Source organism: Streptomyces sp. NPDC047869 (genome assembly GCF_040704065.1).
Taxonomy (GTDB): Bacteria; Actinomycetota; Actinomycetes; order Streptomycetales; family Streptomycetaceae; genus Streptomyces.
Window position 1 is genome coordinate 56,297 of sequence record NZ_JBEYRK010000033.1, and the last position, 46,500, is coordinate 102,796.

At 68.9% G+C, this 46,500-nt stretch carries 44 protein-coding genes and 4 pseudogenes (1 of these 48 running past the window's edge); 19 read left to right on the top strand and 29 right to left on the bottom strand.

Annotated features, from left to right (window positions below):
• A protein-coding gene (locus AB0924_RS31565; RefSeq protein WP_366913204.1) for a P-loop NTPase fold protein crosses the window boundary here: on the bottom strand, positions 1-173 show its start. Its footprint begins 1,303 nt before the window's first position; the window shows 173 of its 1,476 coding nt (coding positions 1-173); its start codon is at positions 171-173; the stop codon falls past the left edge of the window.
• Between the two features lie 90 nt (positions 174-263).
• On the opposite strand from AB0924_RS31565, the gene AB0924_RS31570 reads away from it, so the two are divergent.
• Positions 264-395, top strand: a complete 132-nt coding sequence (locus AB0924_RS31570; RefSeq protein WP_366913205.1) for a hypothetical protein — start codon at positions 264-266, stop codon at positions 393-395.
• Between the two features lie 167 nt (positions 396-562).
• Positions 563-945 (top strand): annotated as a pseudogene (locus AB0924_RS31575) (HNH endonuclease family protein); the annotation flags it as partial.
• A 389-nt stretch (positions 946-1,334) separates the two neighbouring features.
• On the opposite strand, the gene AB0924_RS31580 reads toward AB0924_RS31575, so the two are convergent.
• From AB0924_RS31580 to AB0924_RS31600, 5 genes are all read right to left on the bottom strand, one after another.
• Positions 1,335-1,901 carry an ATP-dependent DNA ligase gene (locus AB0924_RS31580; protein ID WP_366913206.1) on the bottom strand — a complete coding sequence of 189 codons (567 nt, stop codon included), beginning with the start codon at positions 1,899-1,901 and terminating at the stop codon, positions 1,335-1,337.
• A gap of 230 nt (positions 1,902-2,131) precedes the next feature.
• Positions 2,132-3,190: a low specificity L-threonine aldolase gene (locus AB0924_RS31585; protein WP_366913208.1), complete on the bottom strand. Its 1,059-nt coding sequence runs from the start codon at positions 3,188-3,190 to the stop codon at positions 2,132-2,134.
• Between the two features lie 15 nt (positions 3,191-3,205).
• A complete protein-coding gene (locus tag AB0924_RS31590; protein ID WP_366913209.1) occupies positions 3,206-3,781 on the bottom strand; it encodes an XRE family transcriptional regulator in 576 nt (191 codons plus the stop codon).
• The gene (locus tag AB0924_RS31595) at positions 3,778-4,485 is read right to left on the bottom strand and encodes a metal-dependent hydrolase (protein ID WP_366913210.1); all 708 of its coding nucleotides are present in this window, start codon (positions 4,483-4,485) and stop codon (positions 3,778-3,780) included. The genes AB0924_RS31590 and AB0924_RS31595 overlap by 4 nt, the downstream gene beginning before the upstream one ends.
• A 167-nt stretch (positions 4,486-4,652) precedes the next feature.
• Complete coding sequence (locus AB0924_RS31600) at positions 4,653-4,781, bottom strand: hypothetical protein (protein ID WP_366913211.1); 129 nt, start codon at positions 4,779-4,781, stop codon at positions 4,653-4,655.
• A 284-nt stretch (positions 4,782-5,065) separates the two neighbouring features.
• Here AB0924_RS31600 and AB0924_RS31605 point away from each other — a divergent pair, with 284 nt between their 5' ends.
• The gene (locus tag AB0924_RS31605; protein WP_366913212.1) at positions 5,066-5,827 is read left to right on the top strand and encodes a hypothetical protein; all 762 of its coding nucleotides are present in this window, start codon (positions 5,066-5,068) and stop codon (positions 5,825-5,827) included.
• A 524-nt stretch (positions 5,828-6,351) separates the two neighbouring features.
• On the opposite strand, the gene AB0924_RS31610 is transcribed toward AB0924_RS31605, so the two are convergent.
• Positions 6,352-6,792, bottom strand: a complete 441-nt coding sequence (locus AB0924_RS31610) for a helix-turn-helix domain-containing protein (protein ID WP_366913213.1) — start codon at positions 6,790-6,792, stop codon at positions 6,352-6,354.
• A 108-nt stretch (positions 6,793-6,900) separates the two neighbouring features.
• Between AB0924_RS31610 and AB0924_RS31615 the strand changes: the two genes are divergently transcribed.
• The 3 genes and pseudogenes from AB0924_RS31615 to AB0924_RS31625 all read left to right on the top strand — a co-directional run.
• On the top strand, positions 6,901-7,620 hold the full coding sequence (locus AB0924_RS31615; protein ID WP_366913214.1) for a DsbA family oxidoreductase: 720 nt from the start codon (positions 6,901-6,903) through the stop codon (positions 7,618-7,620).
• A gap of 53 nt (positions 7,621-7,673) precedes the next feature.
• Positions 7,674-8,297 carry an NAD(P)H-dependent oxidoreductase gene (locus AB0924_RS31620; RefSeq protein WP_366913215.1) on the top strand — a complete coding sequence of 208 codons (624 nt, stop codon included), beginning with the start codon at positions 7,674-7,676 and terminating at the stop codon, positions 8,295-8,297.
• Between the two features lie 227 nt (positions 8,298-8,524).
• Positions 8,525-8,758: pseudogene (locus tag AB0924_RS31625) on the top strand (SDR family NAD(P)-dependent oxidoreductase); the annotation flags it as partial.
• 165 nt (positions 8,759-8,923) lie between these two features.
• Here AB0924_RS31625 and AB0924_RS31630 read toward each other — a convergent pair.
• From AB0924_RS31630 to AB0924_RS31645, 4 genes are all read right to left on the bottom strand, one after another.
• On the bottom strand, positions 8,924-9,079 hold the full coding sequence (locus AB0924_RS31630) for a hypothetical protein (protein WP_366913216.1): 156 nt from the start codon (positions 9,077-9,079) through the stop codon (positions 8,924-8,926).
• Between the two features lie 393 nt (positions 9,080-9,472).
• On the bottom strand, positions 9,473-10,603 hold the full coding sequence (locus tag AB0924_RS31635) for a pentapeptide repeat-containing protein (protein WP_366913217.1): 1,131 nt from the start codon (positions 10,601-10,603) through the stop codon (positions 9,473-9,475).
• Positions 10,604-11,536: 933 nt separating this feature from the next.
• The gene (locus AB0924_RS31640) at positions 11,537-12,091 is read right to left on the bottom strand and encodes a hypothetical protein (protein ID WP_366913218.1); all 555 of its coding nucleotides are present in this window, start codon (positions 12,089-12,091) and stop codon (positions 11,537-11,539) included.
• A 207-nt stretch (positions 12,092-12,298) separates the two neighbouring features.
• On the bottom strand, positions 12,299-16,234 hold the full coding sequence (locus tag AB0924_RS31645) for a CHAT domain-containing protein (protein ID WP_366913219.1): 3,936 nt from the start codon (positions 16,232-16,234) through the stop codon (positions 12,299-12,301).
• A gap of 164 nt (positions 16,235-16,398) precedes the next feature.
• On the opposite strand from AB0924_RS31645, the gene AB0924_RS31650 reads away from it, so the two are divergent.
• From AB0924_RS31650 to AB0924_RS31665, 4 genes are all read left to right on the top strand, one after another.
• Positions 16,399-16,728 carry a CATRA system-associated protein gene (locus AB0924_RS31650; RefSeq protein WP_366913220.1) on the top strand — a complete coding sequence of 110 codons (330 nt, stop codon included), beginning with the start codon at positions 16,399-16,401 and terminating at the stop codon, positions 16,726-16,728.
• Positions 16,718-18,283 carry a CATRA conflict system CASPASE/TPR repeat-associated protein gene (locus tag AB0924_RS31655; protein WP_366913221.1) on the top strand — a complete coding sequence of 522 codons (1,566 nt, stop codon included), beginning with the start codon at positions 16,718-16,720 and terminating at the stop codon, positions 18,281-18,283. Before AB0924_RS31650 ends, AB0924_RS31655 begins: the two co-directional genes overlap by 11 nt.
• Before the next feature lie 235 nt (positions 18,284-18,518).
• Positions 18,519-20,099 (top strand): IS1182 family transposase, encoded by a 1,581-nt coding sequence (locus AB0924_RS31660; RefSeq protein WP_366913251.1) that lies wholly within the window; start codon positions 18,519-18,521, stop codon positions 20,097-20,099.
• Positions 20,100-20,348: 249 nt separating this feature from the next.
• Positions 20,349-20,774 carry a hypothetical protein gene (locus tag AB0924_RS31665; protein ID WP_366913222.1) on the top strand — a complete coding sequence of 142 codons (426 nt, stop codon included), beginning with the start codon at positions 20,349-20,351 and terminating at the stop codon, positions 20,772-20,774.
• Between the two features lie 24 nt (positions 20,775-20,798).
• Here AB0924_RS31665 and AB0924_RS31670 read toward each other — a convergent pair whose 3' ends face one another.
• On the bottom strand, positions 20,799-21,674 hold the full coding sequence (locus tag AB0924_RS31670; RefSeq protein WP_358940764.1) for an IS5 family transposase: 876 nt from the start codon (positions 21,672-21,674) through the stop codon (positions 20,799-20,801).
• Positions 21,675-21,821: 147 nt separating this feature from the next.
• Between AB0924_RS31670 and AB0924_RS31675 the strand changes: the two genes are divergently transcribed.
• Positions 21,822-22,088 (top strand): hypothetical protein, encoded by a 267-nt coding sequence (locus AB0924_RS31675; protein ID WP_366913224.1) that lies wholly within the window; start codon positions 21,822-21,824, stop codon positions 22,086-22,088.
• Between the two features lie 181 nt (positions 22,089-22,269).
• Here AB0924_RS31675 and AB0924_RS31680 read toward each other — a convergent pair whose 3' ends face one another.
• From AB0924_RS31680 to AB0924_RS31715, 8 genes are all read right to left on the bottom strand, one after another.
• Positions 22,270-23,007, bottom strand: coding sequence for an SDR family oxidoreductase (locus AB0924_RS31680; protein ID WP_366913225.1), 738 nt, complete (start codon positions 23,005-23,007; stop codon positions 22,270-22,272).
• 34 nt (positions 23,008-23,041) lie between these two features.
• Positions 23,042-23,935 carry an aldo/keto reductase gene (locus AB0924_RS31685; RefSeq protein ID WP_366913226.1) on the bottom strand — a complete coding sequence of 298 codons (894 nt, stop codon included), beginning with the start codon at positions 23,933-23,935 and terminating at the stop codon, positions 23,042-23,044.
• Between the two features lie 18 nt (positions 23,936-23,953).
• Positions 23,954-25,183 (bottom strand): MFS transporter, encoded by a 1,230-nt coding sequence (locus tag AB0924_RS31690; protein WP_366913227.1) that lies wholly within the window; start codon positions 25,181-25,183, stop codon positions 23,954-23,956.
• A gap of 112 nt (positions 25,184-25,295) precedes the next feature.
• Positions 25,296-26,138: an aldo/keto reductase gene (locus AB0924_RS31695; RefSeq protein ID WP_366913228.1), complete on the bottom strand. Its 843-nt coding sequence runs from the start codon at positions 26,136-26,138 to the stop codon at positions 25,296-25,298.
• Positions 26,139-26,277: 139 nt separating this feature from the next.
• Positions 26,278-26,964, bottom strand: coding sequence for an NAD(P)-binding domain-containing protein (locus AB0924_RS31700; RefSeq protein ID WP_366913229.1), 687 nt, complete (start codon positions 26,962-26,964; stop codon positions 26,278-26,280).
• A gap of 323 nt (positions 26,965-27,287) precedes the next feature.
• Positions 27,288-28,274, bottom strand: a complete 987-nt coding sequence (locus tag AB0924_RS31705; protein WP_366913230.1) for an aldo/keto reductase — start codon at positions 28,272-28,274, stop codon at positions 27,288-27,290.
• Between the two features lie 50 nt (positions 28,275-28,324).
• Positions 28,325-29,071 carry an SDR family NAD(P)-dependent oxidoreductase gene (locus AB0924_RS31710; protein WP_366913231.1) on the bottom strand — a complete coding sequence of 249 codons (747 nt, stop codon included), beginning with the start codon at positions 29,069-29,071 and terminating at the stop codon, positions 28,325-28,327.
• A gap of 104 nt (positions 29,072-29,175) precedes the next feature.
• Positions 29,176-30,111: an NADP-dependent oxidoreductase gene (locus tag AB0924_RS31715; RefSeq protein WP_366913232.1), complete on the bottom strand. Its 936-nt coding sequence runs from the start codon at positions 30,109-30,111 to the stop codon at positions 29,176-29,178.
• A gap of 156 nt (positions 30,112-30,267) precedes the next feature.
• Here AB0924_RS31715 and AB0924_RS31720 point away from each other — a divergent pair, with 156 nt between their 5' ends.
• Positions 30,268-31,152 carry a helix-turn-helix transcriptional regulator gene (locus AB0924_RS31720; RefSeq protein WP_366913233.1) on the top strand — a complete coding sequence of 295 codons (885 nt, stop codon included), beginning with the start codon at positions 30,268-30,270 and terminating at the stop codon, positions 31,150-31,152.
• Positions 31,153-31,506: 354 nt separating this feature from the next.
• On the opposite strand, the gene AB0924_RS31725 is transcribed toward AB0924_RS31720, so the two are convergent.
• Positions 31,507-32,397 (bottom strand): helix-turn-helix transcriptional regulator, encoded by an 891-nt coding sequence (locus AB0924_RS31725; protein ID WP_366913234.1) that lies wholly within the window; start codon positions 32,395-32,397, stop codon positions 31,507-31,509.
• A 262-nt stretch (positions 32,398-32,659) separates the two neighbouring features.
• Here AB0924_RS31725 and AB0924_RS31730 point away from each other — a divergent pair, with 262 nt between their 5' ends.
• From AB0924_RS31730 to AB0924_RS31750, 5 genes are all read left to right on the top strand, one after another.
• Positions 32,660-33,676, top strand: coding sequence for a zinc-dependent alcohol dehydrogenase family protein (locus AB0924_RS31730; protein WP_360664541.1), 1,017 nt, complete (start codon positions 32,660-32,662; stop codon positions 33,674-33,676).
• A 110-nt stretch (positions 33,677-33,786) separates the two neighbouring features.
• Entirely contained in the window at positions 33,787-34,197 is a 411-nt protein-coding gene (locus AB0924_RS31735; protein ID WP_366913236.1) for a cupin domain-containing protein, read from the top strand.
• A 59-nt stretch (positions 34,198-34,256) separates the two neighbouring features.
• Positions 34,257-35,294, top strand: a complete 1,038-nt coding sequence (locus AB0924_RS31740) for an NAD(P)-dependent alcohol dehydrogenase (RefSeq protein ID WP_366913237.1) — start codon at positions 34,257-34,259, stop codon at positions 35,292-35,294.
• A gap of 407 nt (positions 35,295-35,701) precedes the next feature.
• Positions 35,702-36,949: a multidrug effflux MFS transporter gene (locus tag AB0924_RS31745; RefSeq protein WP_366913238.1), complete on the top strand. Its 1,248-nt coding sequence runs from the start codon at positions 35,702-35,704 to the stop codon at positions 36,947-36,949.
• Between the two features lie 62 nt (positions 36,950-37,011).
• Positions 37,012-38,001: an aldo/keto reductase gene (locus AB0924_RS31750; protein ID WP_366913239.1), complete on the top strand. Its 990-nt coding sequence runs from the start codon at positions 37,012-37,014 to the stop codon at positions 37,999-38,001.
• A gap of 740 nt (positions 38,002-38,741) precedes the next feature.
• On the opposite strand, the pseudogene AB0924_RS31755 reads toward AB0924_RS31750, so the two are convergent.
• The 7 genes and pseudogenes from AB0924_RS31755 to AB0924_RS31785 all read right to left on the bottom strand — a co-directional run.
• Positions 38,742-39,260 (bottom strand): annotated as a pseudogene (locus AB0924_RS31755) (helicase associated domain-containing protein); the annotation flags it as partial.
• 277 nt (positions 39,261-39,537) lie between these two features.
• On the bottom strand, positions 39,538-39,957 hold the full coding sequence (locus AB0924_RS31760) for a hypothetical protein (RefSeq protein WP_366913240.1): 420 nt from the start codon (positions 39,955-39,957) through the stop codon (positions 39,538-39,540).
• A 61-nt stretch (positions 39,958-40,018) separates the two neighbouring features.
• On the bottom strand, positions 40,019-41,749 hold the full coding sequence (locus AB0924_RS31765) for an ADP-ribosylglycohydrolase family protein (RefSeq protein ID WP_366913242.1): 1,731 nt from the start codon (positions 41,747-41,749) through the stop codon (positions 40,019-40,021).
• 22 nt (positions 41,750-41,771) lie between these two features.
• Positions 41,772-42,455 (bottom strand): DarT ssDNA thymidine ADP-ribosyltransferase family protein, encoded by a 684-nt coding sequence (locus tag AB0924_RS31770; RefSeq protein ID WP_366913243.1) that lies wholly within the window; start codon positions 42,453-42,455, stop codon positions 41,772-41,774.
• Positions 42,452-43,858: a 3'-5' exonuclease gene (locus AB0924_RS31775; protein WP_366913244.1), complete on the bottom strand. Its 1,407-nt coding sequence runs from the start codon at positions 43,856-43,858 to the stop codon at positions 42,452-42,454. Before AB0924_RS31775 ends, AB0924_RS31770 begins: the two co-directional genes overlap by 4 nt.
• Positions 43,859-43,979: 121 nt before the next feature.
• Positions 43,980-44,093: pseudogene (locus tag AB0924_RS31780) on the bottom strand (IS5/IS1182 family transposase); the annotation flags it as partial.
• 13 nt (positions 44,094-44,106) lie between these two features.
• Positions 44,107-44,556 carry a hypothetical protein gene (locus AB0924_RS31785; RefSeq protein ID WP_366913245.1) on the bottom strand — a complete coding sequence of 150 codons (450 nt, stop codon included), beginning with the start codon at positions 44,554-44,556 and terminating at the stop codon, positions 44,107-44,109.
• A 107-nt stretch (positions 44,557-44,663) separates the two neighbouring features.
• On the opposite strand from AB0924_RS31785, the gene AB0924_RS31790 reads away from it, so the two are divergent.
• The gene (locus AB0924_RS31790) at positions 44,664-45,287 is read left to right on the top strand and encodes a hypothetical protein (protein ID WP_366913246.1); all 624 of its coding nucleotides are present in this window, start codon (positions 44,664-44,666) and stop codon (positions 45,285-45,287) included.
• A gap of 320 nt (positions 45,288-45,607) precedes the next feature.
• Positions 45,608-45,925, top strand: a complete 318-nt coding sequence (locus AB0924_RS31795; RefSeq protein ID WP_366913247.1) for a hypothetical protein — start codon at positions 45,608-45,610, stop codon at positions 45,923-45,925.
• A gap of 17 nt (positions 45,926-45,942) precedes the next feature.
• Here AB0924_RS31795 and AB0924_RS31800 read toward each other — a convergent pair.
• Positions 45,943-46,500 (bottom strand): 3'-5' exonuclease (locus AB0924_RS31800; RefSeq protein ID WP_366913248.1); only part of this gene is annotated, 558 nt, incomplete at its 5' end.

The following is a 46,500-nucleotide window of genomic DNA, read 5'->3' on the forward strand; positions in this document are numbered from 1 at the left end:
CCCCATTTTCCCGTAAGCGCGACAACCGCGCCGTGCTTCGCAGAGGTCCTGTGGATTTCCGCCGCGAAGGCGTCCGCGAGCCCGGAGCGCTGCAGCAGGTCTTCGCTGGCGTCCTCAATTGGGTCGTCCCCGTTGAGGAGACTGTTGACGTTGATTGAAGCGCCGTCGTCCATGCCTACCCACCCCTGGTCGCTGTGGAAGGTGAGCGTAACCGCCCACTGACACCGGGACGAGGGTTCGGCGACGGTGAACGGATCTTCGGCTTGCTCATGGTGCTGGGCCTGCTCGCCCTGGCCCGCCTTCGCCTGGAGAACAGCGCCACCACCCCGGAACCGGTCGCCCTCGACACCGTCATCGCCGACCGGGTCGCCATGTGGGTGGCCGCCGAACGGTAGGTGGCGCTCACGAACAGACGCCGAGCCGGACGCATGACCACTCGTCCCCGACCCTCGGCGTCCCGCCCGCGCCCAGGGGCCGTCATGCCACGCTGAAGGTCCACGGCGTCGCCGAGACCGTGCGCAGGTCAACCGAAGATCGCAGCCCTGGCTCCGCAGAACCGGGCGGGGGAGAGTGGTACAGCCCCTACGACGACCGGTGCATCGACGGTCCGCGGGGCTTGGATATCGACCACCTGGTCCCGCTTGCCGAGGCGTGGGATTCGGGTGCCTCGGCCTGGTCGCCGGCGGAGCGGGAGGCCTACCTCAACGATCTCGGGGACGCGCGGGCGCTGATTGCGGTGTCGGCGGCGTCGAACTGGTCGAGGGCGGACCAGGACCCACCACGTGGCTGCCGCCCGCCGAGGGGTATCGCTGTCAGTACGTCACCGACTGGATCGCCGACAAGTTCCGCTGGGGCCTGAGCATCGATTCCGGTGAAGAGGCCGCCCTGTCGGCGAACCTCAGCCGCTGCCCCAACGTGCCGGTCACCGTCACACTCGCCCGGTAACGCGTCGTCCGGTCCGCCGCGCCTCGTTCGGGGGAGGCGGGAACATCTGCCGGGCGGCCCGTGTTGTGCAGGGCGTGGTTGTGGAGGGGACAGTGTCCCCGGGCCTCACCTATTGCCTGCAGGGACGATCGTTCGGCTGAAGCCCTGCAGTGCCTTTCGCCGCGTAGGCGACCGCCCTTCACGATCACACGCTCGTCCGCGGCCCCGGCCGGCCCTCCTGCCGGCCGGGGCCGCGCCGTGCGCGTCCGTTCGGTGCCGTGGCGTGACGGGCGCGGGCGTAGGCGATGGTGGGACGGGTGGGATGGGCGGCGCGGCCGCGGCCGGGGATCAGGGCGCGCGCTCAGCAGGTTGCGCGTCGGCGGGCCGCCGCCGTCAGCGCGGCGGCGACGTCAGCCGGGGGAAAGGTCGGGGCGGGGACGGTGCCAGCGGGCGGGGTGGCGCCAGCGGCCGGTGGCGTCGCGGGCGACGTCGACGCCGACTTCCACCACCAGCTCCGGTTCCACCAGCGTGGCGTCCAGTGTTTCCCGGCTGCCCCACCCGGCGGAGAACGACCAGCCCGTCCACGGATGACCGCGCCGCGCCGGGGCGAGGAGCCCGGCGACCGTGCTGCTCGCCCTCTGGGTGAGAGTGGTGGTGCGGCCGATGTACTGACGGCGGCCGCGGTCGTCGAACCTGCCGAGCAGCAGAGTGCGCGGAGCGGCGAGTGTGCCGGTGACCGCGCCGACGATCGCCTCGGTGGTCTCGCGCACCTTGTACTTCCGCCACCCGCGCACCGCGGGCTCGTACACGCTGTCCAGCCGTTTGAACAGCACGCCCTCCATCCCGACCGACGCCCACGTCAGCCACTCGCGCACGGTGTCGGGGTCGGTGGTCGACGGGCACAGCACCCATGGGGCCGACAGCCGGCGTGCGGCGAACACGGACTCCAGCGCGGCCTGCGCCGCCGATACGGCCACCCGGTCGTGTCGGTCCCGGACAGCCGCAGCAGATCGAACGCGAAAGCGGGCAGGATCTCAGAATCTGGGTCGTCTCGGAGGGATGAACCCGCGCGCGAGCGGCCGCATTGTGCTGGTTCGGCGGCGGGTTTGTCCGGCACAGGCTCGGCAGGGAACGGTGCGGGCTTGGTGATCACCACCGCCTCGCATGCCGGCACGATGGTGACCCGGCGCCTCCGCTCTGCCAAGCGTCAGATGGCGAGGCGGCGTACGGCCTCAAGGAGAGTGTCGACGTCGTGCTCGGTGGTGGAGAAGGAGGTGACGAAGCGGCAGACGCCCGGCTCCCAGCGGTCGTGGTAGAAGGCGAATCCCTCGGCCAGAAGCTGGTCGATGACCGTCTGGGGGAGGCGGCAGAAGAGGATGTTGGCCTCGACGGCGTGCAGGAGATCGGCGCCGGGAATGGCCTTGAGCCCGGTACCCAGGCATTCGGCCATCGTGTTGGCGTGGGCGGCGTTGCGCAGCCACAGGCCGTCGGTGAGGTAGGCGTCCAGCTGGGCGGACTGGAAGCGCATCTTGGAGGTGAGCTGGCCGGCGCGCTTGGCCCTGAAGGACAGTTCCGGGGTGAGAGCGCGGTCGAAGACGACGATGGCGTCGGCGGTCATGGCGCCGTTTTTGGTCGCTCCGAAGGAGAGGACGTCGATGCCGGCCTGCCAGGTCAGCTCGGCCGGGGTGCAGCCCAGGGCGGCGACCGCGTTGGCGAAGCGGGCTCCGTCCATGTGGACGCGCAGACCCGAGTCCTTGGCGATGCGGGCCAGATCGCGGATCTCGTCGGGGGTGTAGAGGGCGCCGGTCTCGGTGGCCTGGGTGATGCTGAGCACGGAGGGCTGCACGCTGTGCACGTCGCTGACTTTCCGCGTCGCGGCCGCGCGCAGCTGGGCGGGGTCGATCCGTGCGTCGTCGCCGGACAGGGAAACAAGCTTGGCCCCGCCTGTGAAGAACTCCGGTGCGCCACATTCGTCGGTGTTGATGTGGCTGTCGCGGTGGCACAGCACGCTGCCCCAGGGCGGGGTGAGGGCGGCCAGGCTCAGGGCGTTGGCCGCGGACCCGGTGGAGACGGGCAGGACATCGACGTCGCGTTCGAAGATCTCGGCGAAGCGGGCGCGGGCGCTGGCGGTGAACCGGTCGGCGCCGTAGGGCAGATCCTGGCCGGCGGCCGCGGCGGTGACGGCTTGCCCGATCTCGGGCGAGGCGCCGGCGGTGTTGTCGCTGGTGAATATCCGCTGGGGCGCGGTGGGGGCGGCGAGGCTCATGTTGAGGGATGTCTTTCAGCTGATGATGGGGGAGGCGATGACGACGGTGACGTCGGCCGGCTCGGGGCCTGTGCGGTAGACGTGCGGGGCATCTCCCGCGAAGGCGAGCAGGTCTCCGGGGTGCAGGTCGGTGGGGGCGTCGGTAGGCCCGGCAGTGAGGTGACCGGAAGAGACGAGCAGGTGTTCGATGGTGCCGGTCGCGTGCGGCACGCCGTCCAGGTGTGTTCCCGGGGGCATGCGAAGCCGCCAGATCTCCAGGCTGTTACCGCTGCTGATACGGCGCAGCAGTTCGCGTCCCACCTCGCCGTCGGCCAGATCGGTGCCGGGTACGAACACCGGCCCCGGGTCGGTGTCGCGGGCCAGGAGGTCGGTCAAGGGGATGCGCAGGGCGATCGCGAGCGCGTCGAGGGTTTCGATCGTCGGGTTTCCCCGGCCGGCCTCCAGCTTCGACAGCGTCGCCTTGCCCAGGCCCGCCCTGCGGGCCAGCTCGGCGCTGCTCATGCCACGCTGCTCGCGGCGCTGGCGGATCTGGGCTCCGACCGCGATCGCAGTGCTGCTGGCGGGCCGGCGCTCTTCTGGCGGCGGCGTCATGAGTGCTCCCGGTGGCTGGCGCTGTAGGAAACGCGGATGCGGCCCTTCTTGACCTTCAGCGTCGGCAGTACGACGTCGGCGAGGTCGCCGAGGCTGCTCACGTGGGTTCCCCCGCACGGAGCCGAGTGCAGATGGGCAAGGTGAACGATGCGGCGACCGTCGGCGTCGTTCTCCCAGGTCACCGGCAGGTCTTCGGCAATGGCCTTGGCGACCTGCGTCCGCAGGGCCTCAGTGGCCTCCTCCCGGCCCTCCGGGGTGTCCAGGCGGGCGTCGGGCGTCGGCGCGGTGAACTCGATCCGGGCCTGGCCGGGGAAGTGGTTGTTGGCGGCCAGCACCCAGCCCTGTGCCCGTCCGGCTGCCTCGATCAGGTGACCGGCGGTGTGCAGGGCGGCATGCGCGAGGCGCACTGAGAGGTCGATGCGGACCTCGACCGACTGCCCGACCGAAAGGACCGGCAGCGCCGTCTCGCCGCAGGCCACGGCCACGACCAGGCCGGAGTCATGATCCCGCACGGGGGCGATCTCGTGACCGTCCACCCAACCGCGGTCGGCCGGCTGACCGCCGCCCTGGGGGTGGAACAGACAGCGCTCGACCGCCACCCACGGTGCGCCGTCGCGCTCTCCTATGGCAGCGACTCGGGTCTGGGCCTGCTCCTCGTATGTGTCCGCGTAGTAGGCGGGGACCTGCATGACACCCTCACTCAAGTTGACGAACTCTACGTTCACTATAACGAACGATGCATGCTGCATCCAGCCCGAGCCGAGGCTGGACCTCAAGGCCCGAGGATGGGCGGCGGGAGCGTGTGAGTGGCCGCTTATGTCGTGGGCGGAACAGGAACAGGTGCCTATCTGGGCTGATGGTGTGCGCTGGCTCAGCGGATGGGAGGCAGGGCCTTATCAGGGTGGGCGGCGTGGGCGTAACGCACGGCGGTTCCGGGGTGAATGCCGAACAGGTGCACCAGGTGGACCGGATCGGCGGTGTGCCGGGCTTCATCCAGCACCCGATCCCTCCACATCTCGCGTGGTGTGATCCCCGTCTGGTCAAACGCACGTCGCAGTGCACAGCGCGGGGTGATGCGCCGAGTGTGTCGTGATCAGCAGATGGGGATTGGATGAGGCGGGCCATCGCTGCTGCCGCGCGTGCAGCCATTCATCCAGCAGGTGGCGTGTCAGGGAGTCGAGGTAGACGGTGTGCCGCTGGCCACGAAGGCGCAGTCGCCAGGTTGCGTGGGGCGACGTCGCATGCGGTGAGGGGCAGTCGGGCGACGTCGGAGAACTTGATGGCGTGAACAGCCACCAGACCGACGGCCAGACGCCCCATCGGACTGCCGATGGCGTCCAACAGTCCGCACAGACGGTCGCTGGGAAGAGGTTCAGGCACCTGCACGGGGGTCGTGAGGGAGAGGCCGGCGAGCGGGTTGGCGAAGACGACACGCTCCTGTTTGAGAGCGCGAAAGAGGCTGAGCAGAACGTGGTGGACGCCTCGAGCACGATGTCCCTGCCTGCCAGTGAGAACAACCTTCACGTGCTCAGTGGTGATCTGCCGCAGGTCCAGGCCCTGCTGTGCCCATTCGGTCAGGACGGGAAGAACCACGTGGAAGTCCCGGCGAATGCGAGTGAAGTCGGCTGGAGGATGCCGACGGCGGCCCTGCCCGCGACGGACCACAATCCATGTCCGAAGCTGCTCGGCCACCGTATCGGGGAGTCCCTGGAGTTTGTCCTCGATGGCCTGGTGGTGCCGGGCATCCGCCCGGGTTGCGTCCAGACGTGCCAGCGAGGGGCTGACTGCCGCGGTGCCGTCATGGTCGGGATCGAGCAGGCCGCACCGGTGCAGGAAGAACATGAGCCGGTGAAAGGAAGCCTTCGGCTCCAAGACGGCGAGCGCCCGCACGCCACGCTCGGGAAACGGCCCGTTGCCGCTGAACGCCAGGAGGCAGTGCAGCACGTCGACGGCGTGCGCGTGGTTCTGCTGCCCACCGGCAAGGGCGGGAAGGCAGGCCGTGAACTGAGCCAACAGATCACGCGCTTGGGGAAGGAGTACGGGTAGCGGGTCGTGGGCGATGGCGTGGACGGCGCTCCAGTCGCGGGGGGCGGTCAACAACGTGTCCTGCCCCGGATCGGGGGAGTAGCCAGGAGCCGACCACCGGGAACAATCATGCTCGTGCGGGGGCATGTCAGGCCGCTCGGTGCTCTTTCGGACCAGATGGTGGGCCAGAGGCCCGGCGAAGGTCAGCTGGGTAAAGCCTGAGGACTGCGGACTCACCGCCCGGACTGCCTAGCCCTGCGGGGTGTCCCGCCGCGCCGCCAAATATCAGGACGCCTTGACGCTTCCAAGCGCGGCACCATCCATCAGGCATGGATGGAGGACCAGCTCGGCGCGCTCGGCCTGGTCCTCGCGCGACCCGGACGCGCCCGAGCTGTACGAGGACGAAACCGGCGATGAGTAGGAGACCCCGCGAGATGCAGCCCGGCCGGCCTGGGGCGGCGTCGTACTGCTCGACGGCCCGCTTCATCACCACGCAGGACAGCAGCAAGCAGTAGCGGTCCGTCCTGCCGTGCTCCAGGCGACCGTCACCGCTTGGTTCGTGACGCCTCGGCGTCGAACGCGCTCTGGTTGTCGCGGATCTCACGGTGGTGATCGGCGGACCAGGCGGCCAGGTCCAGGACCGTGGACAGCAGCGAGGTGCCCAGGCCGGTCAGGGAGTACTCGACACGGGGCGGAACCTCCGGGTATGCGACGCGGTTCACGATCCCGCTGCGCTGGAGATGTTTGAGGGTGAGGGTGAGCATGCGCTGCGAGATACCGGGGATCGCGTCCACGAGCTCGGAGTAGCGCACCGGGCCCTCGGCGAGCGTGCCGATGATCAGCACGCTCCACTTGTCGCCGACCATGTCGAGGATCTCGCGGATGAAGTTCGTCTCCGCGCCGTCCCACCGCGCGCACGGACCCGGCGTGCCCCGCACATCCCGCAGCACGTCGGCACGCGCTGCTCCGACCTTACGCGAGCTCATGACGGTCACCTCTCTTCACCACGCACACGAGTGTGCCTTTTGTAACGCTTGCCAGACTAATGCACAGTGGGGCTACGAACATAAAGTGAGTTTTGGGAGCTGACCATCGTGAAGATCGAGTTCTGGTCGGACATCGTCTGCCCCTACTGCGGGCTGATGGACCACCGGCTGCATCAGGCATTGGAGCGTTTCGACCACGCCGCCGACGTACAGCTGGTCCACCGCTCCTTCCAGCTCCACCCCGACCTGCCGCGCGAAGGCGTCACCCAGCGGGAACTGCTGGAAAGGGCCGGTATGCCCTCCGTCGCCGACCAGGTCCTGCGGCCCATCGAGCGGCAGGCAGCAGCCGAGGGCCTGGCGCCCTACCACGTCCTGGACCGTACGCTCGGCCCCACCGACCTGGCCCACGAACTGCTCGCCCACGCCACCGATCAGGGGCGGGGCAACGAGGCGTGGACGGCGATGTTCCGCGCCCACTTCGGGCAGGCCCGCAAGCTGTGGACGAAGAGCGAGGTGCTCGACTTCGTCGACCAGCTAGGGCTGCACCACGAGAGTGCCGCCGAGGTCCTCGACGACCGCCGCTACCGCACACAGGTGGCTGCCGACCAACGCGAGGCCCAACGCCTGGGCGCCCGGGGGGTGCCCTTCCTCGTCATCGACGGCCGCCGCGCCATCAACGGCGCCGTCGGCACCGACCAGCTCCTCGCCGCGATGACCGAGGCATGGGACGCCGGCCACCCGGCCGCGCAGCCGCTGCCCGCCGTCGACACCACCGGCGGCGTCTGCGGCCCGGACGGCTGCGCCGTTCCCGGCACGCACGGCTCCTGAACCCACCCACCCACACCATCCGACACACCCCCGACGTAACAGAGAGCACGACCATGTCCTACCTGCTCCGCATTGACTCCTCCGCCTCCGGCGACGCCTCGTACTCCCGGCAGGTCGCCGACACCTTCGCCAAGGACTGGAGCGGAGAGATCGTCACCCGCGACCTGGCCATCAATCCGCTCGGCCACCTGGACGCCACCGGGATCACCGCCCGTGTTACCCCGGCCGACCAGCAGAGCCCCGAGCAGCGAGCGGCTACGGCGCTGCAGGACGAGCTCATCGAGGAGTTCCTGGGCGCCAGCGCCTACCTGTTCGCGGTCCCGATGTACAACTACTCGATGCCCTCGGTGTTCAAGGCGTGGCTCGACCACATCATGATCCCCGGAAGGACCTTCGGCACGGCCGACGCCCCGGCCGCCGGCCGCCCGGCGGTCCTCGTCTCCGCCCGCGGCGGCGGCTACGGCCCCGGCAGCCCGCAGCACGGCAAGGACTTCGTCGTTCCCGCCCTGGAAACCATCCTGGGCGACGCGCTGGGCCTCGACGTGCGCACCATCACTCCCGAGTTGACGTACGCGCCGGTCATGGAGCCGCTGAAGCACCTGGTACCGCTCCACGAGACCTCGCTCACCGAGGCCCACGACCTGGCCCGCCGCAACGCCGCGGCCCTGACGGCCTGAGGCCACCCAGCTCAGGGCTCGCAACCGCTCGTAGACCCGGCCCCGCCCGGTGGATTTCGGGTCCACCAGACGGGGCCGCCCACCGTGCGGTAACCGACCACACAGATCAACGCGCCCGATCCACATCACCAACGCGCCCGATCCACATCACCAAGGAGAAGAAAAGTGGAAGGAAGGACAAGACCTTCATCGTGACCGGCGGCGGTTCCGGCATCGGGGCGGCCACCGTGCTGCGCCTGCTGTCCGAGGGGGCCCAGGTCGTGGCCGGCGGCACCCGCGCCGAGGGCCTCGCCCGGGCCCGCGAGGCGGCCGGGCCGCTCGCAGACAACCTGTTGACCGCCCAGTTCGACCTTCGCGACGAGGCCTCGATCAAATCCCTCGTCGCGCAGGCCACCGACGCGTTCGGCCGGCTCGACGGCGTCGCCAACGTCGCCGCGGCGGTCCGCCCTGAGCTCATCAACAAGGACCTGGGCGTGGACACGATGGACGCCGCCGTGTGGGCCGAGGTGCTTAAGGTCGTCCTGGCGGACGGCGTCGAGCCACTGCGGGAGTCGTTCGCCTTGGCGCTCGGTGACCATCAAGGCAACTTCCCAAAGCCTGATCGGAGCAGCAGCCGTCACTCAGACTCACAGCTTGTTCAGCAGCCAACCGCAGAGGCCGAGGAAGAAGGCGACACAGAACAGCCGGAGAGCAATGGTCTGCATGCGCTCCACGGTGCGTTTGTCGGCTTCTCGCTGTGCCAGTCCCACGTCGGCCGCGCGCTTCAGCTCGTGTTCGTCCATGACTTCCCCCCTGATCAACCAGCCCCTGCAGAATGCCAGAACGACGGCTGCCCGCGCTGCCCGGTGCTGTGGCCCCAGCGCTGTCCGCCGGTCCGCGGCGGTAACCCCTCTCCCCGAGCGGGGTCTACGCCCCGCCGCAGGCGGTCATCCCAACATCCGCAAGTGCTGGGTCCTGCGCCACCGCAACGAGCCGAGCTGGTGCCCCTGGCGGAGATACTCAGCTGGTTCATCCAGCACTTCCCGACCTCGGCTCAGCGGTACATCAGCGAAATCATGAGCAATCCGCGTGGCGGCTGGCACCGGCCAGGCGCGCTGCTCACCGGTGCGCCCGGCCGGGGGCGTCAGCCGGGCGGACGCCGCGAGCGGTCAGGAACGTCACGGTCGGTAGCTGTGTCAGCCGGACCAAGCTCGAGGCAGAAGGAGACTGGTCGGGATGGACGATCTACGCGACGGAACCAGACCCGACGGTGCTGTACCGCGGGCTTGCCTGAAGTCGACCGTGCCGCTGGAGAACACTGCTTCCGTGAAGTCAACCGCACTGCCGGAGAACCTGGTCCCGTGGAAGTTGACCGTGCTGCCGGAGAACGTTGTCGAGTGGAAGCTGACGGTGCCGCCGGAGAACCTCCCCTCCTTGACCTTGACCGCGCCGCCGGAGAAGGCCGCTCCGTAGAAGTTGAGTACCCCGTCGCAGACCGTCAGCCTGTTGAAGTAGACCATGCTGCCGGAGAACATCGCCTTGCCGAACTCGACTGTGCTGCCGGAGAAAGTTGCTCCCGAGAAGACGACTGCGCCGCCAGAGAACTTCGCCGCATTGAAGCTGACTTTGCCGCCGGAGAAGGTCGTCCTGTGGAAGGCGACCTCACCGCCGGAGAACGCCGCCTCATCGAAGCTGACTGTGCCGCCGGAGAATGTCGCTTCGCAGAAGTCCCCGCCGTCAAAGGTGGCGCCGGTGAAGTCGAAGTCGTGGCCTTGCCACGAGTGGAGGTGCTCGGGTTCCAGACGGAGGTGGTCGCGGATGAGGCGGATGACGGTGTGCCGGACCTCGCGCAGAGCCAGGTAGTTGTGTCTGGCTTCCGCGTCGCCTGCCGGCAGGTCGGCCTCTCCGGTGTAGGGCAGGCGGAGGTAGGAGCACAGGACGTCGATGCAGGTCTGGCGCAACTCGCGGGTGGGGGCGTCGTCGGCGAGTCCGGCCAGGGCGTGCACACCGCCGAGACGCACGGCGGCTGAGTCGTGGCCCAGTTGACCCACGGCGGTGGTGAAGCGTTCGGTGTGCAGGCGGGTGGCCTCGCGCAGGGCGCCGTCCTCGTCCACGCGCTGCCGCCGGTAGGCCACGACCAGGGCGACCAGGGCACCAGCCCCTGCGACCACCCCGAAGGACAGTTTCACCAGGTCGAACAGCGTCGTGGAATCGATGCGATGTTCGGGCTTTAGCCCATGGACACTGAGCAGGTCCCAGCCGGTGTAGAACACTGCTGCGGCCACCACAACCGCCGCAGCAAAGGTCAGCGCGAGGACAGGGCCCACTGGCCACAGGCGCAGCCCCCGCCGCTCGGTCCGGCGCCGCGACGTACGTAATCCCATACCCGTTCAAGACTGCTACCGCGTTGTGATGGTTGCGGATAGCGTGCCCGCTCGCCGGACGCTCCCAGCGCACGCGCCTGTTGCGTGGCTATTGCGCCTGCTTGCCCGCCTGGTCGCCGCCCTGTTCCAGGGGTACTGGAGGCCGAGGTCGCCGTGCCGGCCGGCCTGGCGTAAGCCCTGCCCCCGGTGGACTTCCCGCCTGGGGGATCCCTTCCTGACGGCCGCTCTTTGGCTGCGTCTGAGCACCGGGTCGATGACCACGGGCCAGTCCTCTCCCAGCCTCCTGTCCTCACGGGCTTGCGTAGTCGGCGCGGACGACGACGCGGAACGTGCCTGTTGGCCCATGGGGCGAGGGCTGCTTTCCGGGTGGAGCGGCCGGCGACCGCGCGGCACGGGCGCCGGGCGCCTCGAGCCGGTTGGTTGCGGCGCCCCCCACACCGCACCGCGCATCCAGTCGTAGAGCAGCGCGCCGAGCGTTCCGGTTACCCTGACGGCATCCAGTACACGTGCCGAGGTCTTGCTGCGTGCCCGCCACGAGATGCCTTCGAGGGGGAGCTCGTCGAGCGCGGGGCCTTCAAAGAAGGCGGCGGGGAACTGCAGCGCAGGAGGCGATCTTGTCCAGCGTGTCAGGGCGCGGGGCGGTGCGTCCACCGCACACAGGGACACAGCCGTGCTCAAGCTCGGCAGCCGCACGCTCCCCAGGGCAATCAAGGACATGTATGCCCGAAGCCCTCAGCGCGTTAGGCAGGCAGCGCAGGCCCACCAACCGGCCAGCGCCCCTCAGAGCACGTTCGGGCGCCAGCAGGACGCGGGCGCCGTCGACCGGGATACGAACTCCACGACCAGCTCCAGGAGCCCGCCCAAAGCCCACAGCCGTCAGGATGATCCACCACGCGTCGGGTCGATCACCGAGCCGTCTTGCTGGATGTGAAGTGTCGGCGACAACGCGGGCGTGGACAACGCCCCCTTCAGACCGCCCACCCGAACCGCCGCCTGCACGGCCCCCGGGATGAGGTCCACCGAGCAGCCCGGCACCGTGTACCAGGTAGTTACACCCTGGCCCACCGCGACTGAGACGTCTGCGTCGGTCGGACCGCAGGATGCGGGTTCCTGCGCACGCACGTACCCCAAGCGCAAGTGAAGCGTAGCCGGGTCCCCGTTGTTACTCGCCACCAGGCCGAAGGTCACCGTCGATTTTCCGAGCCGTGCACACGGCCACCACTGCACGGACCCCAGTACCTGTGCACGCGTGGCGCAGTGCAGATCGGCATCCAGGCGGGACGCCGGTGACCCGCTGCCGCCCGGGACGCTCGCCGTCGGCGCGGTGGCGGCCGACTGCTGCGAGGCGGCCGGCGGAACCGCGTCGCGATCGCTGTCGAACAGGTGCTGCGCCCAGGCCCCGACCACACCAGAGACCACGGCGGAGAACACGGCCGACGCCACCACAGCGATGACACGCCGACGCGTGGGACTGAGCGAATTCCACCAGGACACAGGTGTCGGCGGGGGCGGGGATGCGTTCACGGCGACACTCTCCAGTGTGACAACAGCGGCGACGGACCATGCGGGACTCTATCCCTCCCCATCAGCCAACTGATGCTTTCCGCAACGTGGTTGGCTGAGGATGGACACCCACCCTCATGGGCCGACATGGACGAAGGGAGCCCACAGCTCCGGTGCACCCGGGCGCTCACGGCGCAGCTCTTGTACCGCCGTGTGCAGCGCGATCGCCACCTCCGCCGAATCCGGGTCCCCCAGCAAGCTCCTGTAGAAGGTGCCGGCCGTGTGCCTCGCCCGATGGCTGTCCAGGCGCCACTGAGTTGCCACCACGTGCCGGAATCCGGCCAGCCGCATGGCTCCCGCCAGCGTCACCGGCTCGTCCGGGTGGTCGACGGTGGCCCGCAGGGTTTCGCAAGCCGAGAGGTAAGCCAGCTCCGCCCCCTTCAGCCTGAGCGCGGCGATATCCGCCACCCGGATCGAGCCGCTGGCCGCATGATCACAGGTGAAAAGCGTCCCGTCAGCGCTGTCGGAGTCCTGCTTCCCGTGGCCCGCGAAGTGGAACCAGCCGGAGGTTGTCAGCGCGGACAGCACAGCGAACCGCGTCGCCGCCTGGTCCTGCAGCCGTACGGCCCCGGGCAGCAGCCCCGCGACCAACGACGCTTCCTTTTCCACGTGGGGCAGATCAGGCAGACCCGCCACTTGGGGAACGTGGCCCACGTCCACCACAAGAGGCCGCAGCACCGGCCGGGCACCCTCAGGGTTGCGCCACGCCCGAGCACTGATCAGGGAACGCACTGTGGGCGTGTACGAGGACACCGCACAGTCCATCGCCATCGGTGCCGAGGTCTCCTCCAGCACGTAGGGATCGTCCGGCAGCATCCCGGCCGCATGTACGGGCAGACGGTTGAGCACACCAGTCGGGCACCACCACAGACGCGGCAGGAGGCTGCGCCCATCGGCGTGGTCGGGAGCGGACAGCCCGAGGAAGTCGAGCACGGGACCGGACACGGTGTGCCAGAGCCAGCGCAGCAGATCAGCGAGATACGACCGGACGTCGGCCGCCGCATCCGGCTCCTGCCGCATCAGCAGCCTGGCGAGCGTGTCGGCCCGCAGCTCGGCCTTCCTGACATTGAAGGAAGGCAGCGGCAGCACGTCCACCCGCTCACCGGTCAGGATGAGGGCGTCACAGCGCAGGTGGCTCACGTTGAGCAGGACGACCGGACCGTGGTTGCCGGCGTACGCCAGCTCGTCGAAGAGCGGTGGAAGCAGGAACCGCCCCATGCCCGACATGAGGCGCACCTGGGCCACCAGTTCCTCCCACCGGTGGTGCAGGTCCCGACGCTGCCTCGCCCATCCGTGGGACGCCTCCTGCGCACGGTCACGACCGGCGTCCGCGGCGGGCCCGTTGTCCACCTCGCCACGCACGCGCTCGAGCTCGTCAGCCAGCCGCGCATCCCTCGCCCGCACCGCGTCCAGATCGCTGTTCATGTCCAGTGCCTGGGAGAGGAGCTGCGCCCGGCCGTGTTCGAGGAGTTCGACCGCGCGCTCGGGCGAGCCGGCGTTCAGCGCCACCGCGGCCGCGTCGGACACGGCCGACGAGGTACTGCCCAGAGCCAGCAACCGGTCCTCGCGTGACAGGCCTGCCCACGCCAACTGGGGGAGGACCTCCACACCGCTCGCGTAGCCCTCGAGGGCGCCGCTCCAGTTCCCGGCCTGTGCAAGCAGGCGGCCCCAGCTGAGCGCCGCCGTCCACCTGAGCCCGGGTCGGCCATACCGGTGCCGGGCGGCCTTCCGGTAAAGCTCCAGAGCCTCCATCTGTCGGCTCTCGGAAGGCTCCACCATCAGGGCGTCGGCCAGGAAGAGCGCCTGATCCACCCAGGTGGGGTGGTCTTCCGGATAGGCAGCCAGGCCCTGCCGCAGATAGTCCAGAGCCTCGAGGGCGCTCGCCGGATCCTCCTGGAATCTGGACCAGGCGTGCAGGCACTCGCCGTACTGGGTCAGCAAGGCGCCGCGCAGCCGGTGCCCTGAAGGTGTGATGTCAAGCGCCTGTTGGCCCACGTCGAGCGCGAGCGCCAGGTCCTCTGGGCTCTGGCGCTCGGTAGAGCGCTCGGTGAGGAAAGAGACGTACGAGGACAGCACCAGGTGCCGGTCGGATGCGGATTCCGATCCGGTGGCAAGAGCCTGCTGGATCTCATCGAACGCACGGTCGAGCAGAACCTGCTCGCGGGTGATCTTCCAGAGCGCGTGCAGGGCGTGGGCGAGATTCCGTCGATAGTTGGCCTGGTTCAGGTCGGTCGGCAGGGCCTCCTCGACCGCGCGTTCCAGGTGATCGATCGCCTCGCGCAGCATGGCTCTGTCCCCAGTGGCCTCGGCTGTCTGCCGCAGCTGTGTTCCGAGGTTGTGGTGCAGCAGAGCACGGGTGGAGCCAGGGATGCGCTGGGCGTCGAGTGCCGAACGCAGGATCCGCTCCGCCGCCCGGCGGTCCTCCGGCCGGTCTGGCAACGACACGGTGATGGCGTGGTTGGACAGGCGGGCTGCCCATTCGGGCGAGTCCTCCGTGGGCACCAGCTCGATGGCGGTGTGCGTGTGATGCAAGGCGCGGCGCAGGTCGTCGGCGCTGCCTTCCTCCTCGTAACGCATGCGAAGCAGCTGACCGAGCGTGGTGTGCAGATTGGCCGTGCGGAACGACTCCTCGCCGGCCGGGCAGCCTTCCAGACACTGCTCGGCGCTTGCCACCGCGGCGTGCAGGACGTCGCTCCCCCCAGTCAACTGGTAGAGCTGCATGAGGGCGATGCTCAGCTGGTTGTGCGCCCTCCAGAGGGCACCCGGACAAGCGATGGCTAGGGCCCTCACCGCCTGCTGGTACGCAGCGACCGCAGCCCCCAGCGCTTCGATGCCGCCAGTTCGCAGAGCTTCGTGGTGCCGGACGGCGGAACGCAGAAGAAGGCGAAGACCGTAGTCCCGATGCTCCGGCGGGACCACGGCAAGCGCCTGCTCCGCCAGCCGCCCAGCCTCACCGAGCAGTCGCGCATCCGCAGGGTCTCTGATGTAGCAGTACAGCAGAGCCTCACCGAGGTGGTAACACACATCCCCGCGGGTGAGACGGTTCGTCCCGTCGACATGTGCAAAGGCCTCGCTCAGGTCCGCGCGAGCCTGGTGCAGGTCCTCGGCCACGCCGTGGATCGCATAGCGCTCGCAGTGCAGTCGGCCGCGCAGGGCGAGCGGCAGCCATCCGGCATCGCGTCCGCCCGCCCGGTCGGGAGCGAGCCGCCAGGCATCGATGACAGCGGAGGACAACCGCGCGGCCTCGTCGAAGGCCTGCACACTGTGGGTACGCGCATAGTCCTCGAACAACAAGCCGCAGCGCCACCAGACAGCCCGGTGCCAAGCCTCCGTCCCGGGCGTGCTGAACGCGATGGTCTGCGCGGCGGCCTCCAAGGCAAGACGAAAGTCAGCCGGATCATTCGTCACCTCGTACCGTTCCTCCGCGCACAGCCTCAGCAACCGCCAGGCCAGGACCGCCTGCATCCCGCCCTGCTGAGAGGCAGCTTCAGCACGGAGCCGATACTCGGCCAACACCCGCCCCAGCCCCTCGGCGTCCCCGCGCAGCCTGCCGACAGCGACAGCCCACCGCAACGCTGCCTCATGGTGGGCAGGCGTCTCCGGATCGTCGACATGCGCCCGATCAGCCACCTCACGCGCCACGCCAGCTGCCTGAACAGCCTCAGCCTCATGGCCCGTCACCGTATGCCGGGTGCCGTACAACTCCCGCAGAGCCACATGACCGGCCATCCAACGCGCGTAGTCGGACGGCGGCACGCTCCTCGCCGTGTACTCCAGCACGCCGATCGCCTCGTCGAGGTCGCGCAACGCACCCGTCGCGCGCCATCGGGCCATCAGATCGTTCCCGAACTGGATACCTAATTCGGGAAGCTGAGGGTGACCGGCCCCTGCCGCAGAGAGGGTCGCCCGCCGCAGCTCCACGATCTCATCGAGGAGTGCAAAATTTCCAGGATCCCTCTGCCACTCCAGCCACCGCGCGTGCGCCCGCCGCCCCAGCAGCAGGGCATTCATCCGACCGGCCTCCACCCCCAGCAGCCTCCCGGCGACCCGACGCCACCTCTCGTCCGGCCCGGACACGCTTCGCCGCCTCACAGACAAGTCGTCGACCCCAGAGGCGAGTTGATGTCCTATCCTGTCCCGGCTGCGCAGACTACCATCAGAGCAAGGGGCAGACCGTGCCTTACGACGCCGATGACATCCGCCGCCAGGCTCGTGTACTGCTCGCCGAGGCGCCCACATGGCGGCTCACCGCCGACGGCTGGTCACAGGTGGCACAACGACTGGACGCCCTCATGGAAGCGGCCGACCGCCACGACCCCCTCGAACTCAAGCGGGAGATCGACCGCTTGGAGGACGCCGTTGCCACTTGGCGGGCTCCCCGGTCGCTGGCCGACGAGTCGAGCGAAGCGCCCCAGCCGGTCCTAGAGAGCAGTGTCGTCCTGATTCACAAATTCGGCGGCTCAAGCAGCTCGCCGGGGGATGAGGACGAACCGGATGAGCAGTGAGCCGCATTACGCGCGTGAGGCTCTACAGATCCACGTCTTCCTCGACGCGGCGCTGACCAACGGTGCCGGACGGGAGCGCCTGCTCCGGCTCTGGCAGGCCTGTGGCCAGCTCGGCATGGACCGGCCGCTGCCGCCGGCGGCAGACCTCACGCTCCCCGCCGCCATCGGTGGCACCCCGGGATTCCGACAAGTCAAGGTCAGACAGAGCCAGAGCCCGGGCGTATACGAAGCCATGCTCTACACACACGGGGACATCGTCGGCCTCACGGTGATGCTGGCACCGGCCGACGACGGCGGAACGCACACCGCGGCGCAAGCCGGGCGCGTGTGGGCTGACCTGGACGAGCAGTGGAACCGTGCGATCGGTACCAGCCTCGACCCGACGGCGGAGGAAGACCCCGTCATCGGCACCGCCCGCATCTACCGCGCGCTCACAGCAGACCCCTCGAGCGCACCCCACACTCCCGAAGCAGTCGGTGACGAACTGCGCCGCCTTGTACCAGGCACGAGCGCCACCCCCGGCCGGCTCTCGGAGCACATCCCCCTCGACATCGGGCTGTCCCTGTGGGAAGTGACACCCACTCAAGCCGACCTGACCAGCCGTGACCGACGCTTGATCACCACAGCGCCAGCCGACGACACGCACGAGGAACGGCTGGACTCATGGGTATGGGCCGATGGAAGCGGCACCCCAGTGCCTCTGACACGCTACCTACGGCACGCCGCAGTCGTGCGACACCAGCACCGTGTACGCGCGAAAGACGATGAGCAGCTGCAATCACGGCACCGACGACTACGCCAGGAAGGCGACCGTCTCCTCACCGACTGCCTCCGCCTCCTCACCACGGAAGGCCGTACGGCCCGGACGAGCCGCCGCGTACTTGTACGCTGGGAAGCACTGGCGCAGCACGCACAGCAGCTCCTCATCGAGGAACGACTGGCCGCTGCCGAGGCCAGTGATGTGTGCACCATGGGCCACACAGTACGAATTGCATCCACTGCGCTAGCCGACTCCCTCGGCAGCACGGGCCTGCGCCCGTTCGGGTCGGACGTACGATGCGCCGACCAATTGGCCACACTGCTGGAGAACGACACCTTCTACCTCGACATCGCACGCCAGCGCGTTGCTGAGGCCACCCGCATCGCCACAGAAACCGCCACCCAGCGTCTGCAGAGCCATCAACAGTATCTGTCGCTCATTCAAACCTCCATCATCGGTGGCTTGCTGATGGCGTTGGCGGCTGTGCAGACCCTCGGCTACAAGCTGCCCCTCGCACAGCCCGTCCAAGGGCCCTTCATCGCCCTACTGGCAACACTCGCACTTTGCCTGCCCACAGTGATCATCCGTCGTTGGCGCGGCGGAGACGGCGGACGGCCTGGAGCCGCCTTCGAGATCACCAGCCTGGCGGCTACAGGCGCAGCGGCAGGTTGGCTACTGAACCGCCTGGCCGTCGGAGCCCACGGGGCACTTGCCACCACAGCAGCCTGCATCGCCGCTGGAGCTGCCCTGTTCACCGCCGCCGGTGCCTGGCTGGTGCGCCGAGCCTTCTCCTGAGTTTCTCGTCGGCAGCCCGGCCAGCTCCGTACGAGCCTGTGACAAATACGCTGTTGATCACTGAGTTGGCAGTGTTCCGGCCTGAGGATGTAGTGATCGTTTCGGGATACTGTGCCGCGGCGTGGCGTTGCCTTGAGCAGGGAAATTGTGTGGCAGAGGCGCTAGAAGGCTCATGAAGATCTTGGGGTTCTGGCCCCGCCGCGTGAGCGGTGGGGCCAGACTCGTTTTTGTGGTGATGGGGGAATGGGCCGGGGAGACGGTCGGGCCGGATGTGTGGGAGACCTGCCGGGAGTTGATTCCGGCGGGGAGTGTGTTCGCGTTTCTGGCCGAGCACCGGGGTGCGCTGTTTCCGGCGGAGATGTTCGCGGACATGTATCCGTCGGCGAACGGGCGGCCGAGCATGCCGCCGCAGATCCTGGCCGCGGCGATCACGCTGCAGGCCCTGCACGGGCTGTCGGACTTCGAGACGGTCCAGGAACTGCGGTGTGACCTGCGATGGAAGGCCGCGTGCGGGCTGGGCCTGCACGACACGGCGTTCGATGCGTCGCTGCTGGCCTACTTCCGCCGCCGCCTTTCCCGCTCGGTTCGGCCGAACCGTGTGTTCGAGGCCGTGCGCGAGGTCGTGAAGGCCACCGGGGTCCTCAAGGGCAAGCACCGGCGGGCGCTGGACTCCACGGTGTTGGACGACGCGGTCGCCACCCAGGACACCGTCACTCAGCTCATCGCCGCCGTCCGTGCGGTGATCCGCGAGGTCCCCGGCGCGGCCGAGGTAGCCGTGGTTCAGTGCACCGCGCATGACTACACCGATCCCGGCAAGCCCCGTATCGCCTGGAACGACGAACAGGCCCGCGCCGCCCTCGTCGACGCTCTGGTCACCGACGCACTCAGGCTGCTGGGCCACCTGCCCGACCAGGAACTGGGCGAGAAAGCGGCCAACGCAGTCGGCCTGCTCGCCCTGGTCGCCGGGCAGGATGTCGAGCCCGCCGAGGACTCCGACGGCCGCGACGGACGCTGGCGCATCACCCAAGGGACCGCGCCGGACCGGATGGTCTCCACCGCCGACCCTGAGTCCCGGCACATCCACAAGAGCCGAAGCCACCAGCAGGACGGATACAAAGCCCACCTGGCCATCGAGCCCGAGACCGGCTTATACACCGCCGTGGCTCTGCGGCCCGGCGCCGGAGCCCAGCACCACGAGGCCACCGTCGGCCTGGACCTGCTGGCCGACGAGGAGAGCCCGGTGGACGCCTTCGGTGACACCGCCTACTCCGCCGGCGACACGCGCCAAGCCCTCCACCAGGCGGGGCACCAGCTGTTCTTCAAGCCCGCCCCGCTACGGCCCGCCGTCCCCGGCGGCTTCACCCTGGACGACTTCGCCATCGACACCACCACCGCCCGCGTGACCTGCCCCGCCGGGCACACGGTCCCCCTGTCGGACCCCGGCGGACAGCGCCACCAGCGCAAGGCCGCCTTCAGGGACCTGTGCACCGGATGCCCGCTGCGCGAGCGGTGCACCAAGGCCAAGGCCAGCCGCATCCTGACCATCCGCCCCCACCACGACCTCCAGGCCGCGGCCCGCCACCAAGCCGCCACCGATCCCGAATGGCAAGCCGACTACCGACGCTGGAGACCACCGGTCGAACGAGCCGTCGCCTGGCTTGTCCAGCACGGCAACCGACGCCTGCGCTACCGCGGAACCATCGCCAACAACACCTGGCTCCACATCCGAGCCGCCGCCCTCAACCTCCGCCGACTGATCAACCTCGGACTCACCCACACCGACGGCAGCTGGCAACTCACCCCGGCCACCGCATAGCGAACAGGGGCTGCCCGGCCTACGGCCGGACACCCCCTCACCAAGATCTTCATGAGCCTTCTAGGACCTGTTGCGAAAGTGGATTTCTGCAAGAATCACCCTTCCTTGCGTGAACGCGGCTCTGGGCGGCGGCGAGCGCCGCCACGCAGCGACTTTCGGACATGGAGCAATCAGATGGGGTACTGGGGTTCCCTTGTCGTTGTCCGCTATCGGCATCCGCTAAGCGAGGTGGCGGCCTTCACTGACGGGGTGCGCATGCAGCTGCTCCAGGAGCGCGCTGATGACTGGCGGCTTTGGTCGTTGGAAGGGCAGACCTCTCTCGATGAGGAGAGTCTCATCGAACTGGTTGACGTCACTGGGCACCCGGTCCTTGCCGGATTCGTCATGGACAGCGACTGCCTTGTCCTGGAAGGCCGGACCAGGGACCAGGAAACCTGGCGCGCGTGTCTCGATCGGGCAGCTATGTCCGCCTACATGGCGGAGAATGGCCAATCCGTCGACGACTGGTTCTTGGGGCCGGAGGAGGCCGCGGAGCGTGCTGTGGCCTGGGCACGGGCGGCTGACCTGACTCCCGTTCCGAAGGCGATCGCCGATGTCCTGTCGAAGCGGTCCGACCCGTTCGTGGAGGAGGATCTGTTCCAGGAGTTCCTGGCCGGCTTGGGCATCGATCTCTGAACTGCCGCGGGAGAAGCGTGCCGATCACAGCCACTCGTTGATGGCCGCTACGAGGACAGTGGCCTCGTAGCGGACCGCGAGTTTGTCGTACCGGGTGGCGACGGCGCGGTGTCTCTTGAGGCGGTTGATCCCGCACTCGACCGCATGACGCTCGCGGTAGTCGACCGGGTCGAAATGTGGTGGCCGGCCACCGTGAGAGCCTCGCTTGCTGCGGTTGCGCGCCTGGTCGGCCTTGTCGGGGATGGTGCAGCGGATCCCGCGCCGGCGGAGGTAGGCGCGGTTCTTTCGGGAGGCATACGCCTTGTCGGCCCGGACGCGGTCGGGGCGGACGCGTGGTCGGCCCGGCCCGATGCGGGGCACGCGGACCTTTTCCAGCACGGGTTCGAACTGCGGCGCGTCTCCGCGCTGTCCTGCCGTCACCACGATCGACATGGGTTTTTGGCCCTGCTCGACGGCGAGATGCAGCTTGGTGGTGAACCCGCCGCGCGAGCGGCCCAGCCCATGATCACGGGGCTCGGTGAAGATGCCGCCCGGTGGTTCCTTCTGCAGGTCGCCCTGCTTGCGGGCCCCGGCCGCATGCTGATGGGCGCGACAGACCGTGGAGTCGACGTTCAGGTCCCACGTGATCGCACCCTTCACATCGGCCAGGGACTGGAGTCGGGTCAGGATGCGGTGCCAGGTGCCGTCTCGCTGCCATCGGCGGAACAGATCGTAGACCCGGTTCCACGGCCCATACTCGACAGGCACGTCCCGCCACGGGACACCGGTCCGGACCCGAAACCGTATGCCGTCGATCAGCCGCCGTCGCGGCCAGACCGGCGGCCGCCCCGCCTTCATTCCTTTCGGCAGCAACGGCTCCAACACCGCCCACTGCTCGTCCGTAAGATCTCCCCGACCCATGAACCGTGATCATCCAGCGCTCAAGATCCACTTTCGATACACGGCCTAGAACCCCGGGAAGTGCCTTATTTCGCGGGGTTCCGTCTCTGGCTCACTGGTCTCCAACCAGCACCGGCAGACCGTCAACTCCAAGGAACCAGCCCGGCCATGACCCCTCGCCCCCGTTCCCGCGTCCGCACCCAGGCGGCCACCGCCCTTACCACCGTGCTCATGACCAGCGCCATCACGGCCGGCCTGCACCACCCCGGCCACCTGGTACGCCTCCTGGCCGTCCTCGCGGCCGTGCTGGGCGCTCTCACCGCCACGCTCGCCCTTGTCGCGGCCTTCGCCCCCACCCCCGCCACCCGCACGGCCGCCCGCACCACTCTCGACCTCCTGCTGCGCCTGGTGCCCTGGTACACCCCGAAGAGCTGACAGCACGAGCGAGAGAGCTGCCCGCGCAAGCCCGCGGGCCTGGGCCGGGAAGCGGAGGCGGCGCGGCGGGCCGCCTCCGGCACGCAGCACGGGCCGGTGCTGCCCCACTGCTCTTCCCGTGCGCCAGCCCGTTGGCCGGTGGGCAGTTGCCGGCACCGGTGAGCAGCCAGCAGAGAGCGTTTCAGAGCCTGAAGCCTCCGTCGACGGCGTAGTCGGCGCCGGTGACGTAGCTGGCCTGGTCCGATATGAGGAACCGGATCGCCGAGGTGACTTCGTCGGCGGTGCCGAAACGGCCGAGCGGGACGTTGGAGGTGACCGCCTTGATGTGGGCCTGGCGTTCTTCCTCGGTCTGGTCGGTCTTGTCATAGATCGGGCTCTCGATCGGGCCGACCGACATGTAGTTGACGCGGACGCCGTGGCGGGCCAGATCCTTGGCCCACGCCTGCGACAGGTGGTTCACCGCGGCCTTCGATGACGAGTAGACCGACATGGTGCCCATCGGGTTGTCGACCATGGACGTGGAGAGGTTGATGACCGAGCCGCGGGAGGCCTTCAGCAGCGGGAGTGCCTGGCGGGTGACGTCGACCAGGCCGCGCACGTTCACGGCGTAGACGCGGTCGAACTCGGCCATGTCCAAGCCCTCGAGCGGTTGGACGGGGGCCATGCCCGCGTTGTTGATCACTACGTCGAGGCGCTGGTGTTGCTGCTGGATGTGAGTGATCGCTGCCGCGATGTCGGCGCTGTTCGTGATGTCGGCGACGACGTAGTCGAGGGAGTCGATGCCCTGCGCGGTGGCGGCGAGGGCGTCCTCGTTGCGGCCCACGATGATGACGCGGTGGCCGTCCCGGGCGAGTGTCTGCGCGGTGACCTGCCCGATGCCGGATCCGCCGCCGGTGAGGAGAATGACCTTCTGGTCCATGGGTGTTCCTTGGGGATGGAGCGTGAGGTGGTGTTCAGGCTTCGTCGATGACGAGGCCCAGGCTGTGGGGGTCGCGTTCGTCGGGGTCGGGGCCGTGCCGTACGCCGGTGTCGAGCGCGTCGATGGCGCCGAGTTCGTCCGCGGTGAGGGTGAAGTCGAGGACGTCGAAGTTCTCGGCGATACGGGCCGGGTTGGTCGACTTCGGGATCGCGGAGCGCTGCTGCTGGAGGTGCCAGCGCAGCATGACCTGGGCCGGCGTCTTGCCGTGTGCGTCGGCGATCTTGCCGAGGACCGGGTCGGTCAGGGTGCTGGTGCGGTTCTCGCCCCAGCCGGGGTAGAAGGTGATCCCGCCGATCGGGGACCACGCCTGGGTGAGGATGCCGTGCGCACGGTCGGTGTCCTGCACGGCGGGCTGGGTGAAGTAGGGGTGCAGTTCGACCTGGTTGATGGCGGGGACGACGTCGGTGTTCGCGATCAGGGTGTCCAGGTGCGGGGGCATGAAGTTGCTGACGCCGATGGCCCGGACCTTGCCGTCGGCGAGCAGCTTCTCCAGTCCGCGGTAGGCGGCGATGGTCTGCTCGAAGCGTGCCGGTGCGGGCTGGTGGAGGATCAGCAGGTCGATCTGCTCGACGCCGAGCTTGCCGGCCGCCTTGTCGAAGGCGTGCTGGGTCTGGTCGTAGCCGTAGTCGCTGACCCAGACCTTCGTCTCGATGAAGACGTCCGAGCGGTCCAGGCCGGAGCGGCGGATGCCCTGGCCGACCTCCCGCTCATTGCCGTATACGGCCGCGGTGTCGATGTGCCGGTAGCCGGTGTGCAGCGCGGTCTCGACCGCGGCGGCGGTCTGGTCTGGGGGCGACTGGAAGACACCGAATCCGAGGGCCGGCATCACGACGCCGTTGTTCAGAGTGAGGGCGGGGACGGTGTTCATGGCAGGACTCCTTATACGTCAGCGGGCAGCGGTCGGTGCCTCGACCGGTGCGCCGGCAGGGTGGTCGGGTGTGGTGCTGGTGTGGGCGAGGCGGCGCCGGGTCAGCGTCCACACGGTGAGTCCGGCGAGGGTGATGGTCAAAGAGGCGGACATGATCGCGGCCCAGCCGCCTGCCGACCACAGCGGGCCGGCGATCGCCGATCCGAGTGCTCCGCCGAGGAAGTTGCTGACGACGAAGGCCGTGTTGAGGCGACTGCGTGCGGATCCGGGCAGGGCGAACAGCCGGGTCTGCCCGAGGACGAGGATGGACTGGGCGGCGACGTCGAGGGCGATGACGACCACGACGAGCGCGACGATGGAGTTGCTGTCCGCCCAGGCGGCGGCCAGGGACAGGCCCAGCAGGGCAAGGGCGAGGCCGGTGGCGGGCACCGACCAGCCGCGGTCGTGCAGGGCGCCTGCGCGCCGTGCGGCGAGGGCTCCGGCGAGGCCGGCCAGCCCGAGCAGGCCGATCTGGCTGACGGAGAACGAGAACGGCGGCGCGGTCAGCAGGTAGGTCAGCGACGTCCAGAACATCGAGAACACCGCGAAGCTCGCCGCGCAGATCGCCAGAGTCGGCCCGGCTGCGCGGTGGTGGGCCACGGTGGTGAACACCGAGGCGAGCAGCCGCGGGTAGGGGACCGGCTCGCGCGGTGCCAGCGGCGGGATCACGGTGCGCAGGACGGCGGCGAGCACGAGAGCCGCCACGGCGGCGATCACGTAGATGGCCCGCCAGCCGAGCAGGTCGGCGACGAATCCGCTGATCGTCCGGGAGAGCAGGATGCCGATCAGCGAGCCGGAGGCGACCGCGCCGACCACCCGGCCGCGCCGTTCGGGCTCGGCCAGTTCACTGGCCAGCGGGGTCAGCACGCCCCCGAGTGCCGCGAGGAGCACCGCGAACGACGGTGCCAGCGCGGCGCCGAGGAGGGTGGCCGCGGACAGGGCGAGGATGAGGGGGATGAGGCGGCGCCGGTTGAGGACGTCGCCGAGCGGCACGATGAGGAAGATGTCGAGCGCGTAGCCGACCTGGGTGACGGTCACGAGGGTGGCGGCGCTCGAGGACGAGACACCCAGCGACGAGGCGATGACCTCGATCAGGGGCTGCGCCCAGTAGAGGTTGCCGACGGCCATGCCCGCGGCGATCGCGAAGACGAGCGTGCGGGCCGGGGTCATCCGACGGTCGGGCACGGAGCCGGTGGTCGGCCCTTGCATGCGAGTGGTCCTTTCAAGGGACGGGGGAGTGGTCCCGAGGTGCTGGCGGCCCGCGGCGAAGTGGCCGTACGAGCCGCCCTACGGCGGCCGTGGCCGTCCGCCGGAGCAGCGCCTACTTGAAGGTGAGAAGAAGTTCGAGCATGCGCGGGTCCTGGTGGGTGAATCCCACCCCGGGCTGCCCGCGGTCGAGGTCGGCGATCGCGGCCATCTCCTCGTCGCTGAGCTGGAAGTCGAACACGTCGATGTTCTGGCGCAGTCGTTCGACGCGGGTGCTCTTGACCACGAGGGCGATGTCGCGCTGGGTCAGCCAGCGCAGGATGACCTGCGGGACCGTCTTGCCATGGCGGGCGGCGATGCGCTCCAGCAGCGGGTGGGTGAGCACGTCGGGATCGCCCTGCGCGAGCGGGGACCACGCCTGCAGGACCGTGCCGTGCTCGCTTTGGAGGGCCTGCATGTCGGTCTGCTGGTTGAACGGGTGCGTCTCGCGCTGGTTGACCGCCGGCACGACGCGGTTGTGGGTGATCAGGTCGGCGTAGCGGTCGGGGTAGAAGTTCGACACGCCGATCGCCCGGATGAGGCCCTCGTCGAGGAGTTCCTCCATCGCCCGCCAGGCGCCGTAGTAGTCGCCGAACGGCTGGTGGATGAGGTAGAGGTCGAGGTAGTCCAGGCCCAGGTTGTCGAGCGAGACCCGGAAGGCCTGCTTCGTCTTCTCGTATCCGTGGTCCTTGAACCACAGCTTCGTCGTGATGAACAGGTCCTCGCGCGGGACGCCGGCGCTCTTCAGCACCGCGCCGAGGGCCTTCTCGTTGTAGTAGCGGGACGCGGTGTCGATGAGCCGGTAGCCGGCCTCAAGGGCGGCGGGGACCGTCTCGGTGACCTCCGCGTCGCTCATCTGGAAGACGCCGAGCCCGAGCTTGGGCATCTCCACACCGTTGTTCAGAGTGATGTACTCCATCAGATCCTCAACTCTCGTGGCCGCCCGCAAAGGGGCGGGGTGACGCCGGCCGACGGCAGGCCAGGCGGCCGATGGCCGGCGTCGTGTCGTGAAAGGGGGCCGGGGGGGGGGGGAGGGGCAGCCGGCCGCTGCCGTGCTGTCAGGCGCGGACGATGGCGATGTTGAAGTCGAACGTGCCGAGCGCGGCCGACATGGCGAAGTAGAACGGCCCGTACATCTCCACACCGCGCGCGCCGCGGATGCCGCCGAGGTCGACGACGGCCTTGGCCGGCCAGCCGAACTGCCCGATCAGTTCCGTGACGGTCGCCTTGGCGTCGGCGTCCTCGCCCGCGAAGAAGATGTTGTGTTCGCCCGGTACCCGGCCCGGGTCGACCATGACCTCGGCGAACACCGTGGTCAGGGCCTTCACCACACGGGCGTCGGGGTGGGCGCGCTGGATCTGCTCACCGAGGCTGTCGGTGTTGGCGACCGTCAGGGTCGGCGGCAGGCCCTGCGACAGGTCCAGCGGCAGCGCGATGTCCCAGAGAACCTTGCCGGACAGGTTCGCGGCGCCGGCCGCCTCCAGCACGGACAGGGAGATGGCGCCCGGGCTGGCGTTGACGACCAGGTCACCGTGCGCGGCGGCGTCCGCGAACGTCAGCAGCCGCACCGCCGGGTGCTCGCCCTGCCACTGCCCGAAAGGCACGTTGCCCATCGCGTCGGGCTTGGTGCGCGCCAGGGTCTGCTCCACATTGCGGGTGCCGATGACCACGTCGTGGCCGAGCACGCTGAGGCGGCCTGCGAGAGCGCGGCCGACCATGCCGGTGCCCAGAACAGCGATCTTCATGAGGTTCTCCTCGAACGGTTTCACACAGGTGACCGGCCTGCCGGGGCGGAAGGCCCGCGGCCGGACCCCGAAAAGGCGGGGCACGTTCTATGCAACGTGAGACGGCCGTGACGTGGGAGCCCGCGCTGTGAGGGGTACTGGCAGGGACCCCCACGGCGCTGGCCCTTGGTGCTCACGGCTCGTGGGAGTAGACGCCGCGCGGGAGCACCGGAGGTTGAATTGCGCGGTCGTCGCAGGAGGCGCCCAGCAGGTAACGCACCCCAGGGGGCGGGCCCAGCACGTCAGCTGGGCCCGCCCCTGGCCCATGCCTGGGAATGCCGTGTCTACGGGAAGAAGTAGGTGGGCTCGCGAGGGACGTAGTGCTCCTCGAGTGCGGTGACCTCTTCGTCCGTCAGCTTCCAGTCGAGTGCCGCAGCCGCGTCGGCTAGGTGGTGGGGCTTGGTCGCGCCCACGATCGGAGCCGTGACCACTGGATTCCTCAGCACCCAGGCCATGCCCACCGTGGCCATCGGCACCCCGCGTTCCCCAGCGATCCGCTCGACCGCGTCGACGGTGGCCTTGTCGCTGTCCAGGTACAGGGGGCGCCCAAGGGGGTCGATGCTCGGGGTGCTCTGCCCGCGTGTGGTGCTCTTCTCTCCCCAGGGACGGGCCACGATCCCTGCCGCGAGGGGACTCCACGGCAGGCTGCCCACGCCCTGATCGGCGAGCAGGCGGAACATCTCGCGTTCCTCCTCGCGCTGCACCAGGCTGTACTGGTCCTGCATTGTGACGAACTTCGTCCAGCCGTGGAGTTCGGCGGTGTACTGCAGCTTCGCGAACTGCCATGCCCACATGGAGGAGGCTCCGATGTAGCGGACCTTGCCCGACTTGACCACGTCGTGCAGTGCCTCCATGGTCTCCTCGGCCGGAGTCTCGGGATCGAAGCGGTGAATCTGGTACAGGTCGATGTAGTCCGTGCCGAGACGGGCCAGCGAGGCGTCGACCTGGTCCAGGACTGCCCTGCGGGACAGACCAGAGGAGCCCGGCCCCTCACCCATGGGGAAGAACACCTTCGTCGCCAGGACGATGTCTTCCCGGCGCGAGTACTTCTTGATGGCCCGGCCCACGATCTCCTCGGAAGTGCCCGCGCCGTAGACGTTGGCGGTGTCCCAGAAATTGATGCCGAGGTTGAGGGCCTGCTGGAAGAACGGCGCGGCTTGCTCGTCGCTCAGGGTCCACGGCGTCATGTCCGTCGGAGTGCCGAAGCTCATGCACCCCAGCGCGAGGCGGCTGACCTTCAGGCCGGACGCTCCCAACCGGGTGTACTCCATGTGAGGCTTCTCCTTCGAACAGACGGAAGCAGGTGATTCGTCAGGGGCTGTCACCAGGGCAGCTGCTTGCCGTCCCGGAAGAACAGGCCGGTGGGGCCGTCGTCGGGCAGCGCGGCGGCCCAGACGACGCCCTTGGCGCTCTCGGCAGCGGGGCGCGCCCATTGTTCGGTCCCGGGGCGGGTGGCGGTCACGCCGGGGCACACGGAGTTCAGGAGGACGTTCGCGTCCTTGAGCTCCTTCGCCGTTTTGATCGTGAGCCCGTTGAGCGCGGTCTTGGTCAGGGCGTAGGCCGTGATCGGCATCTCGCCGAACCGGTCCATCTCGAATCCGGGATAGTTGACCAGCCCGTAGTCGGGGTCCCAGAACGACCCGGCACCGCTGGACACGTTCACGATCCGGCCGTGACCGCTGGCGACGAGGAGCGGCAGCATGTGCTGGGTGACGCTCCAGGTGCCCACGACATTGGTCTGGAACTCGAGCATCAGCTCGTCCAGGTCCTTTTCCGCGACGGTCGGGGAGGCCACCATCACGGCCGCGTTGTTGATCAGGACGTCGAGGCGGCCGAACCGCTCCTCGACCTGCCGGGCGGCCGCCGCCACGCTGGCCCGGTCAAGGAGGTCCAGCTCGAGAGCGGTCGCGTCGAAGCCCTCCTCGGCGAGTTCGGCGGCCAGCGGCTCGACCTGGCTGAGCTTTCGAGCGGAGAGGATGACGTGGAAGCCCTCGGCGGCCAGCTGCCGGGCGGTCTCGAAGCCCAGCCCTTCGCGTCGGCCGGATCCGGTGATGAGCGCGGTACGCATGTCTTAGTTCTTTCGGATGGCTGAAGATGAACAGGGACAGGGGGCGCCGCCGTCGGAAACGTGCAGGGTGCGGCACGTGAGGGCGATGGCTTCGCCGTGTGGTGTCAGAAGGTGAGGACGACGCGCCCGCGCAGGCCGCCGGCCTCCAGCAGCCGGTGCGCCTCGACGGCTTCCTCGGCAGGCAGCGTCTTCGCCACGCGCGGGACGAGCCGTCCCTCGTCGGCGAGCTGCTGGATGCGGACGAGCTTGGCGTGCTTGCGGGCGTAGTGCGGGACGAACGTGTTCTGCGTGGCGATGCCGCGTTCACCGGTGTTCGCACTGGAGATGGAGGAGGATGCGGCCCGCCCGCCGTCGCGCACCGCACGCAGCGCCTGCTCGGCGATGCCCGCCGTGTCGATCAGGCCGTCGACGCCGCCCGGCACCTCCTGGCGCACCAGGTCCGGGAACTCGGCCCCGCGCGGCAGGACCACGTCGGCACCCAGGCCCTTGACCAGCTGCTCGTCCTTCGGCGCCGCATCCGCGATCACCCGGTACTCGTCGGCCTTGGCCAGCTGGACCGCGGAGCCGCCGACCGCGCCGGCGGCACCGGTGACGGCTACGGTCGCGCCCGCGGGCAGATTGAGCAGGTCCAGTGCCATGCGGGCCGTCAGGCTGTTCATCGGCAGCGTCGCGGCCTCGGCGTCGCTCAGGCCTCCCGGGATACGCACGACGGACTCGGCGGGGACGACGATGTGCTCCGCGTAGGCGCCATGGGTGCCGGAGACCACCACGACCGCCATCACGCGGTCACCGATCTGCAGGTCGGTGTCGGTTCCCTCGCCGATCTCCTCGACCACGCCGGCCGCGTCCATCCCGGGCACGTAGGGCGCCTCAATGCCGGAGACGTGCGCGATACCCCGGCGCACCAGGGCGTCGACCGGATTGACGGCCGCCGCGCGCACCCGGATGCGGATCTGTCCGGGACCGGCCTCGGGCACCGGCAGGTCCAGCACCCGCAGCACCTCCGGCCCGCCGAAGTCAGTCAGTCCCACGGCTTTCATGAAAGGCTCCACTCTCAGTGATCTCGGGCGTACGGCTCGGTACGCTCCCGTCGGCATCACCGAGTCAACCGACCCCGGCCGCAGGGTGGGAGTCCGCGCCGTGAGGGGTACTGGCAGGGACCCCCACCCGCTCCAAACACTCCCTACCCTGGCGCTATGGACGACCGGGATGAAGTCAGCGCGTTCCTCCGCTCCCGCCGCGACAAGATCACCCCCGAGCAGGCGGGACTGCCGGTGTACGGCCAGCGGCGGGTGCCCGGACTGCGCCGCGGCGAGGTCGCGATGCTCGCTGGAGTCAGCGTCGAGTACTACACCCGCCTCGAGCGCGGCAACCTCAAGGGCGTCTCCGACAGCGTCCTGGACGCCCTGGCCCAGGCGCTGCGCCTGGACGACACCGAGCGCATGCACCTGTACGACCTCGCCCGTGCCGCCGGGCCCGCCCCCAGGGCGCAGGCCAAGCGCCGCGAGTCCCGCCCGGTGGTGCGGCCGAGCGTCACGCGCATCATCGAGGGCATGCCGCACCTACCGGCGTTCGTGAAAAACGAACGCCTCGACAACCTCGCCACCAACGCGCTGGGCCGGGCCCTGTTCGCGCCGATGTACGCCGACCCCACCACCGGCGCCAACAGCGCCCGCTTCGCGTTCCTCAGCCCCGCGGCCCGCCCGTTCTACACCGACTGGGAACGCGTCACCCACGAATCCGTCGGCGTCCTGCGCGTCGCCGCCGGCAAGAACCCCTACGACAAGGAACTGTCGAACCTCATCGGTGAGCTGTGCACCCGCAGCGACATCTTCCGCACCATGTGGGGCTCCCACGACGTACACGTCTTCCGCGAGGGCACCAAACGCCTGCGCCACCCCGTCGTCGGCGACCTGGAACTCGACCACGAAAGCATGCAGCTCGAAGACGGGCTCAGCGTCGTCGTCTACAGCGCACCCCCGAACAGCGCCGCCGAAGACGCCCTCAAACTCCTCGCAAGCTGGTCCGCCACCGCAGGCCAGGATCAAGCCCAGGGCACCGACATCCCGTCCACCAACTGAACCGCGCGCCTGCCTGACGGTAGGCATGAGGGCCAAGACCGGGTTCCCGCCCCGCTGCGGGCTCCTTGGCGTGCCTTCGGGACGACGCATTCCTCGGAGCTGCCGAGTGAGCCCCTGGGGCGGGAGCCTTCACCGCTAGGGGTGACCGCCGGCGCCGTGTACGCCGCGAGCAGCACCCAGAGGGAGCCACGTCGTGTGGCCAGGGACAACCGTGGCTATCGCCTCCGGTCGTGTTCGGGTGGGAGTTGGCGCAGGCAACGAACTGCGCGCTCCACTTGGCAACGGCGCCAGTAACGGCGCTTAGCCACGGTGGTTGTGACTGAGCGTCGTCACGGTGTTCTGCGTCTTCGTATTTCAACCGGTCGTGTGCTGCACGTCCGGGGTGCTGTCCTCGGTGGCGGCGAGGGAGGACAACAGGCGCAGTCCCTCTTCGGAGGGGGAGCCGGGTTCGGCGGCGTAGACGGTCATGTGAAGCCCGGGATCGGCGGCCAGGTCCAGCGATTCGTAGGCGAGGGTGAGCTCGCCGACCGTCGGGTGGTGGAACCGCTTGGTGCCGGTGCCGTGCCGGCGGACATTGTGCGCGCCCCAGCGCGTGCGGAACTCCTCGCTGCGGGTCGACAGTTCGCCGACGAGGTCGTGTAGGTCCTTGTCGTGCGGGGTGCGGCCGGCCTGGGCGTGGAGGTTGGCCACGGCCATGTCGGCGAATAGGTCCCAGTCCGGGTAGAACCGGCGCGAGGCCGGGTCGAGGAACTGGAAGTGCGCCAGGTTCTGCTGGTCGGCCGGGTTCGCGAACAGGTCGGTGTAGAAGGCGCGAGCCAGCCGGTTCGAGGCGAGGATGTCCAGCCGGCCGTTGCACACGACCGCGGGCCCGGCGGTGATCGCGTCCAGCGTCCACTGCAGGCTGCGGTGGACCTGCTGCCGGCCCTTGGCGTGGCGACGCCGGGGCCGGGTGAGGACGTCCGTGCCGTCGGCGGCCTGCGCCAGGTTCAGCAGGTGGGCGCGCTCGGCGTCGTCGAGTTGCAGCACGCGGGCGACGGCTTCGAGGACGGTTGGGGAGACGCCGGCGAGATGGCCGCGCTCGAGTTTGGCGTAGTACTCGACGCTCATGTCGGCCAGGGCCGCGACCTCGCTGCGGCGCAGCCCGGGCACGCGCCGGCGGGAACCCGAGGGCAGTCCTGCCTGCTCGGGGCTGATCTTCGCTCGCCGCGAGGTGAGGAACTCGCGGACCTCCTCACGGTTGTCCATGCCTTCGACGGTACGGCCCGACCGGCGTGAAAGGGATGCACTGCCAATACACCCCTCACTGGTAACTCGCTGCGCCCGCGGTAGAGCGGTTTCCTGGAGAAGCAGTCACCCCTTCGAACGGCGGACACCCTCCTGGGACGCACCTCCGACAACCGCGGCAGCGCGCTTGCGCCTCTGCCCCGGAGACTGCCTGACCTGGTCCGCGGCGACCGAGCCGCCCGGACCACACCCCTGTGAGTACGGAATGTAAGGAACCACTCTGATGCGCGGAGCAGTGATCCACGCCCCCGGCGATATCCGTTTCGAGACCCTTGACGACGCGAAGATCCTCAAGCCCACCGATGCGGTCATCCGTACCGCGGTCACCTGTGTGTGCGGCTCGGACCTGTGGCCCTACCGGGGCGCCGAGCCGACCGAGCAGGCACACCCGATGGGCCACGAGTACGTCGGCTTCGTCGAGGAGGTCGGATCCGAGGTCACCTCGGTCGGACCGGGCCAGTTCGTCGTCGGCTCCTTCGCGACCTCGGACAACACCTGTGCGAACTGCCGCAACGGCTTTCAGTCGAACTGCCTGAACCGTGAGTTCATGAGCACCTGCCAGGCCGAGTACGTACGGATCCCCAATGCTGAGGGCACCCTCGTCGCCACCGACGACATTCCGGACGAGGCGCTGTGGCCCGGTCTGCTGGCCGTCTCCGACGTGATGGGCACCGGCTGGTGGGCTGCCGAGGCCGCCGAGGTGAGGCCCGGCTCGACCGCCGTGGTGGTCGGTGACGGCGCGGTCGGGCTGTGCGCGGTGATCGCGGCGAAGGAGATGGGTGCCGAGCGGATCATCGCCATGTCCCGGCACGCCTCGCGCCAGAAGCTGGCCCTGGAGTTCGGTGCGACCGACATTGTCACCGAGCGTGGCGACGAGGGCATCGCCCGGATCAAAGAGATGACCGGCGGGATCGGCGCCGACAGCGTGCTGGAGTGCGTCGGCACCGCTCAGGCCATGCGGCAGGCTCTGCACTCCGCCAGGCCCGGCGGCAGCGTCGGCTTCGTCGGCGTGCCGCACGAGGTCGCGGTCGACGGGCAGGAGCTGTTCTTCTCCCACGTCGGTCTGCGCGGCGGTCCCGCCCCCGTGCGCCGCTACCTGCCCGACCTCATCGACCGCGTCCTCACCCGCCGCATCGAACCGGGCAAGGTCTTCGACCTCACCCTGCCCCTGGAGCAGGTCGCCGAGGGCTACCAGGCCATGGACGAACGCCGCGCCATCAAGACCCTCCTCAAGCCCTGACAGGCCCGCACATCCGGCCTTCGCCAGGCACCCCGCGCGCGCATCGACGCGGAACCCGCCGGCGCATTCACACACTGCCTGCCCGCAACGCTCAGAACAGAGGAACAAACGTGCAGATCACCCGGAGCTCGCTCGACACCGTCAAGGGACCGGCCGACTGGTTCACTGGTGACGTCTACATCGACGCCGTCGCCGCCGCCCCTGCCCCGTCCCGGGTCACCGCGAACCTGGTGCACTTCATGCCTGGCGCCCGCACCCACTGGCACCGCCACCCGCTGGGCCAGACCGTCTTTGTCACCGAAGGCGTGGGCCTGTGCCAGCGCCGCGGTGGACCCATCGAGGTGATCCGGCCCGGCGACCGCGTCCTGTTCGAAGCCGACGAGGAGCACTGGCACGGCGCCGCGCCGAACCGGCTCATGGTCCACCTGGCCATCAACGAAGGGGACGCCGACCACGACGTCGTGCACTGGATGGCCCCTGTCACCGACGAGGAATACGCCGCCGCTCCGGCCGCCGACTGACACCCGGGCCCGAAACACACCCCACCACCCTCCAGCCCTGAACGAGGAGCACCCTCCCCATGCGTGTCAACGCCTACGCAGCCCCTGCCGCAGGTCAGCCCCTGGCGCCGACCACCATCGAACGCCGCGAGGTCGGCCCCAACGACGTCCTCATCGCCATCGAGTACGCCGGCATCTGCCACTCCGACATCCACACCGTCAACGGCGACTGGGGCCCCCAGCCCTTTCCCGTCGTCCCCGGACACGAGATCGTCGGCACCGTCACCGAAGTCGGTGCCGACGTCACCACGCACCGCGTCGGCGACCGCGTCGGTGTCGGCTGCATGGTCAACTCCTGCGGCCAGTGCCCGCCCTGCCGCGGCGGCGACGAACAGTTTTGCGTGAACGGCACTGTCTTCACCTACGCCAGCGAGGACCGGGACGGCACCAACACCCAGGGCGGCTACTCCACCCACGTCGTCGTCGACGCCGACTTCGTCCTGTCCGTCCCCGAGAACCTCGACGCGGCCGCCGCCGCACCGCTGCTCTGTGCGGGCATCACCACCTACAACCCGCTGCGCTGCTGGGGCGCTGGCCCGGGCAAGAAGGTCGCCGTCGTCGGCCTCGGCGGCCTCGGGCACATGGCCGTCAAGATCGCCCACGCCATGGGTGCAGAGGTCACGGTGCTGTCGCAGTCGCTGAAGAAGCAGGAAGACGGGCTCCGGCTCGGTGCCGACCACTACTACGCGACCTCCGACCCGGACACCTTCAGCGAGCTCGCGGGCCGGTTCGACCTGATCATCAACACGGTCAGTGCCGACATCGACGTCAACGCCTACCTGGGTCTGCTGACCCTCGACGGCGCCATGGTCAGCGTGGGCGCCGCTCCGGGGCCGCTGGCCGTCAACGGATTTCTCCTCGGCGCCCGGCGCATCCTGACCGGTTCGATGATCGGCGGCATCGCTCTGACCCAGGAGATGCTCGACTTCTGCGGCGAGCACAACATCGGCGCCGACGTCGAAATCATCTCCGCAGACCAGGTCAACGAAGCGTACGAGCGCGTGCTGGCCTCCGACGTCCGCTACCGCTTCGTCATCGACGCCAGCACCCTCGCCTGAACCGCTGAGTTACCTGCGCGGCCGGCCGACGACGCTGAGCGCGCTGTATGCAGGGCAAAGGCCCGTACACGGCGCCGTTCGGAGCGACCGCGGGTGCTCCGCAGCGCCCGGCCGATGCACGGCTGGAGCCTGCGCTGGCTTCGCCGACTACCGCGGCCGAGCGTGGAGCCACGACAGAGGCCGGCCGGACGCAGGAGCAGCCACACAGGAGCAAACCTCCTGGTCAGGGGCGTGACTGTTCAGGGGTGCACTGCGGATGCACCCCTGGACAGTGACTTCCTGACTGTCGCGGAACGCGGTTGTGTGGAAGCGGTCGGGATTGGCCCGACGTCTGGACGCCGCAGATGTGTCCGTGTTCTCACCCCTTGCTGGATTGGATTCTTGTGCCTGCCCCTGTGTCCCTGAGCATGCCGCGTGAGCGGAGCGCCGGCCGTGCCCTGGCCGTCGTTCTCGCGCTGCTGACCGTCTTCGGGCCGATCTCGATGGACCTCTATCTGCCGGTGCTGCCCGCCCTGACCGGCGAGCTGCACGCCTCGACGTCGGCCGCGCAGCTCACCGTCACCGCCTGTCTGCTGGGTCTGGCGTTCGGGCAGGTCGTCGCAGGGCCCCTGTCGGACCGGTTCGGCCGGCGCCGTCCGATGCTGGCCGGTGCCGTCGCCTACATTGGCACGTCGGCGCTGTGCGCGTTCAGCCCCAGCGTCGAGTCGCTGGTCGCCGCCCGCTTCGTGCAGGGTCTGGCCGGTGCGGTGGGCATCGTGATCGCCCAGGCCGCCGGACGCGACCTGTACTCCGGCGGCAAGCTGGTGCGCTACTACGGGCGCCTGACCGTGATCGGCGGCCTCGCCGCGATCGTCGGCCCGGTCATGGGCGGCCAGCTCGCCGCGTTCACCGACTGGCGCGGCATCTTCGTCTTCCTCGCCCTGCTCGGCGCCGTGATCCTCATCGCCTGCCTGACCGTCTTCCGCGAGACCCTGCCCCCGCAGGAACGCACCGGCGGCGGGCTGGCCCAGAGCGGGCGCGACTTCCGCCGGCTGCTGTCCGACCGTCTTTTCGTCGGCGCGGTCCTGATCACCGGTTTCGTCAACGCGGCCCTGTTCGCCTACCTCAGCGGCGCCACCTACGTCCTGCAGGGCATCTACGGGCTCTCCCCGCAGGGCTACTCGTTCGCGTTCGGGCTGAACTCCGCCGGATTCATGGTCTTCGGCTTCGTCGCGGGACGGCTCTCGGAGCGCTGGTCGGAGAAGGGCACCCTCGTCCTGGGCCTGGCCATGGCCCTGCTGGGCGCGGCCGGCCTGCTCATGACCGCGGCGCTGCACCTGCCGCTGGCCGCGATGGTGCTGTCCCTCTTCGTCATGGTCAGCGGCGTGGCCACCACCACCCCGCCTTCCACCTCGCTGGCTCTCGCCCACTACCCCGAGATCGCGGGTACCGCTTCCTCGCTGCTCGGCATGGCGCGCTTCGCGTTCGGCGGGATCGCCGCCCCGCTCGTCGGTCTCGGCGGCGCCGCGACCGCCCTCCCGCTTGGTCTGGTCACCCTCACCTGCGCCACGCTCGCGGCGCTCGTCCACGCCGTCGCCGTCCGCCCCCACACCCGCGCCGCGCAGCACCTCAAGGCCGGCGGGCAGCCCGTCGACCGGGTGACAGCCACCTCCTGACCCCCTGTCACGCACGGCACGGGTAGGCATCCCTACCCGCCCCCCACGAAAGGACAGACAGCATGCAGTACGCACATCTGGGACGCAGCGGGCTGAAGGTCAGCCGCCTCGCGCTGGGCACGATGAACTTCGGGGACGTCACCGACGAGGCCGAGAGCTTCAAAATCATGGACGCCGCACTGGAGGCAGGCATCAACCTGTTCGACACCGCCGACGTCTACGGCGGACCCCAGTCGCCCGACATGGAGCAAGGCTACGGACTGTCGGAAGAGATCATCGGCCGATGGCTTGCTCAGGGCGGAGGCCGCCGGGAGCAGATCGTGCTGGCGACCAAGCTCTACCAGCCCATGGGCCTTGGCCCCAACGACAAGTACCTCTCCGCCTACAAGATCCGCAAGGCCGCCGAAGACAGCCTGCGCCGCCTGAAGACCGACCACATCGATCTCTACCAGATGCACCACATCGACCGTTCCACCCCGTGGGAGGAGATCTGGCAGGCGATGGAGCAACTGGTCCGCGAGGGCAAGGTGATCTACACCGGCAGCAGCAACTTCGCCGGATGGCAGATCGCGACCGCGCAGAACGCCGCCACCAACCGCCACTTCATGGGCCTGGTCTCCGAGCAGAGCCTGTACAACCTGACCGCCCGCACCATCGAGCTCGAAGTGATCCCCGCGCTGCGCCACTACGGCATCGGCCTGCTGCCCTGGAGCCCGCTGGGCGGCGGCCTGCTCGGCGGAGTGCTGAAGAAGACCGAAGGCGGCCGCCGCACTGCGCCGCACATGCAGCAGACCATCGAGCGGCACCGGTCGCAGTTGGAGGCGTACGAGGCGCTGTGCGACGAGATCGGCGAACAGCCCGCCGACGTGGCGCTGGCCTGGCTGCTGCACAATCCCGTCCTCACCGCCACGATCGTCGGCCCCCGCACCACCGATCAGCTCGCCAGGAACCTGCACGCGCCTGAGGTGACCCTGTCCGAGGACATGCTGCGCCGGCTCGACGAGATCTGGCCCGGCCCCGGAGGGGAAGCCCCCGAGGCGTACGCCTGGTAACCAGAACGACGAGCCCTGCCGCCTTCACCGGCTGACAGGAGTCGGGTGGCGGCGCGCCGGCATCACGCGCCAGCGGGTCGGACAATCCTGCACTCGTCGCCGCCGCGACCTCCGCAACAGCTGAGCAGACCACAGTCTCACTTCCGAAGGAGAGCGCCCCATGACCACCTGGCCTCCTGAGACGCTTGAGCGAATCGCCCGAGCAGACGAACTGCACATCGCCCCCCCCGCCGAGGAATGGGGGCCGGACGCGCTGCCCGCGCTCCCGGTCGTCCAGGAGTTGGCCCAGAAGCGCAGCGGTGATGCGAGTGCCACGGAGGTTGATGTCGGCACCGGGGACGAGGCCGGCCAGGTAGGCGGCACGGTCGGCGGGTGTGAGGTGAGCCAGGCACTTCGTGTGACTGCCGATCCGCGCGCCAGAGCACGGGTCCGGCGTCGTTACGTCGCAGTAATTCCAGGGCGGCGGCCAGGGGGGAGTCATATCTCCTGAGACAACAGGGCCGACTGGGTGGTTGCACTCGCCATCCCGGAGCTGACGGTCACTCTCGACGACATGCCGGGCAAGGTCGCCAACCCGCTGGACGAGGCCCCCGAGCGTCGCGGAAGAGGCGACGCTGACCGCGCACGGCGCATCGTGGTATCCCGACCACCCTCATCACCGCCGGGCAACTCGCGTCCACCGCGCCACCTGCCGGCGCTTCTTCCGGCTCCACCTTCTCGCCGTCGTTCCCGCTGTCCGTATCGCCGCCGACGATGATCCGCTCAACCCACTTCCTCGGCACCCGTAGGTGCCCCTCAAGCTCGTAGTACTGGCGGGCAGCCGCGTAGTTGAGGGCCCATTTTTCGGCTTGGCTGCGCCGCGGTGCCGGTTTCTCGTCGTCGGCTGCGGGCTCGATCCCGAGGACGTGCTCGCACAGCCACTGCTGGGCGCTGGTGAGGTTGTCGAAGCCGAGCTGCTGCGCCCGTACCCATCGGCCGAGGTCTTCGCCTTGGTGCACGACCAGGCCGGGCTTGGTGGGGGGTGTGCCGCCGGTGTCGAGGTGTTGTCGGGTGAGGTGGAAGCAGCGTTGCCATTCGATGGGCCAGGCGGGGCACCATGCGGGGTGAATGTCGTCCAATTGCTCGCGCCGCTCCTGCGGCAGTGTGCCGGCCGTCGACGCCGCGGGCAGCCCTTCGGCGCGCCGCTGTTCGTTCTCCGCCGCTCGCCGGGCGGCTGCTCGTTGGTTCTTCAGCCAGAGCCCGACCCGGTATCCCTGGTGACAGTCTGCGGGGAAGTGTCAGCTGGGCATCGTCATCTGAATGTCAGTGGTACAGCCTCGGTGACCTGGTAGTTGGCACTGACGGATGGTGCTCACCTGTTGCTGACATGGGTGACGAAAGGCCAGGTCATTCTCACGCCGACTGCTATAGCGGGTGCGGGGTTTGTGCTGGTCAGAGGTGTTGGGCCTTGGGGGAACGTAGCGGGTTCGCTGGCCATGGCGGTCCTGTCGTGCACGCCGCCAGGGTTACGGCCCCTGCGCCTGGCCGTAGTTGAGGTCACTTGTGGGGCCTGAACCGAGACGCGAGGCGCCGGCCCGGGACAGCAAGTCCGCGATGATTTGGACGTGCTGCGGCATGCGGATGTTGGCGAACCACTTCATGGGCCAACTCGAGGAGGTCTGCCTGTGGTTCACCCCCTGGCGTTCTGTCGGTGTCCTCGGCGGCGGAGTGGCGGACCCGGTCGAAGTCGGGGCGGATGACGCGCATGGGGTTGTTCAGATCGCCCAGCATGGTGGTCATCTGCGGAGCCTCGTTGGCGGAGCATTCCTGCCGGGTGCGCCAGTGCTCGACGATGCGGCCGCACTCGGGCAGCCAGCGTTCCGTCGTGATGACGCAGTGCAGGCGCAGCTTGTCGAGTACCTGCAGGGCAGCGGCTGCCATCGGGGTGTGGGATGGCTTGGGCAGGTTCTCGGCCACGCATATGAAGCCATGCTGGTGTTCTGCAGCGCCGTGAGCTGGCCCGCGAGGTCGTGCGACGTCAGTCGGGCCGCTCGGAAGCCGGGCGGTGTCCTGGCCGGTTGAGGGTGACGGTAAGCCAGGGGTCCACGTGCAACAGGAAGTTGGTGTGCCTGTTGTCCACCGAGCCCGGCAAATCGTGCTCCTGGGCGCGTTGCCAGATCTCCTGCGGACGCTCGGACGTCAGGCGCAGCTGTGCGCGTGGCGCTGAGGCCGGAGGAGGAACGGGGGAGGCGTCCTCGGCGATGACGAGGTTGCCGTAGGCGACCCAGGTTTGCCCATAGCGGTCTGGGTGAAGGCCGAAGACCAGGTCCAGGACCTGCCGCACGCGCTGGACGTCGGTCACGGCGAGATAGGCGCCCTGGAGTTGTGCGTTGGGCGGACCCGGATGCGTGGCTTGCGGGGGCGTGGCACGGTGCACGGAATGCAGGAGGTGCAGCTGTTGCCCGTCGTCGGTGAGCAGCAGGGCCTGGCGTGCTTTCCATTGCCCTGCACTTGCTTCTTCGTGGTCCTTGACCTGGGCGGTGCGCTGGTAGGGCATGGGGATAACGCTTCCCGGAACGGCGTCGGCCAGTTGGTCGTTGAACTCTGCCAGCGCCGCGCGAGCCTGCTGTGGTGAGGGTGGCTGCAGGCGAGGTGGCAAGGATGGCACCAGGAGGTCCTGTGCGAGAGCTACCAGCAAGGGTCGGTCTTGAATGTTGCGTCCGTTGGAGCCCAGCCATTCTTGTCCCAGTGCTGCTCCCAGCAGGCTGCCCGTCATGGAGGCAAGAGTGTCGGTGTCCGCACCCTCCAGACGGGCAGCGGAGGTGAGGGCGTGCTCCGGGCTGGCGGCTGAGCGGGCGGCGAGGTAGGCGGCTGCGACGGCGCACAGGGTCCCGGAACCGCGGGACTTGCCCGTGAGGCCCTGAGACTTCAGGAAGACGCTCGGTGCGCTGACAGCGCCGCCTCTGAGTTCCTTGTGCGCGAGTGCGAGGAGCTCCTCGACTTCGCGGCCGGTGGTCAGCCACAGCCGGTCGAAGGGGTGCTCAAGTGTGTGCGAAGCGCGGTTCTTCCACTCGTCCGCCAGGGACTCGAAGATCGGCTTTTGCCACTGCGCGGCGTTGTCCAGAAGTGCCTCGATCAGCCATCCGTAGGACAAGGGGGCGGGCTGGCGCATGCTCAGCCACAAGGCGTGGGCGTGGACGATGGCACCGAGGAGTGCTCGGGGATGGCCATGCGTGGTGGCGGCGTCGCGGACAACCTCGATGGCGAGGTCGTCGAACCGGGCGTCCGTGTGATGGCGGATGACGTGCGGCGCTACCCGCATCGCGGCACCGTTGGCGCCGGCGTCGAAGTACTTGCGCACGTCGCTGCCAGCGACGGTCCACGGGGAACGTCCCTGGGCCCAGGCTTTGCAGGCACGTTTGACGCTGGCACCCGCGCCGCGTTCGTAGGACGGTAGGAGAGGCCATTCGACTCGTTGTAGCCAGGTGAGCCATTCGTCGCCGGCGGTGAGCAGGGCTCGCCCGACCGCGATGATCATCTGGGTGTCGTCGCTGTAGTCACCGGCCTTGACCACCTCGGTGAACGGCCGAAACCGGTTGCCCGCCATGCGTTCCCAGGCGACGAACTGATTGGGGCCGCTGTCCGCAGGCAGGCGGCGGGTGCGGTCTCGGCGCTCGTACGGCCAGCCCAGGGCATCGCCGACCGCGGCAGCCAGCACCATGCCGACGGCACGATCAAGCCAGGGATGCGGCTGCGGTTCACGGTTCACGGGGTCACTCTGCCAGAGTCGGTCAGGGGAGGAAGGGGAGCTCCGCGGGGCGGTGTCCGGCCCGCACGGTCTGGCTCAGCAGATACTTGTCGAAGAGGGCGGGGGCGATGATCAGCGGCGGTAACACCGTGCCCATGTCGAGGTGTTGAGTGAGCCGGTAGCGTTCAAGCTCGGCCTGCGCAGCGTCCTTCACGACGACGCCGTGCACGTGGCTGAGCGGAATCGGGCCGGGGAGCAGGACCTCGGCCTGGTCGTCGGTGGGCCACCAGTCGGGATGCCGGGCGGTGCGGGTCCGCCTAGCGTTCCCGGAAACGGTGGCTTGGAACAGAGCAGCGAAGGCGGCAAAACCGCTGCTGATGCCGCCTCCTAGGCCTCGAGCAGCGTTGTAGGGGCAGAATTTCGCTCCCGGCAGGGCAAGCAGTGCAGGATCCAGGAGCAGAACGACCCAATCCTTAAAGTGCGGATCCTCGGCTCTGGCCCGGTCCAGGTACCAGGTATTGGGGTACTCGACGCTGCAGTTGACGTGGTCTGGGTAGCCGTCCAAACGTGCCAGGTCTGTAGGCCTGAACCCTTCAGTGCCCGCCCGCAGGGTCACCGCATCGCGTATCTCGCCGGTGGCCAGGATGTGGGCCAGATTCGCGGACTTGGTGAAGTGACACAGCCGCGTGATCCCACGGCGCTGTGCTTCGGCCCAGATCTCGATCATGACGCGAGCCTGAGAAAGAGATCTGACGCTTCGTCGGGTAGCAGAGGCGTCAACGCGCCCGAGCGCAAGATGATCAATCCGGTGCGGGCACGAGTCACCGCCACATACAGCTGGCGCGCCTCGCGGGCTTTGGCCTCCTCCAGCCCGTGCGACTCGACCTCGGAGGCCTTGGGCAGTTCATCCGCGTCACACAGCGGCAGAATGACCGAGTCGAACTCCAGGCCTTTGGCCGCCGAGTAGGTGCCGTAGTACACGCCTGGACCTGGCGGCCACACGGTCAAGTCCCGGTGCAGCCTGCTGATGCGGTGCCGCGGATCGAGGTGACGCACCAGCTCGTTCTCGTGCCCGCGGGTGCGCATGAGAACAGCGACCTGCTGGTCTGCTGCCAACCCGTTGGCGAACTCCGCTGCGCGGCGGATCTGTTCCACCTTGCTGGCGGCTGTGACGATCGTGGGCTGAGGGCCGTCAGCGGTTGGAGCCTTAGGCTGGACCAGGTCGACCTCGTCACGGAAGTGCGGCATGTCAGAGATGGCCTGGGCAAGTTGGGCGATCTGGCGGCTGTTGCGGTAGTTCTGCTCGAACTCGACCTGCCGGGTCACCCTCAGGCCCAGGGAGTGCCACGACATTCGGCTGCCGTAAATCTGCTGGGCGTAGTCCCCGAAGAACGACAACGATCCGTCGGCAGGTATCGCTGCGGCCAAAGAGCGGATCATCTCGGGGGTGAAGTCCTGCCCTTCGTCCACCACGACGTGTTTGTAGCGGCGAGCGGTGGCATCCGCTGCGAGCGCCGCCAGGACGACGGAGGCCAGATCATCCCAGTCCTGGCCGTACCCGGCCTGGGTGCGTAACTCGATGTACCGGCGGTAGACGTCGTAGACCACCGCCCTGTCCGCGGGGGCCAAGGCCGTCCCCCTGCCGATCCGGCGTGCACCGTTGACGTAAGCGTCTTCACCAGTGACGCCGTGACCGGCCATCCAGTGCAGTTCGTCCATGAAGAAGCCCAGCGGTCGGCTGGCCACCGCTCGGCGACTGGTGTTGCGGACCTCGGACAGTGCCTTGTCGACCAGGGACTGCTTGCTGGCGCAGATGGAGACGTGCTGCCCGGCCGCATATTTGAGGTAGCCCCGGGCGAACAGATGGTAGTTTTCCACGGTCAAATGCGGGCCGGAGGCCCCGATGGCCCGCAGGTACGTGACCAGCGCCCGGTTGAAGGTGACCAGCAGCGTCCGGCCCCCGATCCCCGGTGCCTCGGACAGATAGCGGGCACGGTGTACCGCCATGGTCGTCTTGCCGCTGCCTGCGGTTCCCAGGACCACCAGATGGCCTTGCGCCGTCAGATACACCACTTCACGCTGCTGGCCCTGCGGCTCTGGAAGCGCCCCCATCGCGTCAGTATGGCGCACGAAGTGCACCTGTGCCCGATGTCGGGGGAATCTCGCTGCCATCTGCACGCATCCGACCACTCGCGCAGTTCGCTGCTACCGCATCCCAGGAAGCCCCGGGCGCCGTTCGGGCGAGGGACGGGTCGCGCACGCAGCGCCGGCGCTGGCAGATCCACGACAGTGTTCGCTCCACGCACCAGCGGCGCGGCAGGACGACGAAGCCCTTGGCGTCGTCGCTGCGCTTGACGAACTCCAGGACGATCTGGAGTTCACGCCACGCGCAGGTGCCGATTTCGGCGCGGGGGCTCCTCGTCCTTCGTGGCGGGCGGTTCCGGCACGGCCTGGAGGGGGCCCGTCTCGGCGGTGTCCTCGGGCTTGCGGTTCAGCTTCGACCTGAGGCCGTTGAGCTTGCTCTTGATGTGCGGCGCGGCCTTCACGGCGACGGCACCGAGCGCGGCGGCGGCGACGGTGGCGGCGACGCCGATCACTACGCCGTTCGCGACGCCTTCCTGGCGGCCTTCTTCTCTCGCCTCAGCCTTGATCTCGTCGAGTTCGGCGTCGGCCGGGTAGAGCACGGCGTGTCCAGCGAGCACGTTAGCGGCGTCCCGCAGGAGGGCGCTGATTCCCCCGGGACTGCTCGAATCCGAGAGGCTCGTCCCAGCCGGGCGTTCCACCACGAACACGTCCCGGATGGTCCCGGTCTCTTCGTCATAGGCCATGGGAGCACTGTAGGGGGCATCGCCTTTGCCGGGACGGGGTATCCGGCAAGTGACCCTTGGCCGAGGTGCTCTTCTGCCGGCGGCGCTGCCGCACCACAATCTCGGACATGCGAGAAGAGGACCTCTACACCGAGCAGTACTTCGGCGACGAGCAGCAATCCGTCGCCGATGCGCCGCAGTGGGAGCAGCAGGCGTTGCCGACGACGAGGCTGAACGTGCAGTACAGGAACCCTTACCTGGACTCCATGACGGCGAAGGTACTGCTGGGCGACTACTTCGACACCGGGCGTCTGCCGCCCGCGGAGGTCGTCGCGGCGGTACGGCACCAGTCGTGGAGGGACCTGGAGTACAAGGGGGGTTCGCTCAACGTCGTCGGTGACCGGCTGTACGTCCTGTTCTTCCGGTCCATGTGCTCGAAGCTGTCGTACGTCAAGGTCGGCCGGACGAAGAAGGAGGACAAAGCGCAGGTCCGGAAGCGGATCATGGCGCACGAGGGCGAGGCCAAGATCGCCCAGGCGGTCCTTTTCGACGCGTGGATCTCCCGTCCCTGCGTGTCGGCCGTCGTGTGGGAGAAGGGCGTCAAGGCACACTTGAGGGCTGTGGCGGAGGAGGACATCATTCCGGTCGAGCAGGTGAAGGCGGAGTACTTCCGTGGCATCGCCTTCGGCGCTGCTGTCCGGGTGGCCCGGATGCAGGAAGACCGCAGCGGGGTTGTCTTCCTCGCACCGTGATGTCCGGTCCGGGGCGTCGTCCTGCGCTGCGTGTCTGACGGCTGCGGGGGCCAAGGGGTCTCTTGCGGTCGCCGCGCGCACCGCGTCCTCTTCACGTTCCACGGCCTGCGGATTGCGTCCGGCAGCCGGGGAGTGTGGAAGGGATGCAGCGCGGTCGGGCGGTGCGGGCCCCGTAGGGGCCTTGACAGCAGAAACAGGGCTAGTCATCGAACCTGAATCAAGATCGGCCAGATGTCGCTACTGACCGTTCCGATCCTCCCCGAGGGCCCTGAAGCTCCCCCCCCTGAACCGTCAGTAAGCCGACGAGGTTGGATGCCTCCATGGTCAGACGAAAGCGGGAGAAGAAGAGACGACCTCCCTTCGGCATGCCGAAGGGCATCGTCCTGCTCACGACGCCAGAAGGCTGGCGTCACAGTGTCCTCACCGCGGAAGGGGGGATGCTCTGCGGGCATCTCGCCGACGTTCCGGTCACCGCTGACCCAGCCGAGGCACGGGCCGCCGCGGCGACCATGGTGATGGGACTCGCACACGACTTCCACAAAGTACGCGTCAACGTGACCTGGGATCCGCCCCGGGAACCCGGGTCCTGGACCGCTCAGGTCACCATTGCCTCGACCTCGCCGAACGCCTGTGGTTAAACAACAAGCTGAGTCACTCAGCGCGGTGGGTGGGGGTTGATCCATGAGAGGCCACCGAGGTCGAGGTGGTGGCGGGCGCGGGTGACGGCGACGTAGGCGAGGCGGGCGTCGGTGTCGCTGACGGGTTCCGGGACGGGGCGTCCTTGGTCGTCGTGCTGGTCGGTGTCCTTGGGCGGTGGGAAGTCGTTGCCGATCTGGACGGTGGGCCATTCGCGGCCTTTGGCAGTGTGGGCGGTGGAGACGGTCACGTCGGCGTGGGTCTCGTCGGTGAGCTGGTTGACGGCGGCGAGGATGGCGTCGGGGCCGTGCGTGTCGACGAGGTCGACGAAGGGCTGCAGGTCACGACCGGCAGGATCGTGGGCGGCGTAGTCCTGCAACTCTCCCCATGAGGCGAAGAGTACGAGTTCGGGGTGGGAGGTGCGGCGGCCGTCCTTGAGATCGCGGGCCGCGAGGGCGAGCGCGGCCAGCTGCTGCCCGCCCCGGGTGAGGGCGACGCGGTGGCCGGCGGTGAGCAGGCGCATGACTTCGGCCATGGCGCCGATGTTGGTGCGGCACAGCACTGCGTCCGGCCGGTT

Excerpts from the sequence above, each read along its gene's own strand:
- AB0924_RS31750 (WP_366913239.1), top strand. The coding sequence starts at position 37,012 with ATGCAGTACGCACATCTGGGACGCAGCGGGCTGAAGGTCAGCCGCCTC.
- AB0924_RS31740 (WP_366913237.1), top strand. The coding sequence starts at position 34,257 with ATGCGTGTCAACGCCTACGCAGCCCCTGCCGCAGGTCAGCCCCTGGCG.
- AB0924_RS31695 (WP_366913228.1), bottom strand. The coding sequence starts at position 26,138 with ATGGAGTACATCACTCTGAACAACGGTGTGGAGATGCCCAAGCTCGGG.
- AB0924_RS31745 (WP_366913238.1), top strand. The coding sequence starts at position 35,702 with ATGCCGCGTGAGCGGAGCGCCGGCCGTGCCCTGGCCGTCGTTCTCGCG.
- AB0924_RS31720 (WP_366913233.1), top strand. The coding sequence starts at position 30,268 with ATGGACGACCGGGATGAAGTCAGCGCGTTCCTCCGCTCCCGCCGCGAC.
- AB0924_RS31585 (WP_366913208.1), bottom strand. The coding sequence starts at position 3,190 with ATGAGCCTCGCCGCCCCCACCGCGCCCCAGCGGATATTCACCAGCGAC.
- AB0924_RS31705 (WP_366913230.1), bottom strand. The coding sequence starts at position 28,274 with ATGGAGTACACCCGGTTGGGAGCGTCCGGCCTGAAGGTCAGCCGCCTC.
- AB0924_RS31655 (WP_366913221.1), top strand. The coding sequence starts at position 16,718 with ATGAGCAGTGAGCCGCATTACGCGCGTGAGGCTCTACAGATCCACGTC.
- AB0924_RS31690 (WP_366913227.1), bottom strand. The coding sequence starts at position 25,183 with ATGCAAGGGCCGACCACCGGCTCCGTGCCCGACCGTCGGATGACCCCG.
- AB0924_RS31700 (WP_366913229.1), bottom strand. The coding sequence starts at position 26,964 with ATGAAGATCGCTGTTCTGGGCACCGGCATGGTCGGCCGCGCTCTCGCA.
- AB0924_RS31675 (WP_366913224.1), top strand. The coding sequence starts at position 21,822 with ATGACCCCTCGCCCCCGTTCCCGCGTCCGCACCCAGGCGGCCACCGCC.
- AB0924_RS31710 (WP_366913231.1), bottom strand. The coding sequence starts at position 29,071 with ATGCGTACCGCGCTCATCACCGGATCCGGCCGACGCGAAGGGCTGGGC.
- AB0924_RS31795 (WP_366913247.1), top strand. The coding sequence starts at position 45,608 with ATGGTCAGACGAAAGCGGGAGAAGAAGAGACGACCTCCCTTCGGCATG.
- AB0924_RS31680 (WP_366913225.1), bottom strand. The coding sequence starts at position 23,007 with ATGGACCAGAAGGTCATTCTCCTCACCGGCGGCGGATCCGGCATCGGG.
- AB0924_RS31610 (WP_366913213.1), bottom strand. The coding sequence starts at position 6,792 with ATGAGCTCGCGTAAGGTCGGAGCAGCGCGTGCCGACGTGCTGCGGGAT.
- AB0924_RS31770 (WP_366913243.1), bottom strand. The coding sequence starts at position 42,455 with ATGATCGAGATCTGGGCCGAAGCACAGCGCCGTGGGATCACGCGGCTG.
- AB0924_RS31645 (WP_366913219.1), bottom strand. The coding sequence starts at position 16,234 with ATGAATGCCCTGCTGCTGGGGCGGCGGGCGCACGCGCGGTGGCTGGAG.
- AB0924_RS31725 (WP_366913234.1), bottom strand. The coding sequence starts at position 32,397 with ATGGACAACCGTGAGGAGGTCCGCGAGTTCCTCACCTCGCGGCGAGCG.
- AB0924_RS31620 (WP_366913215.1), top strand. The coding sequence starts at position 7,674 with ATGTCCTACCTGCTCCGCATTGACTCCTCCGCCTCCGGCGACGCCTCG.
- AB0924_RS31660 (WP_366913251.1), top strand. The coding sequence starts at position 18,519 with ATGGGGGAATGGGCCGGGGAGACGGTCGGGCCGGATGTGTGGGAGACC.
- AB0924_RS31630 (WP_366913216.1), bottom strand. The coding sequence starts at position 9,079 with ATGGACGAACACGAGCTGAAGCGCGCGGCCGACGTGGGACTGGCACAG.
- AB0924_RS31785 (WP_366913245.1), bottom strand. The coding sequence starts at position 44,556 with ATGGCCTATGACGAAGAGACCGGGACCATCCGGGACGTGTTCGTGGTG.
- AB0924_RS31670 (WP_358940764.1), bottom strand. The coding sequence starts at position 21,674 with ATGGGTCGGGGAGATCTTACGGACGAGCAGTGGGCGGTGTTGGAGCCG.
- AB0924_RS31590 (WP_366913209.1), bottom strand. The coding sequence starts at position 3,781 with ATGACGCCGCCGCCAGAAGAGCGCCGGCCCGCCAGCAGCACTGCGATC.
- AB0924_RS31685 (WP_366913226.1), bottom strand. The coding sequence starts at position 23,935 with ATGAACACCGTCCCCGCCCTCACTCTGAACAACGGCGTCGTGATGCCG.
- AB0924_RS31715 (WP_366913232.1), bottom strand. The coding sequence starts at position 30,111 with ATGAAAGCCGTGGGACTGACTGACTTCGGCGGGCCGGAGGTGCTGCGG.
- AB0924_RS31790 (WP_366913246.1), top strand. The coding sequence starts at position 44,664 with ATGCGAGAAGAGGACCTCTACACCGAGCAGTACTTCGGCGACGAGCAG.
- AB0924_RS31730 (WP_360664541.1), top strand. The coding sequence starts at position 32,660 with ATGCGCGGAGCAGTGATCCACGCCCCCGGCGATATCCGTTTCGAGACC.